This is a genomic window from Brotocaccenecus cirricatena, from assembly GCF_020687045.1.
GTDB classification, from domain to species: domain Bacteria; phylum Bacillota; class Clostridia; order Oscillospirales; family Oscillospiraceae; genus Vescimonas; species Vescimonas cirricatena.
The window spans coordinates 1-55,809 of sequence record NZ_JAJEPW010000013.1 but is presented as its reverse complement, the minus strand read 5'-3'; the positions used below and the strand labels follow the sequence as shown (position 1 = coordinate 55,809).

Annotated in this window: 57 protein-coding genes and 1 pseudogene (1 of these 58 only partly in view); 41 read left to right on the top strand and 17 right to left on the bottom strand. The window is 60.9% G+C overall.

All coding sequences use genetic code 11. The annotated features are described in order from the left end of the window. The 5 genes from LKD37_RS06375 to LKD37_RS06355 form a co-directional block, all read left to right on the top strand. Positions 1-41, top strand: partial view of a helix-turn-helix domain-containing protein gene (locus LKD37_RS06375; RefSeq protein ID WP_302928438.1) — the final stretch only. Its footprint begins 802 nt before the window's first position; the window shows 41 of its 843 coding nt (coding positions 803-843); its start codon lies beyond the left edge, outside the window; the stop codon is at positions 39-41. A 377-nt stretch (positions 42-418) separates the two neighbouring features. After that, on the top strand, positions 419-622 hold the full coding sequence (locus LKD37_RS06370; protein WP_302928437.1) for a hypothetical protein: 204 nt from the start codon (positions 419-421) through the stop codon (positions 620-622). A 96-nt stretch (positions 623-718) separates the two neighbouring features. Then, a complete protein-coding gene (locus LKD37_RS06365; protein WP_302928436.1) occupies positions 719-1,774 on the top strand; it encodes a Fic family protein in 1,056 nt (351 codons plus the stop codon). A 268-nt stretch (positions 1,775-2,042) separates the two neighbouring features. Next, positions 2,043-2,975, top strand: coding sequence for a sugar-binding transcriptional regulator (locus LKD37_RS06360; protein ID WP_302928435.1), 933 nt, complete (start codon positions 2,043-2,045; stop codon positions 2,973-2,975). Between the two features lie 16 nt (positions 2,976-2,991). Next, complete coding sequence (locus LKD37_RS06355) at positions 2,992-3,312, top strand: hypothetical protein (RefSeq protein ID WP_302928434.1); 321 nt, start codon at positions 2,992-2,994, stop codon at positions 3,310-3,312. Positions 3,313-3,408: 96 nt separating this feature from the next. Here LKD37_RS06355 and ptsP read toward each other — a convergent pair whose 3' ends face one another. The 5 genes from ptsP to LKD37_RS06330 form a co-directional block, all read right to left on the bottom strand. After that, positions 3,409-5,043: a phosphoenolpyruvate--protein phosphotransferase gene (gene ptsP, locus LKD37_RS06350; RefSeq protein ID WP_302928433.1), complete on the bottom strand. Its 1,635-nt coding sequence runs from the start codon at positions 5,041-5,043 to the stop codon at positions 3,409-3,411. Between the two features lie 13 nt (positions 5,044-5,056). Continuing rightward, on the bottom strand, positions 5,057-5,314 hold the full coding sequence (locus LKD37_RS06345) for an HPr family phosphocarrier protein (RefSeq protein WP_302928432.1): 258 nt from the start codon (positions 5,312-5,314) through the stop codon (positions 5,057-5,059). A 15-nt stretch (positions 5,315-5,329) separates the two neighbouring features. Then, positions 5,330-5,647 (bottom strand): PTS sugar transporter subunit IIB, encoded by a 318-nt coding sequence (locus LKD37_RS06340; RefSeq protein ID WP_302928431.1) that lies wholly within the window; start codon positions 5,645-5,647, stop codon positions 5,330-5,332. Positions 5,648-5,825: 178 nt separating this feature from the next. Then, a complete protein-coding gene (locus LKD37_RS06335; RefSeq protein ID WP_302928430.1) occupies positions 5,826-7,307 on the bottom strand; it encodes a PTS transporter subunit IIC in 1,482 nt (493 codons plus the stop codon). Between the two features lie 172 nt (positions 7,308-7,479). After that, positions 7,480-7,932, bottom strand: a complete 453-nt coding sequence (locus LKD37_RS06330) for a PTS sugar transporter subunit IIA (RefSeq protein ID WP_302928429.1) — start codon at positions 7,930-7,932, stop codon at positions 7,480-7,482. A gap of 461 nt (positions 7,933-8,393) precedes the next feature. Here LKD37_RS06330 and LKD37_RS06325 point away from each other — a divergent pair, with 461 nt between their 5' ends. The 7 genes from LKD37_RS06325 (at position 8,394) to LKD37_RS06295 (ending at position 13,099) form a co-directional block, all read left to right on the top strand. Next, positions 8,394-9,341: a phosphotriesterase family protein gene (locus LKD37_RS06325; RefSeq protein WP_302928428.1), complete on the top strand. Its 948-nt coding sequence runs from the start codon at positions 8,394-8,396 to the stop codon at positions 9,339-9,341. Positions 9,342-9,351: 10 nt separating this feature from the next. Beyond that, positions 9,352-9,777, top strand: a complete 426-nt coding sequence (locus LKD37_RS06320) for a hypothetical protein (protein ID WP_302928427.1) — start codon at positions 9,352-9,354, stop codon at positions 9,775-9,777. A 115-nt stretch (positions 9,778-9,892) separates the two neighbouring features. Beyond that, positions 9,893-10,543 (top strand): orotidine 5'-phosphate decarboxylase / HUMPS family protein, encoded by a 651-nt coding sequence (locus tag LKD37_RS06315; RefSeq protein ID WP_302928426.1) that lies wholly within the window; start codon positions 9,893-9,895, stop codon positions 10,541-10,543. Positions 10,544-10,585: 42 nt separating this feature from the next. Further along, positions 10,586-11,413 (top strand): BtpA/SgcQ family protein, encoded by an 828-nt coding sequence (locus LKD37_RS06310; protein ID WP_302928425.1) that lies wholly within the window; start codon positions 10,586-10,588, stop codon positions 11,411-11,413. Positions 11,414-11,434: 21 nt separating this feature from the next. Next, on the top strand, positions 11,435-12,148 hold the full coding sequence (locus LKD37_RS06305; RefSeq protein WP_302928424.1) for a beta/alpha barrel domain-containing protein: 714 nt from the start codon (positions 11,435-11,437) through the stop codon (positions 12,146-12,148). A gap of 12 nt (positions 12,149-12,160) precedes the next feature. Further along, positions 12,161-12,811: a class II aldolase/adducin family protein gene (locus LKD37_RS06300; RefSeq protein ID WP_302928423.1), complete on the top strand. Its 651-nt coding sequence runs from the start codon at positions 12,161-12,163 to the stop codon at positions 12,809-12,811. Positions 12,812-12,868: 57 nt separating this feature from the next. Then, positions 12,869-13,099 (top strand): hypothetical protein, encoded by a 231-nt coding sequence (locus tag LKD37_RS06295; RefSeq protein WP_302928422.1) that lies wholly within the window; start codon positions 12,869-12,871, stop codon positions 13,097-13,099. A 229-nt stretch (positions 13,100-13,328) separates the two neighbouring features. Here LKD37_RS06295 and LKD37_RS06290 read toward each other — a convergent pair. After that, a pseudogene (locus LKD37_RS06290) lies at positions 13,329-13,436 on the bottom strand (AbrB/MazE/SpoVT family DNA-binding domain-containing protein); the annotation flags it as partial. 242 nt (positions 13,437-13,678) lie between these two features. Between LKD37_RS06290 and csm6 the strand changes: the two are divergent. From csm6 to LKD37_RS06230, 12 genes are all read left to right on the top strand, one after another. After that, positions 13,679-15,028 carry a type III-A CRISPR-associated CARF protein Csm6 gene (csm6, locus tag LKD37_RS06285; RefSeq protein ID WP_302928421.1) on the top strand — a complete coding sequence of 450 codons (1,350 nt, stop codon included), beginning with the start codon at positions 13,679-13,681 and terminating at the stop codon, positions 15,026-15,028. 549 nt (positions 15,029-15,577) lie between these two features. After that, positions 15,578-17,914 carry a type III-A CRISPR-associated protein Cas10/Csm1 gene (gene cas10, locus LKD37_RS06280; protein ID WP_302928420.1) on the top strand — a complete coding sequence of 779 codons (2,337 nt, stop codon included), beginning with the start codon at positions 15,578-15,580 and terminating at the stop codon, positions 17,912-17,914. A 4-nt stretch (positions 17,915-17,918) separates the two neighbouring features. After that, positions 17,919-18,368: a type III-A CRISPR-associated protein Csm2 gene (gene csm2 / locus LKD37_RS06275; RefSeq protein ID WP_302928419.1), complete on the top strand. Its 450-nt coding sequence runs from the start codon at positions 17,919-17,921 to the stop codon at positions 18,366-18,368. Positions 18,369-18,373: 5 nt separating this feature from the next. Continuing rightward, positions 18,374-19,039, top strand: coding sequence for a type III-A CRISPR-associated RAMP protein Csm3 (gene csm3, locus LKD37_RS06270; protein ID WP_302928418.1), 666 nt, complete (start codon positions 18,374-18,376; stop codon positions 19,037-19,039). Beyond that, entirely contained in the window at positions 19,020-19,985 is a 966-nt protein-coding gene (gene csm4, locus LKD37_RS06265) for a type III-A CRISPR-associated RAMP protein Csm4 (protein ID WP_302928417.1), read from the top strand. Before csm3 ends, csm4 begins: the two co-directional genes overlap by 20 nt. Then, positions 19,982-21,076: a type III-A CRISPR-associated RAMP protein Csm5 gene (gene csm5 / locus LKD37_RS06260; RefSeq protein ID WP_302928416.1), complete on the top strand. Its 1,095-nt coding sequence runs from the start codon at positions 19,982-19,984 to the stop codon at positions 21,074-21,076. The genes csm4 and csm5 overlap by 4 nt, the downstream gene beginning before the upstream one ends. Continuing rightward, positions 21,073-21,843 carry a CRISPR system precrRNA processing endoribonuclease RAMP protein Cas6 gene (cas6, locus tag LKD37_RS06255; protein ID WP_302928415.1) on the top strand — a complete coding sequence of 257 codons (771 nt, stop codon included), beginning with the start codon at positions 21,073-21,075 and terminating at the stop codon, positions 21,841-21,843. Before csm5 ends, cas6 begins: the two co-directional genes overlap by 4 nt. A 332-nt stretch (positions 21,844-22,175) precedes the next feature. Continuing rightward, complete coding sequence (locus tag LKD37_RS06250; protein WP_302928414.1) at positions 22,176-23,723, top strand: ABC transporter ATP-binding protein; 1,548 nt, start codon at positions 22,176-22,178, stop codon at positions 23,721-23,723. Then, positions 23,720-25,012 carry an ABC transporter permease gene (locus tag LKD37_RS06245; protein WP_302928413.1) on the top strand — a complete coding sequence of 431 codons (1,293 nt, stop codon included), beginning with the start codon at positions 23,720-23,722 and terminating at the stop codon, positions 25,010-25,012. The genes LKD37_RS06250 and LKD37_RS06245 overlap by 4 nt, the downstream gene beginning before the upstream one ends. After that, entirely contained in the window at positions 25,009-26,040 is a 1,032-nt protein-coding gene (locus LKD37_RS06240; protein WP_302928412.1) for an ABC transporter permease, read from the top strand. The genes LKD37_RS06245 and LKD37_RS06240 overlap by 4 nt, the downstream gene beginning before the upstream one ends. A gap of 173 nt (positions 26,041-26,213) precedes the next feature. Further along, positions 26,214-27,563, top strand: coding sequence for an MBOAT family O-acyltransferase (locus LKD37_RS06235; protein ID WP_302928411.1), 1,350 nt, complete (start codon positions 26,214-26,216; stop codon positions 27,561-27,563). A gap of 13 nt (positions 27,564-27,576) precedes the next feature. Further along, positions 27,577-28,470 (top strand): GDSL-type esterase/lipase family protein, encoded by an 894-nt coding sequence (locus LKD37_RS06230; protein ID WP_302928410.1) that lies wholly within the window; start codon positions 27,577-27,579, stop codon positions 28,468-28,470. A gap of 58 nt (positions 28,471-28,528) precedes the next feature. Here the strand turns inward: LKD37_RS06230 and cysK are convergent, their stop codons facing one another. The 5 genes from cysK to LKD37_RS06205 all read right to left on the bottom strand — a co-directional run bounded on the left by cysK (position 28,529) and on the right by LKD37_RS06205 (position 34,266). Next, positions 28,529-29,461: a cysteine synthase A gene (gene cysK / locus LKD37_RS06225; RefSeq protein WP_302928409.1), complete on the bottom strand. Its 933-nt coding sequence runs from the start codon at positions 29,459-29,461 to the stop codon at positions 28,529-28,531. A gap of 205 nt (positions 29,462-29,666) precedes the next feature. Beyond that, a complete protein-coding gene (locus LKD37_RS06220; RefSeq protein ID WP_349048763.1) occupies positions 29,667-31,022 on the bottom strand; it encodes an MATE family efflux transporter in 1,356 nt (451 codons plus the stop codon). Positions 31,023-31,251: 229 nt separating this feature from the next. After that, complete coding sequence (locus tag LKD37_RS06215) at positions 31,252-32,214, bottom strand: C40 family peptidase (protein ID WP_302928408.1); 963 nt, start codon at positions 32,212-32,214, stop codon at positions 31,252-31,254. Positions 32,215-32,390: 176 nt separating this feature from the next. Continuing rightward, complete coding sequence (locus LKD37_RS06210; RefSeq protein ID WP_302928407.1) at positions 32,391-33,581, bottom strand: Mbeg1-like protein; 1,191 nt, start codon at positions 33,579-33,581, stop codon at positions 32,391-32,393. Positions 33,582-33,606: 25 nt separating this feature from the next. Then, positions 33,607-34,266 carry a helix-turn-helix domain-containing protein gene (locus LKD37_RS06205; protein ID WP_302928406.1) on the bottom strand — a complete coding sequence of 220 codons (660 nt, stop codon included), beginning with the start codon at positions 34,264-34,266 and terminating at the stop codon, positions 33,607-33,609. Between the two features lie 259 nt (positions 34,267-34,525). Here LKD37_RS06205 and LKD37_RS06200 point away from each other — a divergent pair, with 259 nt between their 5' ends. Then, positions 34,526-36,250, top strand: coding sequence for a peptidoglycan DD-metalloendopeptidase family protein (locus tag LKD37_RS06200; protein WP_302928405.1), 1,725 nt, complete (start codon positions 34,526-34,528; stop codon positions 36,248-36,250). Positions 36,251-36,302: 52 nt separating this feature from the next. Here the strand turns inward: LKD37_RS06200 and ftsH (LKD37_RS06195) are convergent, their stop codons facing one another. After that, positions 36,303-38,435, bottom strand: coding sequence for an ATP-dependent zinc metalloprotease FtsH (ftsH, locus tag LKD37_RS06195; RefSeq protein ID WP_302928404.1), 2,133 nt, complete (start codon positions 38,433-38,435; stop codon positions 36,303-36,305). 133 nt (positions 38,436-38,568) lie between these two features. On the opposite strand from ftsH (LKD37_RS06195), the gene LKD37_RS06190 reads away from it, so the two are divergent. Continuing rightward, on the top strand, positions 38,569-38,766 hold the full coding sequence (locus LKD37_RS06190; RefSeq protein WP_302928403.1) for a hypothetical protein: 198 nt from the start codon (positions 38,569-38,571) through the stop codon (positions 38,764-38,766). 129 nt (positions 38,767-38,895) lie between these two features. Here LKD37_RS06190 and LKD37_RS06185 read toward each other — a convergent pair whose 3' ends face one another. Together LKD37_RS06185 and LKD37_RS06180 are read right to left on the bottom strand one after the other, a co-directional pair. Beyond that, on the bottom strand, positions 38,896-39,258 hold the full coding sequence (locus LKD37_RS06185; protein WP_302928402.1) for a hypothetical protein: 363 nt from the start codon (positions 39,256-39,258) through the stop codon (positions 38,896-38,898). 189 nt (positions 39,259-39,447) lie between these two features. Next, the gene (locus LKD37_RS06180; RefSeq protein WP_022176640.1) at positions 39,448-39,816 is read right to left on the bottom strand and encodes a metal-dependent transcriptional regulator; all 369 of its coding nucleotides are present in this window, start codon (positions 39,814-39,816) and stop codon (positions 39,448-39,450) included. 239 nt (positions 39,817-40,055) lie between these two features. On the opposite strand from LKD37_RS06180, the gene LKD37_RS06175 reads away from it, so the two are divergent. The 7 genes from LKD37_RS06175 (at position 40,056) to LKD37_RS06145 (ending at position 44,985) form a co-directional block, all read left to right on the top strand. Further along, positions 40,056-40,268: a FeoA family protein gene (locus LKD37_RS06175; RefSeq protein WP_302928401.1), complete on the top strand. Its 213-nt coding sequence runs from the start codon at positions 40,056-40,058 to the stop codon at positions 40,266-40,268. A gap of 35 nt (positions 40,269-40,303) precedes the next feature. Continuing rightward, positions 40,304-40,525: a FeoA family protein gene (locus LKD37_RS06170; RefSeq protein WP_302928400.1), complete on the top strand. Its 222-nt coding sequence runs from the start codon at positions 40,304-40,306 to the stop codon at positions 40,523-40,525. A gap of 28 nt (positions 40,526-40,553) precedes the next feature. Continuing rightward, the gene (gene feoB, locus LKD37_RS06165; RefSeq protein ID WP_302928399.1) at positions 40,554-43,055 is read left to right on the top strand and encodes a ferrous iron transport protein B; all 2,502 of its coding nucleotides are present in this window, start codon (positions 40,554-40,556) and stop codon (positions 43,053-43,055) included. 48 nt (positions 43,056-43,103) lie between these two features. Further along, positions 43,104-43,280 carry a FeoB-associated Cys-rich membrane protein gene (locus tag LKD37_RS06160; protein ID WP_302928398.1) on the top strand — a complete coding sequence of 59 codons (177 nt, stop codon included), beginning with the start codon at positions 43,104-43,106 and terminating at the stop codon, positions 43,278-43,280. Positions 43,281-43,346: 66 nt separating this feature from the next. Beyond that, positions 43,347-43,733 (top strand): metal-dependent transcriptional regulator, encoded by a 387-nt coding sequence (locus tag LKD37_RS06155; RefSeq protein ID WP_302928397.1) that lies wholly within the window; start codon positions 43,347-43,349, stop codon positions 43,731-43,733. A 44-nt stretch (positions 43,734-43,777) separates the two neighbouring features. Further along, entirely contained in the window at positions 43,778-44,035 is a 258-nt protein-coding gene (locus LKD37_RS06150; protein ID WP_302928396.1) for a heavy-metal-associated domain-containing protein, read from the top strand. A 2-nt stretch (positions 44,036-44,037) separates the two neighbouring features. Next, the gene (locus LKD37_RS06145; protein ID WP_302928395.1) at positions 44,038-44,985 is read left to right on the top strand and encodes a helix-turn-helix domain-containing protein; all 948 of its coding nucleotides are present in this window, start codon (positions 44,038-44,040) and stop codon (positions 44,983-44,985) included. 34 nt (positions 44,986-45,019) lie between these two features. Here the strand turns inward: LKD37_RS06145 and prmA are convergent, their stop codons facing one another. The 3 genes from prmA to LKD37_RS06130 form a co-directional block, all read right to left on the bottom strand. Beyond that, positions 45,020-45,976 carry a 50S ribosomal protein L11 methyltransferase gene (prmA, locus tag LKD37_RS06140; RefSeq protein ID WP_302928394.1) on the bottom strand — a complete coding sequence of 319 codons (957 nt, stop codon included), beginning with the start codon at positions 45,974-45,976 and terminating at the stop codon, positions 45,020-45,022. Positions 45,977-45,978: 2 nt separating this feature from the next. Further along, positions 45,979-46,854, bottom strand: a complete 876-nt coding sequence (locus tag LKD37_RS06135; protein WP_302928393.1) for a DegV family protein — start codon at positions 46,852-46,854, stop codon at positions 45,979-45,981. Positions 46,855-47,106: 252 nt separating this feature from the next. Further along, entirely contained in the window at positions 47,107-47,283 is a 177-nt protein-coding gene (locus LKD37_RS06130; protein WP_302928392.1) for a hypothetical protein, read from the bottom strand. Between the two features lie 152 nt (positions 47,284-47,435). Here LKD37_RS06130 and LKD37_RS06125 point away from each other — a divergent pair, with 152 nt between their 5' ends. From LKD37_RS06125 to LKD37_RS06090, 8 genes are all read left to right on the top strand, one after another. Further along, positions 47,436-48,332 (top strand): LysR family transcriptional regulator, encoded by an 897-nt coding sequence (locus LKD37_RS06125; RefSeq protein WP_302928391.1) that lies wholly within the window; start codon positions 47,436-47,438, stop codon positions 48,330-48,332. 126 nt (positions 48,333-48,458) lie between these two features. Beyond that, positions 48,459-49,553, top strand: a complete 1,095-nt coding sequence (locus LKD37_RS06120) for an alanine racemase (protein WP_302928390.1) — start codon at positions 48,459-48,461, stop codon at positions 49,551-49,553. Between the two features lie 24 nt (positions 49,554-49,577). Then, positions 49,578-49,994, top strand: coding sequence for a hypothetical protein (locus LKD37_RS06115; protein WP_302928389.1), 417 nt, complete (start codon positions 49,578-49,580; stop codon positions 49,992-49,994). 151 nt (positions 49,995-50,145) lie between these two features. Then, entirely contained in the window at positions 50,146-51,960 is a 1,815-nt protein-coding gene (gene ftsH / locus LKD37_RS06110; RefSeq protein WP_302928388.1) for an ATP-dependent zinc metalloprotease FtsH, read from the top strand. An 86-nt stretch (positions 51,961-52,046) separates the two neighbouring features. Then, positions 52,047-53,183: a D-alanyl-D-alanine carboxypeptidase family protein gene (locus LKD37_RS06105; RefSeq protein WP_302928387.1), complete on the top strand. Its 1,137-nt coding sequence runs from the start codon at positions 52,047-52,049 to the stop codon at positions 53,181-53,183. Positions 53,184-53,271: 88 nt separating this feature from the next. Continuing rightward, the gene (locus tag LKD37_RS06100; RefSeq protein ID WP_302928386.1) at positions 53,272-53,769 is read left to right on the top strand and encodes a hypothetical protein; all 498 of its coding nucleotides are present in this window, start codon (positions 53,272-53,274) and stop codon (positions 53,767-53,769) included. 107 nt (positions 53,770-53,876) lie between these two features. Beyond that, positions 53,877-55,214: a glucose-6-phosphate isomerase gene (locus tag LKD37_RS06095; protein ID WP_302928385.1), complete on the top strand. Its 1,338-nt coding sequence runs from the start codon at positions 53,877-53,879 to the stop codon at positions 55,212-55,214. 77 nt (positions 55,215-55,291) lie between these two features. Next, a complete protein-coding gene (locus tag LKD37_RS06090; RefSeq protein WP_302928384.1) occupies positions 55,292-55,702 on the top strand; it encodes a hypothetical protein in 411 nt (136 codons plus the stop codon). Positions 55,703-55,809 lie beyond the last annotated feature (107 nt).

The following is a 55,809-nucleotide window of genomic DNA, read 5'->3' as shown; positions in this document are numbered from 1 at the left end:
CGACCATGACCCACGGCAAGGGAAAACGGAAGAAACGCTGAAACAGGGGTGTCGCTGCGGCGGGACGGGGGTGTATATACCTTTCATTCCTTTTCCGGCCAGTCGGATTTTGTCTCTCAAAAATCCCGCATTAGTGTCACCTTGGTGTCGCAAAATCCGCCTGCCCAGCTCTGCATAAGTTCCGCTGGCGAAATCAAAGATTTCGAGCGTCACTTATACTGCCGCCGAAAAGCGTCTGTCAACCGCTATCTGTCCGTACAGCAGATGGCGAGGCCAACCCCTCTTCCGCGCCAGCTGGAAGCAAAGGTATAACACACTAGACTTTGCAAGCAAAATCGTGTGCCAACAGGGATGCTGCGCGCCCCTATTGGAAACCCAGCGGCAAAGAGGCGCGGGTCTCCGGTGGAGACCTCAAAGCGTGAAACGCTTTGAAGCGCTGACCGAGCCGACAGGCGAGACCTCCCTTTGCAATCCCTCCATTTTCCTCGCAGGTGCATATACAGGCTGCAAAAACGCAGCTTGTCATGCCTGCTCAGAAAATACAAAAGGAAGTCCGTCCCTCGCAGGAACGGGCTTTCTTTTTTTACCGTCAACTTCAATTTTGTCATTACTGCAAAAATGAGAAAATTGCGATTGACGGTGATGCAATTTATGGGTATACTGTAACTGCATCATTGAATGATATTTGATGAAATTAAACGCTGAATGAGGAATTTGAATGAGAGAATTCGACTTCAAAGCAGAATATCAAAAGCTCCTGACGCCGGAGGTCGTGGCGTATCTGACGCAGATCCACGAGTACAAGGGGCAGCAGAACCTCTTTATCGAGGCCAAGGCGGATGCACTGTCCAATCTTTTGGAGGTTGCGAAGATTCAGAGCACCGAGGCATCCAACCGCATCGAGGGCATCATCACCACGGACGACCGCCTGAAAAAGATCGTCCGCGAAAAGACCATGCCCCAGACCCGCAGCGAAAAAGAGATCGCCGGATACCGCGACGTGCTGGCGACGATCCACGAGAGCCACGACTATATCCCGCCAAAGCCGACGGTCATTTTGCAGTTGCATCGGGACCTGTACAAGTTCAGCGGCAAGTCCATCGGCGGCAGCTTCAAAAACTCGGATAATGTGATTGCCGAGGAACTGCCGGATGGACGGAAGATCGTCCGGTTTGAGCCTGTCTCCGCGTGGGAAACGCCGGGGGCAATGACGGCACTTTGCGATGCCTTCCGGACGGCCATGCAGGACACGGAGTTTGATCCGCTGCTGCTGATTCCGATTTTCATTCTGGACTTTCTCTGCATCCACCCCTTCAATGACGGTAATGGCCGCATGAGCAGGCTCCTGACGCTGCTGCTTCTGTACCGCTCCGGCTATATCGTGGGCAAGTATATCAGCATCGAAAAGCTGATCTCCGACACTAAGGAGACCTATTACGAGGCGTTGCAGGAAAGCTCCTGCAACTGGCACGAGGGAACCAACGACTATGCACCCTTTGTCACCTATATGCTGGGTGTTCTGGTGGCGGCGTACCGGGATTTCGAGAGCCGGATCGAGCTGCTGACCACCAAGGGCCTGTCCAAGCCCGACCGGGTGCGGGAGATCATCAAAAATCACCTCGGCAAGATCACCAAGAGCGAGATCATGGCCAAATGCCCGGACATCAGCCAGATCACCGTCCAGCGCGCGCTGGCGGAGCTGCTGAAAAACGGCGAAATCACCAAGCTCAGCGGCGGAAGATATACGGCGTATTTGTGGAGCGGGGAGGAATAGTTGGGCCGCGATTTAGAAAGCCAGGCATGGAAATTCAAAAGGAAGTCTGCATCAACGATGAGAGAAACCCTCTTTCGAATAGAATTACAGAAACACTTCGCATTTCAAGCTATTAGTGGGATACAAAATATCCGTACGCCAAATGTGAGATGTTGTCTTGTGACCTAAATTCTTTCAAACGAAATTTACATTTGATGTTTTTCCGTTTTTTTGCTATAATAAAAGAGTAAGCAATAAGAGATGAGCTGCAGCCGGGGGAGGTGATATAATGACTGATATGGAGCAGCTTTTGGCGGTTGCCAAGATGTACTATGAACAGGGGTTGACGCAGCAGGAGATCGCCGAAAAGGTGTTTCTGTCCCGGTCCCACGTCTCCCGCATGCTGAAGGAGGCCCGTGCTCTGGGGATCGTTGAAATCATCATCCGCTCGCCCTTTGAAAACCATGTCAGTTTGGAGATAAGCCTGGCAGAGCGCTTCGGAATGGAGAAGATTCTGGTGGCCTACACTGAAAACACCGGCCCTCGGGAGGAGTTCAACAGCGTGTGCAGCATGGGCGCGTCCTATCTCAACAGCATTCTCACCAACCGCAGTGTGCTGGCTGTGTCCAAGGGGAAAACGGTAGCTGCCACCATCGGCGCGCTGAAGCCGTCCAAAACCTTGCCGGATATGCGCTTTGTGCAGCTGGCCGGTTCTATGGAGAGCATCAATCCGGATATCGACGAGATGTTTATTCTGCAGCGGGTGGCCGCTCTGTACGGATGCGACTGCAAGCGCCTGCTGGTGCCGTATCTGCTGGATGATGAGGAGAGCAAGGCCCTGATCTGCCGGCACAGCGCCACCCGCGAGGTGCTGCGCTGCCGCAAGGACGTGAATACCTTCATCAGCGGTGTGGACACCATGCTCTATTGGGCGGAGCGCATGGACGAGAAGGACGTGCATCCTCTGATGAACCAGGGTGCCGTGGGCTGCATGTGGGGCTATTTCTTTGATATCAACGGCAACATTATCGACACGCCCTTGTATAACCGCATGATCATCCCCGATCGCAGCATCTTCCAATCCGCTCAGACCCGGATCTGTATCGCTTCGGACCGGTTCAAGGCCAAAGCCATTCTGGGGGCTCTGCGGGGCGGTATGTGCAATGTGCTGATTACCAATTCCAAAATTGCCAGCCAGATTCTGAATCTGGATGCAGTCTGATATAAGGGAGGACCATATGAGCGTTCTGTCTCTGGATGCCAGCCAAAGCGTGAAACTCACTCTGATGAAGGATATCTCCTATTGCCTGGTTCGTTCCGACAAGCTGGGCCGGCGCCGGGATGTGCTGGTGATGTTCAATGACCAGCCGGAAGGATATGTCCTGTCCTACGGTGATTGGCTGCACTTTATCAATCAGGTATCCGGCCGCCGCATTCTGTTCGGCTTTTACCGCCGGATGCGGAAGTATTTTTCCGGACGCACCCGGGAGGAATTTCAGCAGGAGCTGTCCCGCCGGGGCATTGCCTTCCGCCGGGAATGTCCGCCGGCGACCAATTGAATCACAAACAGCAGGAGCCCCTCCGGATGGAGAAGCTCCTGCTGTTTGTGTTTTGTATGTCCCGTAATTTCCTTTTGTTCCGATGAGGCCTGCGATTCAAAGAGTGGAGGCGTCGATGGCGGACAGAGCCCGCCGCAGCTCCAGCACCTTCCCGGGAACTACAGACAGCTCCCGCACACCGGCCTTGATATAGAAGGGAAGCAGCGCCTCGTTTCCGGCGGACTCTCCGCAGATGCCGCACCAGATCCCCCGGGCCGCGGCGGCCTGGGCGGTGTTCTGGATCAGACGCAGCACCGCCGGGTGAGAGGAGTCGAACAGATCGGCAACCTTATCGTTGAGCCGATCCGCCGCCAACGTGTACTGGGTCAGATCATTGGTCCCGATGGAGAAGAAATCCACCTCCTGGGCAAACTGGTCGGCCAGGATGGCGGCGGAGGGAACCTCCACCATCATGCCCACCTCGATGTCCCGGGCCAGGGGAACCTGCTCTGCCTCCAGCTCCCGGCGGCACTCCGCCAGCAGGGCCTTGGCCCGGCGAAGCTGGTCCAGGTCCCCGATCATGGGGAACATAATGGCCAGGCGGCCATAGTGCGATGCCCGCAGCAGGGCCCGCAGCTGGGTGCGGAACATGTCCCGGTGATCCAGGCACATGCGCACCGCCCGCCAGCCCATGGCGGGGTTTTCCTCCGGCGGCAGCGGCAGCCAGGGCGGCACCTTATCGGCGCCGATATCCAGTGTCCGCACCACCACGCGCTTGCCCTCCAGCTTTTCCAACACCGTCCGATAGGCCGCAAACTGCGTGTCCTCGTCCGGTGCGCTGTCGGCATTCATATAGAGGAACTCGCTGCGCATCAGCCCCACGCCGTCAGCGCGCACCGCCGCGGCGTTGTCCGCGTCCGTGACATAGGCAATGTTGGCGCAGATCTCCAGCTCCAGGCCGTCCTTGGTGCGGCTGGGGAGGTCGCGATACACCTGCAGATCCGTCTGCTCCCGGAGATAGGCCTGACGCCGGGCCGAATAATCCGCCAGGGTCTGCTCGTCCGCGTCCAGGATCACCAGCCCCTGGGAGCCGTCCACTACGACGGTCCCGGAGGCGGCGGAGAGAGCCTCCACCAGTCCGCCGACGCCCACCACAGCGGGGATTCCCATGGTGCGAGCCAGAATGGCAGAGTGCGAAACGTGGGAACCCAGCTCCGTGACGAACGCCATGACATGCTCCCGCTCCAGCTGCATGGTGTCACTGGGGAACAGGTCGTGGGCACACACCACGGAGGACTCCTTCAGGGCCTGGCTCTGCCCGCCGGTCAGCACCTGCAGCAGCCGCTGGGTGATGTCCCGGATATCGGCGCTGCGGGCCCGCATGACCTCATCGTCCATAGAGGCGAACATCTCTGCAAACTCCTGGCCGGCGCAGGCCACGGCGTGCTCCGCCGTATAGAGCTGGTTGGTGATGTTGTCCTCCACCGACTCCAGATAGTCCAGGTCCTCCATCATCATTTTGTGTATGTCAAAGATCTGGGCGGCGGCCTCGCCGGCTTCCCGAACGGTCTTTTCATACAGCCGGTCCAGCTGAGCCCGGGCCTCCTGCACGGCGCAGTCAAACCGGCGCTGCTCCGCCTGGGCCGTCAGCCGGGACAGCTCCTCATAGGCGGCCAGCTGCACCTTCTGATACAGCCATGCGGGGCCGATGGCCACCCCCGGTGAGGCGGGAATACCGTGAAGAGTGATCATTGCCGCATCCTCCTCACAGCTCCGCCTGGCAGAAATCCTGCAATGCCTGGCAGGCGGCGTCCTCGTCGCCGCCCTCCACGGTGACCCGCAGCTCCTGACCGCACTTGGCCGCCAGCTTCATCACAGCGAACAGGCGCTTGCAGTCGGCGGTTTTTTCGTTGGCGGTCAGGGTGACGCGGCTGTCCATGGCCTGGGCCAGCTTGACGATCAGTCCGGCCGGGCGGGCGTGAAGTCCCTCGGCGTCCTGGATCACATAAGTAAATTCTTTCATATAACAGCTCTTTTCTCAGGCCTTGCTGAGTTCATCCAGATAGGCCCGGGTCTTTTCTTCAATTTCCGCCTCGGACATGATATTCTTCAGCGGGATCACGTGGGCGCCCTTGCGCTTGGCATCGGCAAACTGCGGCTCCAGCGAGACGCTGCAATACACTACGTCGTACTTCTGGCCGATGGCCTTGCCCACGGAGACGGTGTTGGCCTCCACGTTGCACTTCAGGCCCAGCTTGGTGAACACGCGCTTGACCTTGAGGCTCACCAGCTGACAGCACCCGTTGCCGGCAGCGCAGCAGGCCAGAATGTTGAATTTTTTGGAAGTGATATCCATTGTTCGTTCCTCCTGTTTTGACAGTATGTATAATATGATGCATAGCGCCGCCGCCGGCAGCGCGGGATAACGGGGGCAAAGGGTACGTCACCTGCCGACAGACCTCCGCTTTCGCGGAGGCCCGTCAGCAGTGTGTAGAAAAGGGTGGTTGTCAGGTTTATTGGGTCAGCAAAGGGCCTTACAGGTCCTCGCCCATGACCTCCTTGTACTGCTCCCAGTCCTCGGCGGCCAGCCAGTAGCCCTTCTTGTTCTTGAGATACTGGATCTGGGGGATAGCCAGCATGATGACCAGCACCAGCACATAGCCGGCCCAGCCAAGATACTTCCACAGGGGGGAGAAGGCGGACAGAGTGATGGCGTTATCCACCTGGAAGCCCACGCCGCCGTAGACGTCGAAGCCGATGATGCAGGCAGCGATACCGGCCAGGAACACGTCAGACAGAGCAACGGCGATGCAGGAAACCACCAGTGCCTTGATGCCGCCGCGGTGATGGGCAAAGATACCCACGGTGGCGCTGTCGAACATCATGGGAACAAAGCCCACCAGGCACACGAAGGGCAGATTCAGCAGCATGCCCACGGTGGTGAACACGGTCATGGTCAGGGAGCCCACCAGGAAGCTGACGGTGATGACGGAGCCGTTGGTCACGAAGCCGTAGAAGGCGGCGCAGTCGATGCCGGGCAGGGTGTTGGGCAGGACCTTCTCGGAGATGCCGCTGAAGGCCACGGTCAGCTCAGCCACGAACATGCGCATACCGGTCAGCAGGATCACCAGATACACGGGGAACTTGCCGGCGGTGTGGAAGATATACAGCGCGAAGCTGGTGTCGGCGGTGAGGCTGGAGTCGATGCCCATCATGGCCTCCTTGCCGATCAGGGAGATCAGCACGGCGAAATAGGCCAGCATAACGATAAAGGAGGCCACATACATGTCGTTGAAGATGGACAGGAAGCCGGGCAGCTCCAGATTGTCAAACTTCTTGACTTCCTTGCCCTTCTTCTTGGCCCGGCGCTCCAGCAGGCGGCCGTACTCATAGCCCAGGCGGTCCAGGATCATCTGGGTGTGGCCCACGCACATGTTGGCGCCGTCGGTAAGATCCTGAGCGGGCTCAACGGTGAGGTTGGACAGCACGCACCACTTCACGGCCAGATACAGACCCACAGCCAGGATGGTGGCAAAGTCGCCCATAACGGGGAACATCACCAGCAGGATGGGGACCATGTCGATGGCCTGACCGGACAGGATGTGGGCCTGAATGATCAGGGAGCGACACTTGGTGTATTTTTTCATCAGCACCAGGATGATGGCGATGCCGAAGCCGGCGGCCATGGATGCCATCTGCAGGCTGGTGGTGCGGCCAAAGCTTTCCAGAATGGCCGTCAGCGTGCCGGCGCCCAGGGAGTCATCGTTGACGATGATGTTCATGCCCAGCACCTGGCGCAGGCCCATCATGATGGGCTGGAAGGTGGTGTACAGGCCGCCGGTAGCGGTTTGATAAACAATATAGCCAATATAGGCCTTCAGAGCGCCCATCAGGGATTCCAGGAAGGGGCGCTTGGTCAGAAGCTGGCCGATAAACACCAGGACCATCATAAACATGGCAGCCCGGTCAAAGAAGTTATACCAGATCCAGCTCAGAACGGAAACAACAGAATCCATTATGATTTTCCTCCGTATTCACACAAAGTATGTTGGTAAAGAGCTTTTACGCGGTAGATTGCTGAGTATGGAAGGCACGAGCCCCGACGGGGCGGGGATAGATCCTCTCCTCTCTCCGGTCAAAAACTGATTGTGGGAATCCAAATTTAATTCAAACAAGCTCAGGAGCGGCTCAGCCCAGCAGCTTGTCAAAATCCTCTTTTGTTTTGGCGTCCAGCAGAGCCCGGACCGTCTCCTCATCGTCGAACACATCTGCCAGGTCCATCATCACGTCCAGGTGGGCGTTAAGCTCCTTGACGGCGATGGCGAAAAACAGCTCTGCGCCCATCTCCGGGTCGCTCTCGTCGTAGCACACGGGGCGGTTGATCTTCACGAAGCTTACCGCCGCCTGCCTGACCAGGTCCGTGCGCTTGGAATGGGGCATGCAGATGTGGGGCGCGATGAAGATGTAGGGGCCGTTCTCGGCCACGTTCTCTATGATGCTGTCGGCATAGGCCGGCTCCACCAGCCCCTGGCGGATCAGCGGCGAACAGGCCGCCTTCACGGCCTCCTCCCAGGTGTCGAACCCGCTGTAAACGTCGAACAGCCCGTCTTGATACAGCTTTTTCAGATAAGCCAGTTCCATGTGTTCTCCTCCCACGGATGAATGAATATGCAGTTCTGCTGCCCGGGCCCGCAGGGGCTTCTCTGGGCATATCCGACAAAACTCACACCGCCATTATGCACGATTTTTCTGAAATATGCAACTGCTGCACGAAAGATACACACAAGTCCTCCTTGCACACATGCGCAGAAAATAAGCCGTCATTTGCCTCTTTTTCTGGAAATTCCTGGAACATATAGGGAAAACTCCCGGTTTTGCTACACATTTGTGCAAATAAAAAACTGAAAATTTCGGTCGGAGGCATTTTTTCGGCCCCTGCCGGGTGTGCTGGATGACACGTTGTGAAATGTGACAAAACCTATTGCATTATCGGCCGCTCCATCATATACTTTCATCAATGCAGGGCGCAGACAGGCATCCGGTCGCCGCGATCCGTGCCCGGCAGCAGCGGCTTATTTAACGAACAAGGAGGATTATTCCAAATGCCGAAAGTAAGAACCGTACTGGGTGATATCGAAGCGTCTGAGCTTGGCTTTACCATGGCCCACGAGCACGTTATCCATTGTCCCCGCGGCCTGTTCGCTCCTGACAACGAGTGGGCGCTGCGTGATTTCAATATCCAGCTTCAGATGGTCAAGGATTACAAGGCTATCGGCGGCGGAACCCTAGTGGACGCCATGTGCCGCGACCAGGACGGCCGCTGCCCCGCGTATCTGAAGGTCATTTCCGAGACCACCGGCGTTCATATCATCGCCGCCACCGGTATCCCCTTCGACTATCCCGGCGACCGGGAGCCCCTGATGGATCTATCCATCGTCTGGAAGGATAAGGACGTGGACGAGATCGCCGCCGGCTATATCAAGGAGATCACCGAGGGCATGAACGGCACCAACATCAAGGCCGGCTGGATCAAGGCCGGCACGCAGTACTGCTATGCCACCCCCGGCGAGATCAAGGGCCTGAAGGCCGCTGCCCGGGCCGCTCTGGCCACCGGCGCCGCCGTTCATACCCACACCGACGGCGGCTCTTTCGCTCTGGAGCAGCTGGAGATCGTCCTTAACGAGGGCCTGCCCGGCTCCCAGTTCGGCGTGGCGCACATTGACCGCAACCCCGACTTCTGGCTGCACAAGAAGATCGCCGAGTCCGGCGCTTACCTGATCTATGACGGTCCCGGCAAGGTGAAGTACTATCCCGACTCCGTCCGCGTGGATCTGCTGCGCCGCCTGGTGGACGCCGGCTTTGAAAACCAGATCATGCTCAGCAACGACATGGGTAAGAAGAGCCATCACCAGAGCTATGGCTATGGTCCCGGCTGGGGCTTCATCAAGCAGAAGTTTATCCCCCGTCTGCTGGACGAGGGCTTCTCCGAGGAAGTCGTCCACAAGTTCATGTATGAGAATCCCGCCCGCTTCTACGCACTGAGAAAGTAAGAGGACAGCTATGAAGAATGATCGTGATGAACGGACCCGGCCGCACGTCCCCACCTCTCCTGAGGAGTGCGATCCCAACTCCGCCACCGTGCAGCGCTGGCAGCCCAAGCGCCTTCCCCTGCGGGAGGGCATTGCCCAGGCCTCCTGGTTCTGTCGGATCATGTATATCCTGATCGTGTTGGGAACGGGAGCACTGAACCTGATTTATTGGCAGAAGCTGCCCGATACATTGGTCCTGCGGACCTGGTTCGGGTATTCCGCCGTTGAGGTTCCCACCGTTTCCTACTTTATCGTGTCATTTCTCCTCATCTGCTATTTGGTATACCGCGATCTGGTAAATCGGTCCCTGTCCAGAAGAAAGGTGTTTATTCCGCTGATCTTCTTTTTGGGCAACTATTACATGATCGTGGAGCTGCTGCAAACCATGGCGGCGTGAGGCACATCACGGTCGTTTCCCAAAGCGGCCCGTCCGTCGGGCGGGCCGCTTTATACGGGGATCCCTGCGTTTTTTTACAAGCAAAGCCTATGAGTATGAATATAATGGAGGAATTATGAAAGCTCCTTATTTGCAGATTGCATTGGATAACGAATCCCTGGAGGACGCCTTCCACACCCTGCGGGGCGGACTGGGCAACGAGGTGGACATCATTGAGGTGGGCACCATGCTGATCCTGATGGAGGGCGTGCGGGCGGCGCGGATCATGCGGGCCTGCTTCCCCGACAAGATTATGGTGGCCGACGCCGCGCTGTCCGTGGCGCATTTCGGGCCCAAGGTCCTGGCTGCGGGAACCCAGTTTGTGACCATGTTCTCCCCTGCCCGCAACGAGGTAAAGGCCGCCATTCTGGCCCAGGCCAAGGCAGGCGGCCAGGACGTTCAGATCGAGTTGTACGGCGACTACGGCGAAAGCTGGACCTTCGACGACCTGCGGGAGTGGAAGGACATCGGCATCCGCCAGATCATCTATGGCCGGCCCAGCTCGGCCAGCGGCCCCTGGACCGCCCAGGACGTGGACTTCGTGCGCCAGCTGTGCGACATGGGGTTCGAGGTCACCGCCACCGGCGGCATCACCTATGAGGACCTGGACATCCTGGCGGGTCTGCCGCTGTATGCCGTGATCTGCGGCCGTTCCATCCGCAATGCGGAAAATCCGGCGGCGGAGGCCCGCCGCATCAAGGCCCGTATGCAGGAGCTGTGGACCTGAGCGCATCTCCATCAAAAATCTAAAGAAAAAGGTGAAATTCTTATGTGGATCGACAATATGTTTGGCGTAAAGAAGCCGATCATTACCATGCTGCACCTGGATCCCCTGCCCGGCGATCCCCGATATTATTACGGCGACTGCATGGACCGGGTGGTGGAGCATGCCCGGGCCGACCTGCACGCCCTGCAGGATGGTGGCGTGGACGGCATCATGTTCTCCAACGAGTTCAGCCTGCCCTATGAGCGGCACATGAGCTTCGTGACCCCGGCGGCCATGGCCCGGGTGATTGGCGAGCTGAAGTCCGAGATCCGCGTCCCCTACGGCGTGGACTGCATCTCCGATGGCCTGGCTGCCATTGAGCTGGCGGCCGCCGTGGACGCAAAGTTTATCCGCGGCACCTTCAGCGGCGTGTATGTGGGCGACGGCGGCCTGTACAACAACGACTTTTCCCAGCTGCTGCGCCGCAAGGCCGCCCTTCACCTGGACGAGCTGAAGATGCTGTACTTTATCAATCCCGAATCCGACCGCAACCTGGATACCCGTCCCCTGGCGGATATCGCCCGCTCCACTATCTTCAAGGCCCATCCCGACGGACTGTGCATCTCCGCCAACGCCGCCGGCCAGGATGTGGACGACGCGCTGATTGCCAGCGTGAAGGAGATCGCCCCCAACGTGGTGGTGCTGTGCAACACCGGCTGCCGCCCCGACACCATCGAGAAAAAGCTGGCCACCGCCGACGCGGCTGTTGTCGGCACCTATTTCAAGGAGGGCGGCCGTCTGGAGAACGACAACCTGGAGAACGTCCGTGTGGATATCAACCGGGTCAAGGAGTTCATGGACGTGGTCAAAGCCCTGCGGCAGAAGCTGTAAGGCCCCAGGAAAGGAGCAACCATGAAACGGATCATTCCCTCTGTGGCCTCCGCCAACCAGCTGTTCCTGGCGGAGGAGATCGGAGCCTTTCCCGCCGGAACCCTGCTGCATGTGGACATCGAGGACGGCAATTTTGTCAACAACATCACCTTCGGCATGCGGACAGTGCGTTCCATTGCCAACATGTTCCCGCAGCACCCCCTGTGTTTTCACTTCATGGCCACCAACCCCTCCCAGTATTTTGAGGAGATCGCCAAATGCGGTGCCAGACAGGTGGCGGTCCATTTTGAGGGCCTGCCCTACCCCTCCGAGGAGCTGTGCCGGATCCGGGAGCTGGGGATGATCCCCGGCCTGGCCATCAATCTTCGCACGTCCATCTCCCAGGTGGAGCCGTTTTTTGAATACATCGACTTCCTGATGGTCATGACCATGGACAGCGGCTATGGCGGCACCAATGGGCTGGGCTTCTGCTTCGCCAATCATGACCGCATCCGCCAGGCCCGGGCGGCGTTGCCTGCGGGCAAGGAGCTGTGGGTGGACGGCGCCATGGACGAAACCGAGATGAAGAACTGCTTCGCCCTGGGTGTGGACGCGGTGATCGCCGGGCGGATGATCTTCCCGGAAAAGCTGGCCCAGGCCGGCGAGACCCGCCGGGCCTATCTGCCCAGTGAGCGGCAGCAGACCCCGGCGCAGCTGCTGGAGCAGTATACCCGCCGCTATTGTATGGATGAATAGGAGAGACGCAATATGTACGAAAAAGAAAGACGCGCCCTGATCGACTGCGCCCTGCAGATGAAGGAATGCCGCCTGATCACTCTGTGCGGCGGCAACGTGTGCATGCGCCTGAATAACGGCAACATCGCCGTCACCCCCTCTGGCATGGACTATGAGATCATGACCTCTGACGACGTGGTCATCGTGACGCCCCAGGGCAAGATCGTGGAGGGCACCCGCCGCCCCACCTCCGACCTGGATGCCATCCTGTATATTTTTGAAAAATTCCCCTGGGTCAATGCCACCATTCATACCCACCAGCCCTACGCCACGGCGTTGGGCCTGGTGCAGGACGTGTTCCCCGCCACGCTGGTGTCCCAGATCGATGCCCTGCGGGGTGATGTGCCGGTGGCGCCCTTTACGCCGTCCTCCGACAAGGGGATGGGCGTTCTAACGGTGGAGCACTATAACGGCTCCCTGGCGGTGATCCTGCGAGGCCACGGTGTGATGGCCTTCGGCCCCACGCTGCAAATCGCCCTGTATGCGGCGGTTTATCTGGAGGAGGCGTCCCAGACCTATCTGGCGGCGCTGGCCACCGGGCGCAAGGTGGAGCCGCTGGACCCGGAAATGGTAAAGGCCGAGTTGGGCGAGCCGGATTCCTGGGCCAATTATCTGCAAAAATAAGTTGCATTTTCCCAGTCGGAAAGTATAATGAGATCATGAAAAAAAGGAGGCTCTTTTATGAACTGGAAGCTGGGTAAGCTGATCAAGAATAAGACCTACAAGCTCTGGGGTGTGAACATCTTCGATTATCAGTGGACGGATACCGGCGAAACGGTGCACCTGAAGGACTACACCGATGGCATCCGCAAGGATTTTACCATCTATACCATCGATGTTGAGGGAACCACGCACACCTTTGCCGCCATTGGCCGGGGTTTGAACACCTGGCTGTTCTATGTGGGTGAGTAACGATTTCCGGTGCTGAGCCGGGGAGCTGGATAATGCCCTGTGCTATAGACAGTGCCTATTGCTGGCAGGCGTCTCAAAACAATAAATATTGGGGTCAGGTTTCAGTACCTGGCCCCAATATTTATTGTAAAAAATAATTGGCCTTTTCCGTCACTATGTACTACTTCCACCCTTGCCTCTTGGCCAAATCGCCCATTGCGAAGCAGAATTGTTCCCACCGTGCCAATGTTATCAACAGTGGGTCGCCCTCACGGATGCGCATGGTGCGGCGGATCTCCTTGGGAATGACCACCCGTCCCAGGTCGTCGATGCGGCGCACGATTCCGGTTGCTTTCATATGATAACTCCCTTTGTAACTGAATATTGGCAAAGGTAGTATCTGCACTCCCAGGCAGATTATGCGAAAGCACCGGGCGCGGACGGCCGTGCGGAGACGAAATGTACCCGGATACGGCTTGATCTCTATCCGGCATTTTTAACGGATAAATGCCAACGACAGTTGTGATACACATACAATTATGGTATACTATACAGGCGGCAGGTTCGGAGAAATTGATAACAACAGGGAGGGGCTGCATCATGAAAAAGAAAACCACGCGCAGGCAGGTATTGTTGAGCTTTTTAGGGACCACCGATCCCATTCGCGGTGAGCGCGACGGCGCTATGCTGCACATTCTGCGCCACTACCGCCCCGAGGTAGTCTGCCTGCTGTTTACGCCCGAGGTGCGAAAGCTGGCGGAGGCGGACGAACGCTATGAAAAGGTGTTTTTCCACCTCAAGTCCCATTGGGACGGCTACGCTCCGGTGGTGTTGGAGCAGGATCTTTCCGTCAGCGATGTTTCCGATATGGACGAGCTGGATCAGCCGCTCCACGACATGATGAACCGGCTGAGCCGCGAATATGCGGATGCGGAGATCCTGGTGAACATCACCTCCGGCACGCCCCAGATGCAGATGCTGCTGTCGCAGATGGTGCTGGAGCTGCGCTATCACGCCCGGGGCATACAGGTGAAAACGCCGGAGAAGAAGGCCGGCACCACCGTTCGCACCAACGACAGCGAAAACTACGACATCGACCTGGAGATCGAGTGCAATGAGGACGAGCAGGAGGGCGCGCCCAACCGCTGCGTTGAGCCGGAATTGTTCTCCGTGCGCCGCAAGAATCAATGGCAGCAGGTGGAGGCGCTGCTGAATCAGCGGTGCTTCCGGGGCGTTGCGGAAATGCGTCCGGCGCCTCTGTCGGAGGAGCTGATGGCCCTGGTGAAGCACATGGCCTATCGCAATGACCTGCTGCCGGAGGAGGCCCGGAAAGCCGTGCGGGGATACGGGCTGAGCCTGAAGCTGTATCTGCCGGAGGCCGCCCCCGCGCATCAGGACATCTGCGAGTATGCGCTGCTGATGAAAAATCTGCTCTGCTCCCACAGCTACACGGAATTTGTGCTGCACATGGAGCCGCTGACCCTGCGCCTGCAGGAAACGCTGCTGAATCAGCTTCTGCCCAGGCGTTATGGGTATGATCTGACCCATGTGCAATCGAGGTACGGAGGACGCATGAAAATCGAGCCCGGCCTGATGCAGGCAAAGATGCCGGAGCTGTACGACCGGCTTTATGTGACGGGGACGTGGGAATGCCGCCCGTCCGATCTGAGCACGCCGTTCTGCGACGATATACTGGACATCCTGTCCACACAGCCGGAGGAAACCAAAACCTATTTCCGCTGCTATGCCGATCTGAAGGAGGTGCGCAACGGTCTGGCCCACCGCCTGTGCGCGGTGACGGCGGACGAGATCCGGGCGGCGTGCGGCAAAACGCCGGAGCAGATCATTTCGCTGATCGAGCGGTGCATTCTCCTGCTGTTCCCCGCCTGCGACCCGGAGGTTTTCCACATCTATGAGCGCATCATCCGCTATATTCAGAGGCAGTATTGATACGGGTTCTTGATAAAAAATGAAATCCGATGGGATGGCCTATTGAAATCAAACAAATGCGGTTGACCATTCCACGGAAACGCTGTATACTATTGCCGAAACAATTTACACCCCGCAAGGGGACGAGAACTGGTTGTAGCTGTCTCCCGTGCCGCAGTAGATTTGAAACAACTCACACCCCGCAAGGGGACGGAAACTAAATTCGGTGGATTGTCTGAATGAAATCGTTGAAACAACTTACACCCCGCAAGGGGACGGAAACAGCTTGGTCACGGCCTTGTTCACCATGTCCGGGGAAACAACTTACACCCCGCAAGGGGACGGTAACTCCATCAACCCGGGCCAACTTGGCATCAACGATAGAAACAACTCACACCCCGCAAGGGGACGGTAACATGGTGCGCGTAATCATGGGTTTTCTTGCCATTGTGTTGAAACACATCACACCCCGCAAGGGGACGGTAACGCAATCGCCGGGAACACATAGGAGAGAAAGAGAAACAACTCACACCCCGCAAGGGGACGACCCTTTGGAAAGGAGGGATCCTCATGAACCCGCAAACCGTACAAGCTACCTTCGGCTGTCTGCTCCATGATGTGGGCAAGGCGGTCTGCCGCGCCGGTATTTCCGACGGGCGGCACGGCGAGGCCGGATATCGCTTTGTCCGGGACATCGACGGCTACGGACAGGCCAAGGCCGTGCTGGACTGCATCCGCTATCACCACGCCGCCCAGCTTCGTCAGGCAAAGGACTGCGACCCCCTTGCCGCCATCGCCTGCATTGCCGACAACATCGCCGCGGCCGCCGACCGGCGGCAGACCGGCGACGAAACGCAGTTTGACCGCTATCTGCCCCTGTCGCCGGTGTTCACCCATCTCAACGGGGAGCATCCGGGGCATACCCTGCCGCCCCACGCCCTGGATGGCCGCCTTCGTCTGCCGCTGGACGGGTCCTTCCGCCTCTCCGCCGGCGACTATGAGCAGATCCTGCTGACCCTGCGCCGGGAGCTTTCCGCCCTGCCGCCGCAGGAGGAGTGGCTCAACTCCCTGCTGTCCGTGTGGGAGAGCTGTATGAGCACCGTGCCCTCCAGCACCAACACCGGGGAAAGTCCCGACATTTCCCTGTATGACCACAGCAAGGTCACTGCCGCCGTGGGGGCGTGCATCAGCGAGTATCTGCTGGATCGGGGCGAAACGGACTATTTCACCGCCCTGGTGCAGCAGGAGCAGAGCTTCCGCCTGCAGCAGGCGTTTTTGCTCTATTCCGCCGATTTTTCCGGCATCCAGAAGTTCATCTACAGCGTGTCCACCAGGAATGCGCTGAAGTCCCTGCGAAGCCGCTCCTTCTTTCTGGAGCTGTGCATGGAGCACTACATAGACGAGCTGCTGCAGCTGTGCGGCCTCAGCCGGGCCAATCTGCTCTACAGCGGCGGCGGGCACTGCTATGTGCTGCTGTCCAACACGGAAAAGACCGTCCGGGCCATCCAGGCGTGGAACACCCGCTTCAACGACTTCCTCATTGAGCAGTTTGGCGTGCGGCTGTATCTGGCAGACGGCTATACCCCCTGCAGCGCCAACGATCTGACCAACACCCCGGCGGAGGAGGCCCCCTATCAGGCGATGTTCCGCCGGGTGAGCCGTCAGGTGGCAAAAAAGAAGCTGCACCGCTATTCGGTGCAGCAGCTTCGGCGGATGAATCAGAGCCACCAAAACCCCGGCCAGCGGGAATGCCGGATCTGCGGCAGGACAGACGCCCTGCGCGACGGGGAGGAGGATACCTGCATCTGCCTCTGGTGCGCCCTGTTCGAGAGCCTGTCCCGGAAAATCCAGGGACAGGCTGTGTATGTGGTCAGCCGCGATGCGGCCGGTGCAGACTTCACACTGCCCGCCGCCCAGGGTGAGCTGTCCTTTATCCTTACCAATGAGGCCCGGGCAAGACAGCTTCTCGCAGGCGAGGGCGTGGCGCGCGTCTATACGAAGAATCGCTTCTGCGCGGGCCTGCGCTACAGCACCCGCATCTATGTGGGCGATTACGCCGCCGACAACAGCATGGCGGCGCTGGCCGGCGCCTCGGAGGGTGTGCCCCGCCTGGGCGTGTGCCGCATGGATGTGGATAATCTGGGGCAGTCCTTTGTCTCCGGCTATGAATGCGCCGCAGAGAGCGATCCGGTGAAGCGCCAGCACTTTGTCACGCTGTCCCGCACGGCGGCGTTTTCCCGACAGATGTCGCTGTTTTTCAAGGGCTATATCAATCCCATCCTCAGCGGAGAATTTGAGCATTACCGGGCCTTGCAGGTGGCCGTGGTCTATTCCGGCGGCGACGATGTGTTCCTGGTGGGCGCATGGACGGATGTGCTGGAGGGGGCGCGGCGGATCCGGGAGGCTCTGCGCCGCTATACCTGCGGCGCGCTGACCATCAGCGCCGGGATCGGCATCTATGGGGATCATTTCCCCATCCGTCAGGCCGCTTCTCTCACCGCCGGGCTGGAGGATGAGGTAAAGAGCCTGCCGCATAAGGACGGCATCGCCCTCTTTGCCGCAGGAGACGGACACTGCTACCCATGGGATACCTATCTGGAACGGATCTGCGGCGAAAAGCTGGTCACTCTGGAGCAATATTTTTCCTCCGGCGACAGCGAACACGGCACGGCCTTTCTTTATCGCCTGATGGAGCTTCTGCGTCAGGCGCAGGCTGGGGGCGGAATCGCTCTGGCGCGCTATGCCTACTTGCTTGCAAGACTGGAGCCGAAAAGAAACGCGCCCAATTACCCCGGCTATAAGCGCTTTTCGGAGGATATGTACCGTTGGGCTTTGAACAGCGCCGACCGGGGAGAGCTTCTCACGGCCATCTGCATCTATGTGTATCGAAACAGAAAGAGGGGGTAGAAGGATGGGCTACAATGACAGAAACAGCCAGGGCAGGCAGCCAAACCGCAATGCATCGCGCCCGCCCCGCCAGGTCACTGCCAGGCCGCTGCCTGCAAATTATGTGGACGAGGCGGAGCGGGTCATCCGCTCGCTGTATGATGAGCGGAACAAGATCAGCACCAACAAGATCCGAAATCTGCTGAGCCTGGTGTCGGAGATCTATAATCGGGAAAACCTGCGCACGGCGGATACCATTTCCGAGGAAAGCGCCTCGGGGCTGATCGCACTGCGGATCCGCATGGTCTATGAGGCGGGGCGCGACGATGCGGTAAAGCTGTTTTTGGAGCGCGCGCAGCTTCTGGAGTATATAAAGGGATTGGGTGATTCCCGGGCTAAGCTGATGGACTTCGCCCATTATATGGAAGCCTTGGTGGCATACCATCGCTTCATTCTGCACATGAAGGAGGGTTAAGGCTTATGTACGGAAAAATTATCATCCGTTGCTGCCTGGTGGTGCGCACCGGTCTGCATATCGGCGCAGGCAATGCCTTCAGCGCCATCGGCGCAGTAGACAGCCAGGTGGTGCGCGATCCGCTGACCGGACTGCCTATGATCCCCGGCAGCAGCCTGAAGGGCAAGCTGCGTTCCCTTCTGGCCAGAAGTCTCAGCAAGGATATCCAGCGTATGCCCGACTTTGATCAGGATGACGGACGCATCAAGCGCCTTTTCGGCAGCGCCAATCCGGTGCATCGCGCCCGCCTGCAGTTCGCCGACTGCTTTGTGGCCAATGCAGAGGAGATGGAGCGTGTTCATATCACCGAGGTCAAGGCGGAAAACGCCATCAATCGGGCCACCTCCGTTGCAAACCCCCGCTTTATCGAGCGCGTGGTGGCAGGCACCCGTTTTGCCGTCAGCATTGTGTACGATGTAGAGGATGCAGGGCAGACCGCCGAGGATTTTGCCCTGTTGGCCAAGGGGATGAAGCTGCTGCAGATGGACTATCTGGGCGGCCACGGCTCCCGCGGAAGCGGCCGGGTGAGCCTGTGTGATTTCCGGCTGGAGCCTTTTGAAACCTCTGTGGAGCTTGAACCTCTGTGCGCCCTTTTCAAGGAGGTAGAGGCGTATGAATTACTTCCTGTTTAAGCTGAGCTTTCACACGCCCTGCCATTTCGGCACTTCGGACAGTGCGCTTTCGCTCTACACCTCGGAGGATCACTTCTGCGCGGATACGCTGTTTTCAGCCCTCTGCCATACGGCGCGGACGCTGTATGGCAACAGCGGCGTGGAAGCGCTGATTGAAAAAGCCCAAAAGGATCAGCTGTTTCTCTCCGACGCCATGCCCTGGTGCGGCGAGCGGTACTATCTGCCCCGCCCGTTTCTGACTGCCCGGACGGACGGTCATACTGCGGGGGCAGAACGCAAGGCTATGAAAAACCTGGCGTATATTGCCGTGGAGGACATGGCGGACTATCTCGCCTGTATGCGCGGCCAGGGGCTGTTCGATGCCGGCCGGAAAAAGCAGTGCTTCGGTGTTCCCATGGACAGCACCCGCGCCGCCGTTTTTGAGGGGCAGGACACGCTCCCCTATCATGTGGGCGCCTTTCGCTTTGCGGAGGACTGCGGCCTGTATGTGCTGGCAGGGCTTGAAAGCGATGATGCCGCATGGCTGCGCACACTGATGCGTGCGTTGGGATTGAGCGGCATCGGCGGAAAGGTCAGCTCCGGCTACGGAAAGTTTACGGTAGATGATGAGATTTATCTGAATGAACCCTTTGATGAGCAGACAGCGTGGCTGTTCCGGGCGCTTTGCCGGGATGCCCCCGCCTATCTGCTGCTTACCACGGCGCTTCCTGATGAGGAGGAGCTGGAGCGCACCATGGAAGATGCGTCCTACACGCTGACCAGACGGGGCGGATTTGTCAGCTCTGACTCCTTTGCGCCATCGGGGCAGAAAAAGAGAGAGCAATTCTTCCTGACGGCAGGCTCTGTAGTGCGGCGGCGCTTCGGCGGAGCTCTCTATCTGGCGGCCAGGCAGGACCATCCGGTGTATCGCTTCAGCAAGCCGCTTCTTTTGGGGGTGTTCGTATGAGAGAGCTGGAACAGCTTCAGCAGTATGAGCTGATCCTGACCGTGCGGTCCCCGCTGTTTGTCGGCAGCGGTCAGAGCTATCAGCGCACGGAGTATATCTATGATCGCAGGAGCAATCGGGTCTCTGTGCTGCACCGCAATCGGTTTATTCACTTTCTGGCGGAAAACGATCTGGCCGACAGCTATGAGCGGTTTATTCTGGGCGGGAGCACCAACCTCCACAGCTTCCTCCGGCAGGAGTGCGGACTGGACGAGGCAGGAATCCGGGCGCTTTGCGTTTACGACCTGCCGGCAGGCGATGCGCTGGACGCGGAACACAGCCTGAAGAATATTCAGGCATTTATGCGCGACAATGCCTTCCGCCCCTATGTTCCCGGCAGCAGTGTCAAGGGCGCCCTGCGCACGGTCCTGCTGTATCAGGCCATGCAGGAGCAGGGGATACTGGGCACCCGGAATTGGCGGGACTACAGCAAGGAGGACGGTATTCCGGAGCGGGAATATCTGAACACCCTGCGTTTTGTCCGCGACAGCAAAGGAAAAACGCGCCTGGACGCCGTGAGCGGCCTTCTGCGGGGTGTGCTTGTTTCCGACAGCGAACCCATCCCCAACAACGCCATGACGCTGACCGGAAAGAGAGACGCGGCATTCGGCGGCGAGGTCAATGCCATCAATCTGTGCCGCGAGGCAGTGGCTCCGGGAACAAGGATCCGCTTTTCTCTGACGCTGGATCAATCCGTCCTGCATGGACAGCTGACGGCCGAGTCCATTGTGGGCGCCATCGAGGCGTTTGACCGATACTATGAGGAAACCTACGCCTGCGGCTTTGCACTGCCGGAAGGGGCGGCTCCGGGCAGAATGAATCACTGCCTGATCCTCGGCGGCGGCGCAGGCTTCTTTTCCAAATCGCTGGCCTATCCCTACTATGGAGAGGAGCAGGCGCTGCATGAGGTCTCTGCATATATGCACCGCACCTTCCGGGGACATTACCATCAATATGACGAGGGGTGGGGGATGTCGCCCCATATGATGAAATACACCCAGTGGAACGGGAAAATGTATCCCTACGGAATCTGCGAGGTGTCTGTGCGGTGATCGGACAATATTGCTTCGCTCTGCGCTCTGCCGATGGGGCCCCCATTCCGTCTATGATGGCTTACCGCTTATATGGCTGGCTTCTGGAGCAGCTTCCGGAGGATATCGGCCGGCAGCTGCATGAGCAGGGAGAAAAACCCCTCTCGCAGTATATCCGCTATGATAAGGCGGAAAACCGGACCCTATGGGTCGTCAGTGTATTTCAAGGGGAGCTGTATGAGCTGCTGGAGCCCGTGCTGGAGAGCATTTTCTGCATTGCGCTGCGCCAAACAACGCTGCAGGCCGCTCTGCTGGACAAGCGGTGCTTTGCATCGGCGCAGGAGCTTGTTCTGTACGCCAGGGAGCTGCGGCTGCCCTCGCGGGTCATCATACGCTTTCACACCACCAGCTCCTTCAAGCAGGACGGCAGCTATGTGATCTTTCCCCAGGAGCGGCTGCTGCTGAGGAGTCTGCTGGCCAAATGGAACGCATGGTTTCCGGAGTATTCGTTGGATGATGAGGATGCGGCAGCCGCATTGGAGCGCGGCGTCCGCATCACAGACTATCAGCTTCGCTCGGGGCGCTATACGCTGAAATCCGCAAGAATCCCCGGATTTTCGGGACGCCTGACACTCTCCTCCGCCCTCAGCGCGCCTATGCAGGAGGTGTGGAATCTGCTGCTGGTGTTTTCCACTCTCTGCGGCATCGGGATCAAAACCACCCTTGGTATGGGCGGCGTAACACTTGAGATATCGCCCAATTCCCTGCTGAAAGAACAGGAAAAATGAAACCCCTCCGGCTGAGCCAAACTGACGTGATAGAGAAAAAGGTTCTATAATAAATGTTGGGGCCAGGTTCATCACCTGACCCCAACATTTATTATAGAACCTGAAGTAATGCATGACGTCTATTACATTACGCTACCGAACGATAGGTTGTCAAGCGGCGATGTTTTCGTCCGGATGCAAAAGGTGTAGGATGCAAAAGGATGCAAAAAACATCTATTTTTCCGGTTCGTTCTTGCAATTCCCGACCGCAACCGTTATAATAAACTTGTTACATTGTCCGCTGGCGGAAGCGATTGCAGCGGGCAGGAAAATGAGAGAAAGTAGGTGGCGGCATGGAGCAATCTCCCCAGTATGTGATCGAAATGCTTCACATCACCAAGGAGTTTCCCGGCATCAAGGCCAACGACGACATCACCCTGCAGCTGCGCAAGGGTGAGATCCACGCCCTGCTGGGCGAAAACGGCGCAGGCAAGTCCACGCTGATGTCCGTCCTGTTCGGCCTGTATCAGCCGGAGGAGGGCGAGATCCGCAAAAACGGCAAGCCGGTGAAGATCAACGACCCCAACGACGCAACGGCGCTGGGCATCGGCATGGTGCACCAGCACTTCAAGCTCATCGACGTGTTCACCGTCCTGGACAACATCATCCTGGGCGCGGAGGATACCAAGCTGGGCTTCCTGCAAAAAAAGGCGGCCCGGCAGAAGGTCCAGGAGCTGTCCCAGCGGTACGGCCTGCGGGTGGACCTGGACGCCAAGGTGGAGGACATCACCGTGGGTATGCAGCAGCGGGTGGAGATCCTGAAGATGCTGTATCGCGACAACGAGATCCTCATCTTCGACGAGCCCACCGCCGTTCTGACTCCCCAGGAGATCGACGAGCTGATGGACATCATGCGCAGCCTTACCAAGGAGGGTAAGTCCATCCTGTTTATATCCCACAAGCTCAACGAGATCATGGCCGTGGCGGATCGGGTCACCGTTCTGCGCAAGGGCCGGTATGTGGGCACCGTGAACACCTGCGACACCAACAAGCAGGAGCTGTCCAACATGATGGTGGGCCGCCCGGTGCAGCTGCAGGTGGTGAAGGAGCCTGCCCAGCCCAAGGACCCCGTTCTGCGGGTGCGGCACATGTGCGTGGTCTCCCACCAGCACAAGCGGGACGCCGTTCACGACGTGAGCCTGGAGGTCCGGGCCGGAGAGATCGTCTGCATCGCCGGCATCGACGGCAACGGTCAGACGGAGTTCGTCCAGGGCCTGACGGGCCTGGACAAAATCACCGGCGGCACCGTGGAGCTGTGCGGCAAGAACATCACCCACACCTCCATCCGCCGCCGGGGCGAGAACATGAGCCACATTCCCGAGGACCGGCACAAGCACGGCCTGATCCTGGACTTCACCCTGGAGCAGAACATGGTGCTCCAGCGGTATCTGGAGCCGCAGTTCCAGAAGGCGGGCTTCATTAAGAACGCCGCCGTCCGGGAATACGCCCAGCACCTCATCGACCAGTACGACGTGCGCAGCGGCCAGGGGCCCGTGACCATCGCCCGCAGCATGTCCGGCGGCAACCAGCAGAAGGCCATCATCGCCCGCGAGGTGGACCGGGATAAGTCCCTGATCGTGGCGGTGCAGCCCACCCGCGGCCTGGACGTGGGCGCTATCGAGTATATCCACAGCCAGCTGGTGGCCGAGCGGGACCGGGGCAAGGCGGTGCTGCTGGTGTCCCTGGAGCTGGACGAGGTCATGAGCCTGTCCGACCGCATCCTGGTGATGTACGAGGGCCAGCTTGTGGGCCAGCTGAATCCGAAAACCACCACCGTGGCCGAGCTGGGCCTGTATATGTCCGGCGCCAAGCGGGACGATATGGGAGGTGACCAGGCATGAAAAAGAACGCACTGGCAGCGCTTTACGAAAAAGACGGCACCAAAAAGGTGCTCTCATCCCTGATCTCCATTGTGGCGGGTCTTCTGGTGGGCGGCATCGCCGTTCTGATCGTGGGCCTGTTCAACGAGAAGATCTCCCTGAGCGGCGCATGGGACGGCATCCGCATCATCTTCGCCGGTATCTTCAGCACCGGCCGCGACGCCGCCGGTACCCTGACCTGGGGCTTCAACGCGGTAAACCTGGGCAACATGCTGTTCCGGGCCACGCCCCTGATTATGACGGGCCTTTCCGTGGCCGTGGCCTTCAAGACGGGCCTCTTCAACATCGGCGCCCCCGGTCAGTATCTGGTCTCCACCATGGTCACCCTGATGGTGGCCCTGTCCATTCCCTCCAGCGCGGTGCCCGTGGGCGTTATCTGGGTGCTGGCCTTCCTGGCCGGGTGCCTGTCCGGCGCCCTGTGGGGCGCGATCCCCGGCCTGGTGAAGGCCCTGCTGAACATCAACGAGGTGCTGGCGTGCATCATGACCAACTGGATCGCCGCCAACCTGGTGACCTGGATGTTCGACATCAGCAATTTCAAGAATATGGTCGAGAGCACCAAGTCCGGCTATATCTATAAGACCACCTTCAACGGCGTGGCCACCCCCAAGCTGGGGCTGGACGCCATCTTCCCCGGCTCCCAGGTCAACGGCGGCATCCTGGTGGCCATCGTCATCGCCATCGCCATGTACATCCTGATGAACAAGACCACCCTGGGCTATGAGCTGAAGGCCTGCGGCGCCAACCGTCACGCCGCCCGCTATGCCGGTATCCGGGACAAGCGCAACATCGTGCTGTCCATGGCCATTGCCGGTGCGCTGGCCGGTGCCGGCGCGGCCCTGTACTGGCTCTCCGGCAACACGGAGTTCTACTGGTCCACCTATCAGGCCCTGCCTGCCGTGGGCTTCAACGGCATCCCCGTGGCCCTGCTGGCCCTGAACAACCCCATCGCGGTGATCTTTACAGGCATCTTCATGGCCATGCTGAATATCGTGGGTCTGCAGCTGACCAACCTGACGGCCTATAACGAGTATATCACTGACGTCATCATCTCCGTGATCGTGTATCTGTCCGCCTTCTCCCTGGCCATCCGCATGATGCTGTCCCGGAAGAAAAAGCCCCACGCCCATGTGGAGGAGACTGCCGCCCCGGCGGCGGACGCCGCACCCCCGGAGGAACCGGCGGAGGAACCCACGGAACCGGCAGAGCCGGCAGCGGCTCAGACGGAGGAAGGAGGCGACCAGGCATGACGTTTCTGATCCAACAGACTTTGATTTACGCGGTGCCCCTGATGATCGTGGCCCTGGCGGGCGTGTTCGCCGAGCGAAGCGGTATCATCAACCTGGCCCTGGAAGGTATCATGATCTTCGGCGCCTTCATCGGCGTGCTGTTCGTGCGGCTGATGCAGGGCTCCCAGGCGGTGCTGGCCGCCAAGCAGGCCGGTGACTGGGTGGCCCTGCAGGGGCTGGAGCTGCTGACCATGCTGGTGGCGGCGGCCATGGGCGCGGTGTTCTCCCTGCTGCTGAGCTTTGCGTCCATCAACCTCCGGGCCGACCAGACCATCGGCGGCACGGCGCTGAACCTGATGGCCCCCGCTCTGGTGCTGTTCCTGATCCGCATCATCGCCAACCAGAATACCCTGCAAATGGCCACCGGCGACTCTGCCAGCTGGTTCATGTTGAAAAAGTCCACCTTCGGCGTGGACAAGAGCGTGGAATGGGGCTTCTTCGGGGAAACCTTCCTGAACAAGATCTACCTGGCCACCTACGTCTGCATCCTGCTGTTCATCATTCTGTCCGTCATCCTGTACAAGACCAAGTTCGGCCTGCGTCTGCGGGCCTGCGGCGAGAATCCCCAGGCGGCGGACTCTCTGGGCATCAACGTGTATAAAATGCGCTATGCCGGCGTCACCATTTCCGGCGCTCTGGCGGGCATGGGCGGCTTTGTGTACGCCATGACCACGGCCAACTGCTCCTCCAACGGCGACGTGGCGGGCTTCGGCTTCCTGGCTCTGGCCGTTATGATCTTCGGCAACTGGAAGCCTCTGAACATCGCGGGCGCGTCCCTGCTGTTCGGCCTGTTCAAGTGCATCGCCGCGGCATATGCCAGCATCGACATCAACGGCGACGGCGTGTTCCTGCTGGCCGACATCGGCATCAGCGCCCACCTGTACCGGATGCTGCCGTACCTGATCACCCTGCTGGTGCTGGCCTTTACCTCCAAGAAGTCCCGGGCCCCCAAGGCCGAGGGCATCCCCTACGACAAGGGTCAGCGGTAAGCGAAAAACCTATATCCTCCCAATACCCCGGCGCACTGCGCCGGGGTATTTGTCATAATTTGTTACATTTTGTTTCCTCTTTTTAACTGGACATTTCCGCCGGGGCCGCCTTATAATATGCCTTGCGAGATCATCCGGGGCCCGGCCCCGCCAGAATTAAGAGGGATATTTTCATGGGTTTTAATACACTTCCGTTTGTGTTTGTGTTTCTGCCGCTGTTTCTGGCGGCGTTTTATCTAGTCCCCGCCCGCTGGCGGGCGGGCCTGCTGTGTCTGGGGAGCCTGGTGTTCTACGTCATCGGCGTGTGGCAGCGGCCCTGGTGCCTGGCTCCGCTGCTGGGTCTGGCGGTTCTGGTGTATCTGCTGGGGCTGCGGATGCGGCCCCGGGAGAGCCGGGGGCTGCTGGTCCTGGGCCTGGCGGCCCTGTTCGGCTGCCTGTTCTTCTTCAAATATGCGGGACTCCTGGGTCTGGGAGTGACGCTGCCCCTGGCCATCAGCTTCTATTCCTTCCAGCTGGCGGCGTACCTGATCGACGTGTACCGGGGCCGGGTCCCGGCGGAAAGAAAGCCCCTGCTGTTTTTCACTGGCGTGCTGCTGTTTCCCAAGCTGCTGTCCGGCCCGCTGATGGACCCCCTGTCCCTGCATGAGCAGCTGTCCGACCCGCCCCGGCCGGGCCTGGAGGACTTTGACAGCGGCTTGCGGGACTTTATCCTGGGCCTGTCCATGAAGGTGCTGCTGGCCAACCAGATCGGCAGCCTGTGGCGTCAGGTGGGGAACATCGGCTATGAAAGCGTGTCCACGCCTCTGGCGTGGATGGGCATCGCGGCCTACTCCCTGCAGCTGTATCTGGACTTCTGCGGCTATTCCTGGATGGCCCTGGGCCTGGGGCGGATGCTGGGCTTCCGGCTGCCCCGGAACTTTGAACACCCCTACGCCGCCCGCTCCATGCAGGACTTCTGGCGGCGGTGGCACATCAGCCTCAGCTCCTGGTTCCGGGATTACGTCTATATCCCTCTGGGCGGCAGCCGGGAGGGGACGGCCCGGACCTATCTGAACCTGCTGGCGGTGTGGGTCCTGACGGGCCTGTGGCACGGCAGCACCCTGAACTTCCTGCTGTGGGGCCTGCTGCTGTTCGCCCTCATCGCCCTGGAGCGGGCCGGATGGGGCCGGGTGCTGGCGCGCAGCCGGGTAATCTCCCGGGTGTACATGGTGCTGATGATCCCCCTGAGCTGGCTGCTGTTCGCCATCCCCTCGGTTAGCCGCATCGGCGTTTACCTGGGCCGACTGTTTCCCCTCGTGTCCCAAGGGATCGCCGTCAACGCCGGGGACTGGCTGCAGTACGGCAAACAGTATTGGTGGCTGCTGGTGCTGGGCATTGTGTTCTCCACCCCCGGGCCGGAGAAGCTGTGGAACCGCATCCGCGGCACCTGGCTGGGCACGGTGACCCTGGCGGTGCTGTTCTGGGCCTGCGTTTACTGTATGTCCGTGGCCACCAACGATCCGTTTATGTACTTCTCGTTCTAAAGGGGGCGTTATCATGAAGCATATCAAGAATTTCCGCCCCCTGGCCCTGGCCGCCATCCTGGTGGTCACCTCCGCAGCCGCCGCCGTGTGCGGTCTGGTGATGAAGGGACAGCTGCAGAAATATGTGGGCGGCTATGACGACAAGTGGGCCATCGCCGTGCCCTTTCTGATGCTGCGGGACGACACCGACTGGCAGCGGATGCTGGCGGCGAAAAACGCCCCGCCTGCGCCGGAACCCGAACCGGAACCCGAACCGGAACCGGAGCCTGACCCGGAACCCGAACCCGAGCCGGAGCCGCCGGTGGTGGTCACCAACGCCGTATACGGCCAGGACGAGAGCTTTTTCGACGACGCCCTGTTCATCGGCGACTCCCGGATGGTGAACGTGGCCAACTATGCCCGGCTGGGCAGCGCCGACTACTTCGCCGACGTGGGCATGACGGTGTTCAAGATGTTCTCCACCACCGCCTCCGACAAGAATTTCGGCGCAACGGACCTGGGGTCCCTGCTGCGCAGCAAGCAATACAGCCACATTTTCGTGATGCTGGGCCTCAACGAGGCCGGTTATCCCCTGGGGAACCTGTTCGACGCCTACCAGAGCGACCTGGAGCAGCTGCGCCAGCTCCAGCCGGACGCCACCATCTACATTCTGAAGGTCTACGGCGTCACCGCCGACGTGGCTGCCGGGAATCCCAGCTTTGCCCACAGCCGCCTGACCGCCGTGAACCAGGGCTTTGCGGAGCTGGCCGACGGCGACCGCATCCGCTGCCTGGACTCGGACACCCTGTTCTGCGGCGACGACGGCTTCATGCTGCCGGAATACACCGGCGACGGCGTCCATCCCTACGGAAAGTTCGCCTATCAGTTCTCCCAGTGGCTGTGCGAGCAGATCACTCAGGGGAAGTGACACAAAACGCGACAAGGCCCTCCGGCGTCAGCCGGAGGGCCTTGTTTTCTGCAATTCTTTATTCCGCGAACAGGGGGGTGGACAGATACCGGTCGCCGGTGTCCGGCAGAAGCACCACGATGGTCTTGCCTGCGGACTCCGGCCGCCGGGCGATCTGCAGAGCCGCCCACACGGCGGCGCCGGAGGAGATGCCCACCAGTACGCCCTCGGAATGGCCTACCTCCCGGCCCAGGGCGAAAGCGTCCTCGTTGATGACGGGGACGATCTCGTCATAGATCTTGGTGTCCAGCACCTGGGGCACGAAGCCCGCGCCGATGCCCTGAATCTTGTGGGCCCCGGCCACACCGGTGGACAGCACCGCCGAGCTTTTCGGCTCCACCGCCGCCACCCGGACGGCGGCGTTCCGGGACTTCAGATACTGCCCCACGCCGGTGATGGTGCCGCCGGTGCCCACACCGGCCACGAACCAATCCACCTGCCCGTCGGTATCCTGCCAGATCTCCGGCCCGGTGGTCTCAAAGTGGGCCTTGGGGTTGGCGGCGTTGACGAACTGGCCGGGGACGAAGCTGCCGGGAATCTCCCGGGCCAGCTCCTCGGCCTTGGCAATGGCCCCCCTCATGCCCTTGGCCCCCTCAGTGAGCACCAGCTCCGCACCATAGGCCTTCATCAGCTGGCGGCGCTCCACGCTCATGGTTTCCGGCATGACGATGATCACCCGATAGCCCCGGGCGGCGGCCACGGAGGCCAGGCCGATGCCGGTGTTGCCGGAGGTGGGCTCGATGATGACGCTGTCCTCATGCAGCAGGCCCCTGGCCTCGGCGTCGTCGATCATGGCCCGGGCGATGCGATCCTTCACGGACCCGGCGGGGTTCAGATACTCCAGCTTGGCCAGGATACGGGCCTTCAGGCCGTATTTCTTCTCCAGATGGGTCAGCTCCAGCAGGGGGGTGCGGCCGATCAGCTGATCGGCGGAGGTATAGATATGAGACATGGTCCATTTCTCCTTTATATTGTAAGATGTTGGTTGTTTTTCAGCGGACGGACACCTTACAACATCGGAAAACCACAGACGCTTCCATGGAAATGACCTCGGTTCCCAAAAACTACTACCAATGTGGTATGTTGGTAGTATATTCCCGTCACGCACAAAAATCAACCCCTCTGCGAAATTTTTCCGCAGAGGGGTTGACGCAAAGTTACAGACTCTTTTCCAGGGCGTGGACCCAGTCGGCCTTCAGGTAATAAATCAGGAACACCACACAGCTGACGCTCCAGGTGATGGGATAGGCCCAGAAAATGGTGGCAATATCCGGCCAGACCTTCAGAGCCAGGGTGATATAGCTGACCCGCAGGATGCACCAGCAGCCCAGCATGGTGTACATAGGCACCTGGGCCCGGCCCGCGCCCCGCAGCACGGCGGACACACCGTGGGCAAAGGCCAGGAAGCAGAAGAACAGTGCCTCGATGTGGGACTGACGCACACCGATGGCCACCACGGCCGGGTCGTCGTTGAACAGCCGCATGGCATAGGGGGCCAGGAAAAACAGCGCCACGCCGATAAGCTCCGCCATGGCCATGGAGCACAGGATGCCGATCCGCGCGCCCTGCTTGGCCCGGTCAAACTGCCCCGCTCCCAGATTCTGGCCGATGAAGGTGGTCAGAGCCATAGCGAAGGCGGTGATGGGCAGGAACACGAAGCCCTCCACCTTGGAATACGAGCCGCAGCCCGCCATGGCGTCGGAGCCGAAGGTGTTGATGTTGGACTGCACCACCACGTTGGCGATGGCGATGATGGAGTTCTGCACGCCGGAGGGAACACCTTGGGAGGTGATTTTCTTCAGCAGGGGCAGATCAAAGCCGATGCGCTTGATCTCCAGCCGGTACGGCCCGTCGGACCGGGTCAGCTTGATGATGCACAGGACGGCGCTGACCACCTGGCTGATCACGGTGGCTACGGCGGCACCTGCCACGCCCATATCCATGGCCCCCACAAACAGCAGGTCCAGGGCCACGTTGACCACCGACGAGATAACCAGATAGTACAGGGGGCTGCGGCTGTCGCCCACCGCCTGCAGAATGCCCATGCCTGCGTTATACAGGATGGTGGCCAGGCTTCCCAGGAAGTACAGCCGGAAATACAGAATGGAGGTGTCCAGCACGTCCGCCGGTGTCCGCATCCAGGTGAGGAGGGTGGGGGTGAAGAACACGCCCAGAAGGGTCAGCAGCACACCGCAGCACAGGGCAAAGGCGATGTCCGTGTGCACAGCGGAGCGGACCTTTTCATAGTTCCTGGCCCCGAAATACTGGGCGATGACGATGCCCGCCCCGATGAACAGGCCCATAAAAAAGCCTGTCATCATAAAAATGAGGTTGCCGCTGCTGGCCACAGCGGCCAGAGCCTGCTTGCCCACAAATTTGCCCACGATGACACTGTCCACCGTGTTGTACAGCTGCTGGCAGAGATTGCCCAAAAAGACCGGCACTGCAAAGCTGACCATGCGCTTCCAGATGGATCCGGTGGTCATATCGGTGCTGCGGTTGATGGCGGCCACGCCGCATCGCCTCCTTATGTAAAGAAATCGTCAGTTCCTTCATTATAGGGGGAAAATGCGAAAAGGTCAACCCTTCATCGCCAAAATAAGCGATTTTGTCTTTCAATCGTGCACAAATGCGAAAATACGGCAAACGGATTCGGTGAAACCCAGCAGAAAAAATAGTTCTCCGCGCAGCGTCGGACCGCTGCGCGGAGAAGCAAAGGGGGGATGAGAGAGTAAAGCGTTGTCAGTCGGCCAGGATCCGCACCGCACCCACATAGGTGCTGCTGTAATAGCCATCGAAATAGCTGATCTTGACCCCGCCGTTGGAGGTGGCGTGGATGAAGGCCCCGCCGCCCAGATAGATGCCCACATGGGAGATGTCGCCGCCGCCATAGGAGAAGAACACCAGGTCCCCGGCCAGCCGCTCGGCGGTGGACACCCGGGTGAAGGCGTACAGCTGGTCGCTGGCCCCGTGGGACATACGATAGCCGAAGTGGGCATAGACGTACATGGTGAAGCCTGAGCAGTCAAACCCGCTGGGGGAGGCCCCGCCCCACACATACCGGGTGCCCAGGAAGGACTTTGCATAGTCCACCAGGTCCTCCCGGGCGCTCTTCACGGCGGAGGTGCCGGCGTAGTCGCTGTACTGCACGGTCTGGCACCCGTCAGCCCGGACATAGCCGGTGGTGCCGCTGAAGGTGATCTGATACCAATTGCCGTCCTCGGTGACGTCGTTGAGCCGGGCCACCTTGCCCTGGCGCAGGGTCCGCAGGGAGGCGGCGCTGTCGCTGGGTGCGGCGTACACGGTGATCTGACGGGCGGCCATGGCGCCGTCATAGGCGTCCAGCAGGGCCTGGCGGGCGGCCTGACGGCCGGTGCGGCGGGCGGCCTCGCGGTTGGCCTGGCGGGCAGCTTCCGCCTGCCGGGCTTCCTCCTCCTGCTGCAGCTGCACCGCCTGAACGGCCAGCTGGGACAGGTCCACCGTCTCCTCCTGCTCCAGCATCCCCAGGTCGATGGCGATGTTGGAATTGGCCTGGGCGGACTGGGACAGGCCGGCCTCCTCCAGCGCCTGCACGGCGGCGGAGTAGCTGGCGGCGGCCTCGGCCGCGTCCTGTATCTGATGGCTCTGATCTGCGCTGACGATCCAGATGCTGGACAGCGTCATGGACACGGCCAGGAACAGACAGGCGAAACGTCGGGATACCATGGGTAAGACTTCCTTTCCATAAGGGGATTTTCTAACGACAAGAGATACTATACCACAATGGTTTCAAAAAAGCTACAAAAAATTACAGATTGGTAACAAAAGTTTTCAAAATGGTAAAAATTTACTGCCGTGTCACGCAAAACACGGCAGTAAACTCGATATTCAGGACAAAATCCTCATTTCCGCAGGTCGGCGATGGCCTGGCCCGTGGCCAGGATGGACTCCCCGGCCCGGCGCACCCCGGCTCCGGCGGCCTTCATCAGCTCGTCCTTCACGTCCACCGCCAGGCGGCGGAAGATCTCGGAGATGATCTTTTTCTTCTCCTCGTCGGCCCCGGCATACTCCCGCAGCAGGGCCGCTCCGGCGGCCAGACCGCCGCTGCGCAGGTCCTCCAGGGTCTTGGTGCGGCCGCCCCGGCTGAGGATGTCGAAAAACGCCCGGGAGAACTGCTCCCGCTCCCGGGGGCTCATGGAGCCGATCCACTCCCGCAGCACTCCGTCGGACAGCTGGCCCAGCTGGGAGCGCTGGCCCAGGTGGACGAACCGGGGGCCCTCCACGCACCAGGACAGGGGCTCATGCTGCATAATGGACCGGGCGGTGCTGTCCACCACCTCATAGTCCTCGGCGTGCTCCAGCAGGACCCCCACGATGGAGGAGGCGGGGATATAGGTGAACAGCCGATCCGCCACCGCCTGATAGCTGGGGGTGTCCACCAGGTCCCGGCTGAAGCCCGGACCGTCGTTGTTATAGGCGGCGATCAGCCGCTTGCGCTGGAGCTTTTCGTCCAGGTGCACCGCCGCCCAGGCGGCCAGATTGCCGCCCTTGGAGTGTCCGCCGATGCGCAGGGCACGCCGGGGGCAGGCCCGGGCCACGGCCCCGGCATACTCCGCGGCCTTCACCTGGGCGGGGACGGCGGAAAGGAAGCTCATGTTGAAGTCCTCCTGCCAGCCCACAATGGTCATGTCCGTGCCCCGGTAGGCAGCGTATACGCTGCCGTCCGGCAGCAGGAAGGACACGGCGGCAAACTGCATCTGCCGGTCCTCGTCGTGGAGGCTCTCAAAGGCGAACAGCGACACCTCCCGGAACCGGGGCGTCTCCGCCGCCTGGCGCATCAGGGGGATGTAGTCCAGGGTGGACAGACCCAGCTGCTCGTCCTCCTCCGTCAGCAGGCGGCACACGTCCCCCATGGGCATGGCGTCCTGAGGGTCGAAGCTGCGCAGCCGGGGGATGTTCTCCAGCTTGATATAGGAAATGATGCACAGGAGCAGGTTGTCCACCTCGTTGAACCCGTCCTGGGCAAAGGTCAGGTCGCCCCGCCACCGGAGGTAGTCGGACACGGTGGCGCTGGCTTTCGTCTCGTCAGACATGGGGGATACCTCCTTATTGTGAATGTTATTGCAGACTCTTGCACCGCTCGTCGGTGTTGTGGATCACCTGGGCCACGCTCTGGCCCAGGCCGGGATACCCGGCGGTCAGGGTGTCCGGGGTGATCTCCTGGACCTCCTCCGCCTGGCTCAGGGCTCGGCGGTACCGCACCTGGCTCATGGTCATGTCCGCCTGCACCAGGCCGCCGTCATAGTCCCCGGGAGACACGGCGAAGAAGTCCTCGTTGCCGCCGCCCCGGCGATACAGCTGCCGCAGCAGGGCATACAGCGCCCCGCTGAGATAGTCCCCGGCGGCGGTGACGGCCTCCCGGCTGCCGGTTTTGCCCAGCTGGTCAAACAGGACCCCTGCGGTGTTCACCACCAGCTTTTTCTGCAGGGTGGCCATGATGCTGCCCCGCAGGCTGCCCTTTTCGCCGGAGGAGTCGTACACGTCCCCAGCCTCGATGATGGACCCGTCCCGGCTCAGGGTCCGGCCCAACAGATAGTCCGCCGACACGTGGTAATAGTCGCACGCCCGGGTCACGAAGGCCAGGCCCGGCTCCCGGATGCCGTTTTCATAGTGGCTCAGCAGGGCCTGGCTGATGCCCAGCTCCGCCGCCGCCTTCCGTTGGGAAACGCCCTTCTCCTGCCGCAGCAGGCTCAGCGTGCGGGAAAAATCAGTTGCCATTCTCTCTCACCCATCTCTCTATTTTATACAGGAAGTAGATTATACCGCACTTTATACAAAAAGTAAATCCCCAATTTTGCCCGGGTGAACTATCCGCCGGATGGCTGTTCCCCGGCAAATACCGGCGGATTTTCCGGAATTTACCGGGGATTAAATATGAAAAAGCTGTTAATTCCCGTGAAATCCCTTGACGGATGGGGGAAAACCATGTATCATATATTTTTGTAACGAATTTGTAACTTTTTGAGGCAACCTGATTATGAAACAAGACCTTATGCATAAAGACGTCAACGACGTCAACATCACGCCGGAGGAGCGGCGCAGCATCTGGCAGCTCTGGCGGCAGAATCTGAAGGACTGGGCCTGGTATATCCGGGAAAATCCCGACTGGCTGGACCTGGACATCCAGACCGCCGTGAAGCGCCACGTCATCGCCCCCCTGCGGGAGGGCTGGCATCGCCTGCGCAGCCTGGCCCACCAGAAGAAGCGCCGGGAGTTTCCGGAGTCCGAAAACCGCCTGGCCCAGCTGCTGCTGTTCGCCTGGGGCAGTATGCCCCGGATGGGCGCGGGCCTGCGGGAGCGGTTTGCCCTGCGCCGCAAGCACAACATCCGCCGCAGCGGCAGCATCCGGGGCCTGCTGGAGCGGCTGCACCTGCACCCGGCCATCTTCCTGGGCACCTGCGTCACGGCGGCGGCGGTGATCGTGCTGCTGTCGGTATACACCATCGGCACCACCGTCCGCTATGACGGCATCAACCTGGGCACCGTGGGCTCCCGCCGGACGGTGGACCAGGCGGTGCAGCAGCTGGAGACCGTCACCCGCCAGACCTTAGAGGACCAGGACTACGCCATCGACACCGCCCTGCTGTCCACCCAGACCCATGTGGTCCCCCGCCGGGACCTGGAGAGCCGGGAGGAGTTCGCCGAGAACCTGACGGACCAGATCGGCGACGTCACCTATGGCTATACCCTGTATGTAGACGGCGAGGCCGTGGCCGCCACCACCTACGCCGGAGCCATCGATCAGCTGCTGGAGCAGATGAAGGCGGGCTATATCACCGAGAACACCGTGGATTGCAGCTTTGTGGAAAACGTGGAGATAAAGGAGGGCTATGTGGACAGCTCCCTGATCTCCAACCTGGGCTATATCGCCGAGAAGCTCAACGCCACCAAGGAGGGGGCCGTGGTATACACCGTGAAGCCCGGCGACGTGTGGTCCGCCATCGCCGAGGCCAACGGCATGACCAACCAGCAGCTTCTGACCCTGAACCCCGGCTATGACATCGCCGTGCTCCACGCCGGGGACCAGCTGACCATCTCCAACGCCGTGCCCTACCTGACGGTGGTGGCCGTGGAGCGGCAGAGCTACATCCGTGACCTGCCCTATACCATCACCTACCGGGACGACGCCAGCATGTACCAGGGCGACACCAAGGTGCTGTCCAAGGGCGTGTACGGCAAGGCGGACGTCACCGCCAACGTGACCATCATCAACGGCGAGGAGACCGCCCGGGAATATGTGGCCTCCGTGACCCTGTCCCAGCCTGTGGCCGAGGTCCAGGCCCGGGGCACCAAGGTCCGGCCCACCTGGTTCCCCACCGGCAGCTTCCGCTGGCCCTGCTACGGCGTTATCACCTCCTACTTCGGCCCCCGCCGGGCCAGCGTGGCCGGCGCCTCCACCTATCATGAGGCCCTGGATATCGCCAACAGCTACGGCACCGCCATTTACGCCGCCGACGGCGGCACCGTGACCCTGGCCGGGTGGTACGGCGGCCTGGGCTACTGCGTGAAGATCGACCACGGCAACGGCTTTGTCACCACCTATGGCCACAACAGCTCCCTGCTGGTGTCTGTGGGCCAGCATGTGTACAAGGGCCAGCAGATCGCCCGCATGGGCTCCACCGGCATCAGCAGCGGCCCCCACTGCCACTTCGCCGTGACCCGCAACGGCACCCTGGTGGACCCGCTGAACTACCTGCCGTAAAAAAATCAAAGCTCCGGGATGAGAACCTCATCCCGGAGCTTTTGCATGGCAATTATTCCTTGTCCTGGGAGTCCTCCGGCTGGGGGCCCTCCTGGGGCTTTTCTTCCGGCTTGTCCTCCGGTTGGCTGTCGAAGTCCGGCATGGGGATGGGCTCCGACACGATGTTGATGTGCTTGGCGGGGGCCTCGATCACGTCCGGGGTGGAGGGGCGGAACAGCTTCTGATCCTCCTCCCGGGTGGCGCCGTAGTTGTCCACGGTCTCCGGGTCCCGGCCCTCGATGATGGCCATCATCTCCTGACCGGTGATGGTCTCCTTCTTCAGCAGATACGCCGCGATCTTGTCCAGCAGCTCCCGGTTTTCGCTGAGGATCTGCTTGGCGTCCTGGTGGCACTGACGGATGATGGCAATGGTGGCCCGGTCCGCCGCGGCATACGTCTCCTGGGCGCAGGTCATGGAGTACCCGCCGTCCAGATACTGGCTCTGCACGGTGCCCAGGGCCATCATGTCGAACTCGTCGCACATACCGAAGCGGGCCACCAGGTTCCGGGCCATCTCCGTGGCCCGCTCGATGTCGTTGGCGGCGCCGGAGGTCATGGTGTTGCACACGATCTCCTCCGAGGACCGGCCTGCCAGCAGGGTCCGGATCTCCGCCAGAATGTCCTCCTTGGACATGAGGAACTTCTCCTCCTCCGGCAGGTGCAGGGTGTAGCCCAGGGCCCCCTGGGTATGGGGCACGATGGTGATCTTGCTGACGGGCTGGGCATTCTTCTGCTTGGCCGCCACCAGGGCGTGGCCCACCTCGTGATAGGCGATGATGCGCTTTTCCTCCTGGGTGATGACGGTGCCCTTCTTCTCGGAGCCTGCGATGACCGTTTCAAAGGCCGCCAGCAGGTCGTTCTGGTTCACGGCCTTGCGGCCCTTGCGCACGGCCCGCAGGGCCGCCTCGTTCACCAGGTTGGCCAGGTCCGCGCCGACGCACCCGGCGGTGGCCTGGGCGATCTTGTCCAGATTCACGTCCTCCGCCAGGCGGATGTTCCGGGTGTGGACCTGCAGGGTGGCAAGTCTGCCTGCCAGGTTGGGCCGGTCCACGGTGATGCGCCGGTCGAAGCGGCCGGGCCGCAGCAGGGCCTTATCCAGCACCTCCGGCCGGTTGGTGGCCCCCAGCACGATAACGCCCTTGCTGGGGTCGAAGCCGTCCAACTCCGCCAGCAGCTGGTTCAGAGTCTGCTCCCGCTCGTCGTTGCCGCCGAAGCGGCCGCCGTCACGGGATTTGCCGATGGTGTCGATCTCGTCGATGAAAATGATGCAGGGAGCCACCTTGGCGGCCTCCTTGAACAGGTCCCGGACCCGGGACGCGCCCACGCCCACGAACATCTCCACAAAGTCTGAGCCGGAGATGGAGAAGAAGGGCACGTTGGCCTCGCCGGCCACGGCCTTGGCCAGCAGGGTCTTGCCGGTACCCGGGGAGCCCACCAGCAGCGCGCCCTTGGGGAGCTTCGCGCCGATGGCGGTGTATTTGCCGGGGTTGTGGAGGAAGTCGATGATCTCCTCCAGGGACTCCTTGGCCTCGTCCTGACCGGCCACGTCCTTGAAGGTGACGCCGGTCTGCTTTTCCATATACACCTTGGCGTTGGACTTGCTCACGTTGCCGATGCCGCCGATGCCGCCGCCGTTTTTGGACACGATCCGCATCACCAGCACGATCAGCCCCATGGTCAGCAGCATAGGCAGAATGTACATCACCAGGATGTCGCCCAGGACGCTCCAGGAGCTCTTGACGGGGCTGGAATACTCCACGTCGTGCTCATCCAGCAGGGGAAGCAGCCGGGTGTCCGTCAGGTAGGTGGTGTACAGGGTGATGGGATTCTTCTCGCTCTGGGTATAGGTCCGGGGCTGCTGGTTCTTGTTGGACGACTCCTGGGTATAGGTATAGCCGTCCACCGGGGTGGCATACAGCACGCCGTCCTTCAGCTCGATCTTCTTGATCTGGTCCTCCTGCACCAGGTTCATCATCTGGCTGTAGGTGATCTCGAAGCTCTTGCCGCCGCTGGTCATGGCCAGAATGTAGTTGAACACCAGGGTCAGCACCAACGCCCAGCCGATCAGGGAGAGGACGCTGCGCAGATTCCGGTTGTTCTTCTTGTTTCCGCCGTTGTTTCCGCCGTTTCTGTTGTTTGAGTCCATCTTGGTCTCCTTCCGTCAAAAAAACTGCCCCCAGCCTGGCCGCTTCCGGGCAGATAGTAGTAGCATTCTTGCAGTATACCATAAAATAAATTCCGTCACAAGCGGAGAATGACGGCTTTTGTGTTAATTTTCTATGAATCCCCGGCAGGGGCATTTCCGACAAGCTGGCAGGCTCCCCGGACGATTTTCGCCCGGGGAGCCCGTTTATCGTATTCAGCCCTCCCGGCCTGCGTGGCGGCAGGAGGTCCGGAAGGTGGACCCCCATGCGTTCTTCATGGTCCAGGAGGGGGTACATACCCTGGGCAACTTCAAGCGGCACCTGAACCCCTGACGGAAAAAACCGTCCCGGTACAGAGCGGGACGGCCCGGAAAACCGGCGGTTTGTTCCGGGACAAAGGCGAGAAAAGGCGGGACGCCCAAGGCTGTGGAAATGCTTTGGGCGTCCCGCTGTTTTTTGAACCTATTCGCCTAAAATTTCGACAAAAATTCCAATGCTGTCTGCTCCGGTGTCATAGACTTTTCCGCCGGACTGGGTCAGGGGCAGGGTCAGGGTCACGGCGCTGCCGCTGCTGTCCGTGAAGGTCAGCTCCATGGACATGGCGCCGGGGGTGGTGACGGAGGCGTCCGTGGGAACAAATTCCAGGCTCCGGGCGGCGTCGGTCATGGCCCGGACCTGGGCCGGGTCGGTGCAGGTAACGGTTTTTCCGGCGTAGGTAACGGTGACGGCGGTCACCGAATCGCCGGGCAGCGGCACAGCCGCCGGGGCGGCGCAGGCCGAAAGCGTCAGGCACAGCGCCAACAGAAGGGGCAAGAGCTTTTTCATGGTCCGTCTCCTTTCCGATATGCCACAATACTCCGATACTTATACAAAACCATTATACGCTTTTGGACGAATTTGTCAAATAAAAATGGACGTTTTTTTTGCGAATCCGAACAGAGAGCATGCCGGTGCCCGTATCCGCAGGGGCGGACGGCACTGTCCGTGGCGGAAATGTGGATTTGCCCAGAGGACTTATTCTGCCCGGCCGGCGTGGCGGCAGATGGCCTCAAAGGTCTGCTGGCTGATGTCGTGCTCCATCTTGCAGGCATCGGCCTCGGCGGTTTCCGGGTCCACACCCAGATGGATCAGAAACTGCGTCAGGGTCTTGTGCCGGTCCAGCATGCTGGCGGCGATGGCCATGCCCGTGTCCGTCAGGGTGATGAGCCCCTCCTTGTCCATGGTGATATAGCCGCTCTCCCGCAGGCGCTTGGTGGCGTAGCTGACGCTGGGCTTTGTCACGCCCAGATACTCCGCAATGTCAATGGAGCGAATGTAGCCATGCTTCTCCTTCATCATCAGCATGGTTTCCAGGTAATCCTCCGAGGCTCTTAAGATCTGCATGGCAAACAGTACCAACCTTCCAGTAAGATTATATATAGGTTAGCATATTTTAACCAAAATTGCAAGGAAGAAAAATTTTTCGCCAAAAGGGGTTGACAAGAAATGTTAGAGGTGTTAAACTATCCAGCGGTTAAGGGAGCTTAACCTTTTTCTTGGCAAAGAGGTTAAGGCAGATTAACCATTCATTTTTCACGATCGGTTAGCGACCCCTAACCGCTATCACAGGGAGGGAAGCAGCAATGATGCCGCTGACATTAGCCAACATGGGCGAAGAAAATCTCATCCACCGGGTGGGCGGCAACCCCGAGGTGAAAAAGCATCTGGAGGACCTGGGCTTTGTGGCCGGGGGCACCGTCACAGTGGTGGCGGCCCTGGGCGGAAACGTCATCGTCAAGGTCAAGGAGGCCCGCATCGCCATCAGCGAGGAAATGGCCCGAAAGATCATGATCTGAGAAAATCAAAAAATACATAAAAGGAGAGAATCCACATGAAAACACTGCGCGACGTGAAAATCGGCGAGACGGTCCAGGTGGTGAAGCTCCACGGGGAGGGCCCCGTGAAGCGCCGCATCATGGACATGGGCATCACCCGGGGCACCCAGGTGTTTGTCCGGAAGGTGGCCCCTCTGGGCGACCCCATGGAAGTCACCGTCCGGGGCTATGAGCTGAGCCTGCGGAAGGCCGACACCGAAATGATCGAAGTGGAATAAGTTCCCGGAAAGGAGATACGAGAATCATATGGATAAGCAGATCAAAATTGCCCTGGCGGGCAACCCGAACTGCGGTAAAACCACCCTGTTCAACGCCCTCACCGGCTCCAACCAGTTCGTGGGCAACTGGCCCGGCGTCACCGTGGAGAAGAAGGAGGGCAAGCTGAAGAAGCACGATGACGTGGTCATCATGGACCTGCCCGGCATCTACTCCCTGTCCCCCTACACCCTGGAGGAGGTGGTGGCCCGGAATTACCTGATCGGCGAGCGCCCCGACGCCATCCTGAACATCATCGACGGCACCAACCTGGAGCGCAACCTGTACCTGACCACCCAGCTGACGGAGCTGGGCATTCCCGTGGTCATCGCCGTGAACATGATGGACGTGGTCCGCAAGAACGGCGACCAGATCAACGTCAAGGAGCTGTCCCGCCAGCTGGGCTGCGAGATCGTGGAGATCTCCGCTCTGAAGGGCGACGGCGTGATGGACGCCGCCGAGGCCGCCGTGAAGGCCGCCAAGGGCCAGACCAAGACCATCCCCATGCACACCTTCTCCGGCCCCGTGGAGCACGCCATTGCCCACATTGAGGAGGCCGCCGTCCACACCCTGCCCGAGGAGCAGCAGCGCTGGTACGCCATCAAGATCTTTGAGCGGGACGACAAGGTACTGCAGAAGCTCAGCATCCCCGCCGACGTGATGCAGCACATTGAGCAGGACATCCAGGCCGCCGAAAAGGAGCTGGACGACGACGCCGAGAGCATCATCACCAACGAGCGCTATGTTTACATCGCCGAGATCATCAAGAGCTGCTACAAGCAGAAGCGCAAAGGCCAGCTGTCCACCTCCGACAAGATCGACAAGGTGGTCACCAACCGCTGGCTGGGCCTGCCCATCTTCGCCGTGGTGATGTTCCTGGTTTACTGGATCGCCATGGTAGCCGTGGGCGCTCCCGCCACCGACTGGGCCAACGACGGCGTGTTCGGCGACGGCTGGCACCTGCTGGGCATCGGCAGCAAGGAGTATAACGCCGTCAACGACGATTACACCGCCGCCATCCAGGCTGTGGACGCCTTCCTGGGCACGGAGATCGACCCCGAGGCCGAGGACTTTGACGCCCAGGCCCTGCTGGCCCAAATGCAGAGCTTCCAGCCCAGCTCCTCCACCGCCACCGTGGACGTGGAGGACGAGGAGACCCTGGCCATCAACACCATGACCGCCTACTATGACGCCCTGCCCGAGGGCGCGGACAAGATGGACGACGTGGTGCAGATGACCTTTGTGGACGCCGTGAAGTATCTCACTGAAAACGGCTTTGACGCCCCCGACCCCGCCGACTACGGCGTGTGGGTCCCCGGTATCCCCGTGCTGGTCAGCAATGGTCTGGAGTCTGCCGGCGCCGCCGACTGGCTCAGCGGCCTGATCAATGACGGCATCGTGGCCGGTGTGGGCGCGGTGCTGGGCTTCGTGCCCCAGATGCTGGTTCTGTTCCTGATGCTGGCCTTCCTGGAGGCCTGCGGCTACATGGCCCGTATCGCCTTCGTGCTGGACCGCGTGTTCCGCAAGTTCGGCCTGTCCGGCAAGTCCTTCATCCCCATGCTCATCGGCGTGGGCTGCGGCGTGCCCGGTATCATGGCTTCCCGTACCATCGAAAATGAACGCGACCGCCGGATGACCGTTATGACCACCACCTTCATCCCCTGCGGCGCCAAGGTCCCCTTCATCGCCATGATCGCAGGCGCCATCTTTGGCGGCAGCGCATGGGTCTCCACCTCCGCTTACTTCATCGGCATGGCCGCCATCATCGTCTCCGGCATCATGCTGAAGAAGACCAAGATGTTCGCCGGTGATCCCGCTCCCTTCGTTATGGAGCTGCCCGCCTATCACTGGCCCACTCTGGGCAACGTCCTGCGCAGCATGTGGGAGCGCGGCTGGAGCTTCATCAAGAAGGCCGGCACCATCATCCTGCTTTCCACCATCTTCGTGTGGTTCACCACCTACTTCGGCTGGGTGGATGGCACCTTCCGTATGCTGGACGAGAGCGAGATCCAGAGCTCCATCCTGGCTGCCATCGGCGGCGTCATCGCCTGGATCTTCAAGCCCCTGGGCTGGGGCAACTGGCAGGCTGCCGTGGCCTCCATCACCGGCCTTGTGGCCAAGGAGAACATCGTGGGCACCCTGGGCATCCTCTATGGCGGCGGCGACGGCACCGTGTATCAGAACATCGGCGCGGCCTTCACCGGCATCAGCGGCTTCAGCTTCCTGGTGTTCAACCTGCTGTGCGCTCCCTGCTTCGCCGCCATCGGCGCCATCAAGCGGGAGATGAACAACCGCAAGTGGACCTGGTTCGCCATCGGCTATCAGTGCGGCTTCGCCTATCTCATCAGCCTGATGATCAACCAGTTCGGCGGCCTGTTCACCGGCAGCGTCAATGTCATCGGCCTGATCTTCGCCCTGGCGGCCCTGGCCCTGATGGTCTATATGCTGGTGCGCCCCTATAAGGAGGCCACCAAGCTCAACGCCACCGTCTGATCTGTTCCAACCCATCTTACGACATTTTCCGAAAAGGAGTGAAATTCCATGCTGCATTGGATCAGCGCCAATCTCTCCACCATTCTCATCACCCTGGTCCTTATTGCCATTGTAGTCCTTATCATCCGCAGTCTGATCCGCCAGAAAAAGCAGGGAAAGTCCTCCTGCGGCGCAGGGTGCGCCCACTGCGCCATGCATGGCCAGTGCCACCGCAGCCAGCCGTGACCTGATCCCCGGGGGAGACGTGGGCAGCTCCGCGTCTCCCCCGCCCTTTCACCCAGGAGGTTAGATATGTCTAATTGCCCACAGGCCATGACCCCGGCCTCCATCCGATATCTGCTGGTGCTGGACGATCTGTGCCGGGAGGGCAGGGGCGTCCGCTCGGTGGAAATCGCCGCCCGGATGAACGTGTCCAAGCCCAGCGCCCACTCCATGCTCCAGAATCTCTGTCAGGCGGGCCTGGTGGAAAAGGAGCGCTATGGCACGGTGTTCCTGACGCCGGAGGGCCGCCGGGCCGCCGCGGAATACGCCGCGTGCTTCGGCCCCCTGTGCCGCCGGATGCAGCAGGCCCTGGGCCTGGAGGAGGACGCCTGTCAGACGGCGGTCTGCGCCATCCTGGCCCAGTCCCAGGACCGGCTGCCCCAGCTCCGGGACCGCCTGCTGTCGGCGGAGCAATAGCCCCGCAGGAAAAACAACCCATTTCCTCAAGGAGGTATAACGCTATGATCGAAACCATTGTCCAGGTGGACGGCATGATGTGCGGCATGTGCGAAAGTCACATCAACGACGCCGTCCGCAGCCATTTCCAGGTGAAGAAGGTGTCCTCCTCCCACACCAAGGGCCAGACCGTGATCCAGTCCCAGGAGCCCCTGGACCGGGAGCAGCTGGTCCGGGTCATCAACGACACCGGCTATCAGGCCGGGGAGGTGGTGTCCCGTCCCCTGGAAAAGCGGGGCCTGTTGGGCCACCTGAAAAAGTGACCATGGAATCTGCGTGTCTGCATGAACCCTTGCCGCTGCCGGAGCACACCGTCCGCCGGGAGACCCCGGACGGGGGCCAGGCGGCGGTGACGCTTTATCCGGTGTTTCCCGGCATCGACATCCACTATCACGATGTCCATGCCGCCTCCTGTCCCTTAGAACCCGCCGCCCCGGGGGTGCTGGAGATCAGCCACTGCCGGGAGGGGCGCATGGAGTACCGCTTGGGGAGCCGGTATTTCTATCTGGCCCCGGGGGACCTGTCCGTGGCCCGGCAGGACGTGCTGCCCACCCTGGCCGCCTTTCCCACCGGCCATTACCACGGCATCACCGTTACCGTGGACCCGGGGCTGGCGCCCCGGTGCCTGTCCTGCTTTCTGGAGGACGTGGAGGTGCAGCCCGCCGCCCTGGCGGAAAAATTCTGCGCCGCCGGGGGGTATTTTGCCGCCCGGTCCTCCCGGCGGGTGGAGCACGTGTTTTCGGAGCTGTATCAGGTGCCGGAGGACCTGCGCCGGGGGTATCTGAAGGTGAAGATCCTGGAGCTGCTGCTGTTCCTCAGCGCCTTAGAGGTGCCCGCCCAGCCCCAGGCGGCTGCGCCGGGCCTTTCCCGGGGGCAGGTGTCCCTGGCCAGAAAGACGGCGGACTATCTGCTGGCCAACACCGAGAGCAAGGTGACGGTGCAGGAGCTGTCCCGGCATTTCGGGGCCTCCGCCGCCCAGATCCAGGCCAGCTTCCGGGGAGTCTACGGCCGCAGTCCCGCCGCCTGGCTGCGTCTGCAGAAGATGCACGGCGCGGCGGAGCTGCTGCGGTCCACGGACCGGACGGTGCTGGATATCGCCGGACAGTTCGGCTATGACAACGCCAGCAAATTCGCCCGGGCCTTCCGGGACGTCATTGGCGTGTCCCCCAACGAATACCGCAGCGGCGTGGACCAGGATTCCTGCGCGCCATAAATCAAAACCTCCGGCATAGCCGGAGGTTTTGATTTTATCGGCACAGATAGGAGAACCAGCCCTCGCTGCTGCGGGTCTCGGCAATGGTCCAGCCGTTATCCCGCAGGCACTGGGCCACCTCCTCCGCCCGGTCGTCGATGATGCCGGAGCACAGGAAGATGCCCCCCTCCTTCACCAGGGGCCGCACCGTGGAGGCCAGGGCCTTGATGACGTCGGCCACGATGTTGGCCACCACCACGTCATAGGGGCCGCCCAGCTCCTGCCGCAGGGCCTGATCCGTTACCACATCGCCCCAGCGGACGGTGTAGCGGTCCCGGCCCACGCCGTTGAGGGCGGCGTTTTCATAGGCCACGTCCATGCACTTTTCGTCAATGTCGCAGGCCACGGCCCGGTCCGCCCCCAGCAGCAGGGCGGCAATGGACAGAATGCCGCTGCCGCAGCCCAGGTCCAGCACCGTCTGGCCGCCGGTGATATGCTTTTCCAGGGCCGTCAGGCACAGGCGGGTGGTGGCGTGGCTGCCGGTGCCGAAGGTGAGGCCCGGATTCAGCCGCAGGGCCACCCGGCCCTCCGGCACGCCGGTGCTCTCCCACTCCGGGATGACGATCAGCCGGTCGCCGATCTCCATGGGCTTGTAAAACTGCTTCCAGTTGTTCTCCCAGTCGGCGTCCTCCATGTTCTCCATGGTCAGCAGCAGCCGGCCGTATTCGGGGTGCTCCTGCTTCACCCGGGACAGTGCCATGCGGACCTGAGCCAGGGTGTTGTATCCGTCGGGACTGTCCTCCAGATAGAAGGTGATGCGGCACAGGCCCTTTTTCTCCTGCATCAGCTGGTCGTCCACATAGTCCCAATAGGCGTGGTTGTGCTCCAGAAAGTCCTGGAAATCCCCCTCGTCGTCAATGACCAGGCCGGTGATGCCCAGGTCCTCCAGCAGTGCGCTGACGGGCTCTAGCCCGGCGGGGGCGGCGTCGATCTTCAGCTCCAGCCACTTCATGCTCAGCGCTCCGTTCCCACAAAGAACAGGCCCATGGTGTTGGGGCCGGTATGGCTGCCGATGACAGGGCCGATGTAGTTGATATACACCTCTTTGACGCCGTAGCGCTGCTTGAGCTGGGCGGCCACGGTCTCCGCCTCCGCCTGGCAGTCCGCCTGGCAGATGAACATCACCTGATCCTGCAGGTTGATGCCCAGACGGCCCACGGTGTCGATGAGGGTGTTCAGACTGCTCTTGCGGCCCCGGGCCTTGCCCACCACCGTCAGCTTACCCTCGTCGGAGGTGTGCATGATGGGCTTGATGGACAGCATGGTGCCCACCAGCGCCGTGGCGGCGGACACGCGACCGCCCTTTTTCAGATAGTTCAGGTCGTCCACCGTGAACCAGTGGCAGACGTGGAGCTTGTTTTCCTCCACCCAGTCCCCCAGCTGGTCCAGGGTCAGGTTCTCCTCCAGCTTCTTGTGGGCGGTCAGGTACATCAGCAGGCCCTGGCCCAGGGAGGCGCTGAGGGAGTCGATGACCCGGATGCGGCCCTCGGGGTGCTTGGCCAGAACGGTCTCCGCCGCGATGCAGGCGGACTGGTAGGTGGTGGACAGGGCCGAGGAGAAGCTGATGCACAGGATATCCTTCCCCTGCTCCAGAATGGCGGACATGGCGTCCTCAAACTGGCCCACGTTGACGGCGGAGGTGGTGGCCATTTTGCCCGCCCGGATCCGCCGGTAAAACTCCTCGTTGCTGATGGCCGCGCCATCCAGGGTGTTGGGATAGTCCTGCCCGTCCATGTGCATGGTCAGGGGCAGCACCTCCAGCTGCAGGTCCTTTGCCATCTGGTCCGGCAGATCGCAGCAGCTGTCGGTCATGAGAACATATTCGCGCATGGGAAAAACCTCCTTGGAAGGTATAGTTTTCGCGTTTTCTCGACATCTAATATACCATATTAGAACTCGCAAGGAAAGATGATTTTTAAAGTTTACAATTTGTTCACAATTAACAAGGCACAAAAAACGCAGGACCCGGCAGCCCTGCGGTGTTTTTTGCGGTCCGCCGCCCGGCAGCGGCGGACCATTTGTAAGAGAGAAAAACTTGGAGGGTATATGCGGAATGGAAAAGGATGGAAAAGCGAATTTGCGTTACAGCAGCTTGCACAGCAGGTCCAGCTCCACGAAAGCCAGAACCGGCATCAGAAACGCCAGCACCACCGTCAGGCCATAGAAGTGGCCGGTGGCCGTGCTCACCAGCGTGAGTGCCATCAATACAGAAGCAACAACGGCTGCAACTACCATACCGGTGCGATTCGTCTTAGTCATTTGAGAACACTCCTTTCTGCTGTTCCCGCGCCGCGTCCGGTGCGGTTCCCCTTCGGGCGAGTGATAAGATAACACGAAAAAAGGGATTTGTAAAATCGGTTCTTTTCCCTTATAATATAGGTCGCAATCTATAATTCCAGGAGGGCTCCGACATGACGGATATGGAGATCGAAACCTTTCTGACGGTGCTGCGCAGCGGGTCCATGACCGCCGCCGCCCAGGCGCTTTATATCACCCAGCCCACCCTTTCCGCCCGGCTCCAGACCCTGGAGGACGAGGTGGGGACGCCGCTGTTTGTCCGGGGCAAGGGCCTGCGGCGGCTGGAGCTGACGGAGGCGGGAACCCGGTTTCTGCCCCTGGCCCAGCGGTGGCAGCGGCTGATGGCCGAGATGCACGGCATTGCCGCCGCCGAGGCCCGGACCCACTTTCGCATCGGCGCTGCCTACACCGCCAACCAATATGTGCTGCCGCCGGTATACAAGCGGTTTCTGGAGCGGGACCTGCCGGTGGCTCTGCGGGTGGAGACCCTGTCCAGCCAGCAGGCCCAGGAGGCCGTTACCCGCCGGGAGCTGGACATGGCCATTGTGGAGGACGACGTGGGCTTCAACCCGGAGCTGCAGGTGACGCCCCTGTTCCGGGAGTCGTTCTATATGATCTGCTCCGAGGGCAGCGACTATCCGGAGCTGGTGAACCCCCACGACCTGGATATGTCCCAGGAGATCAACGTGTCCCAGCGGCGGGAGGTGCAGGTGTGGAACGACTATTGGTTCGGGTCCGATGCCCGGCCCCTGCTGAATACCGACACCATGCAGCTGGCGGATGCGTGGCCCCCTACCAGCCGGGTGTGGGCGGCGGCCCCGGCCATTGCCGCTGAGCATATGCGCCGGGCGGGCCGGGCCAAGATCTGCCGCTTCACCGCCCCGCCGCCGGACCGTATCAGCTATCTCATCGCCCCCCGGGCGGTGGAGCTGCCCCGGGAGGCGGCCCTGTTTCTGGAGGACCTGCGCTGGGAGCTGCAGCAGCACCCGGACGTGACCATCTATTTCTGACCGCACTCAGCTTGTCAAAAAAATCTTTTTTGACAAGCTGGAAAATGTGGAAAATTGGTAGCCAGATGGGAAAGAGTATGCTATAATTCATATATTATGTATCTGCCAGAATCGAGGCTTTCGCATATGAACCGGCAATATCCCTGTCTGGAAATCAGCCGCAGCCGCCTGCGGCACAATATGGAGGAGGTCATCTCCCGCTGCACCGCCCGGGGCATCCAGGTGTGCGGCGTCATCAAGGGGTGCAGCGGCCTGCCGGAGGTGGGCCGTATGTTCCGGGACTGCGGGGCCACCCAGCTGGCCAGCAGCCGCCTGGAGCAGATCGTCCGCTGCCGCCGGGCCGGGGTGCCGGGGCCGTATATGCTGCTGCGGATCCCCATGCTGTGCGAGCTGGACGATGTGGCCCGGTGGTGTGACTATTCCCTGGAAAGCGAGCGGGCCACGCTGGACGCCCTGGAGGAGGCCTGCGCCCGGCAGGGAGCTGTCCACAAGGCCGTGATCATGGCGGACCTGGGGGACCTGCGGGAGGGCTTCTGGGACCAGGACGAGATGGTGCGGGTGTGCGTCCATGTGGAGCGGGACCTGCCCCATGTGGAGCTGGCAGGCGTAGGCGTGAACCTGGGGTGCTACGGCTCCATCCAGCCCACGCCGGAGAATCTGGGCCAGCTGGTACATATCGCCCGGCGGGTGGAGGACGCCATCGGCCGGAAGCTGGAGATCGTGTCCGGCGGAGCCACCAGCTCCTTCACCCTGGTCCACTGGGGCACCATGCCGGAGGGCATCAACCACCTGCGCATTGGCGAGGGTATCTTAGTGGCCAAGGATTTACAGGTGGACTGGAGCATTCACGACATGGACTATCTGCGGATGGACTGCATGACCCTGCGGGCCCAGATCGTGGAGGTGAAGGACAAGCCCACCCACCCGGTGGGGCCCATCGTGGTGGACTGCTTCTGCAACCGGCCCACCTATGAGGACCGGGGCATCCGCCGCCGGGCCATTGCCGGCATCGGCCGGGCCGACGTGGGGGATATCATGATGCTGCATCCCCGGACGCCGGGTATGACGGTGGTGGGCGGCTCGTCGGACCACTGCATCCTGGACGTGGAGGACTGCGACCCCTGCCCGCAGGTGGGAGATATCGTGGATTTCGATGTGATCTACCTGACCATGCTGTATGCCAGCGCCCGGGAGGACGTGACCGTGAAATTTGTGGACTAATTATTATAATAGGAGGATAGATTTTTGGATAACGAAGGATTGATGATTTTCATTTTCCAGGCCATCATTGCGCTGTTTGCGTTTTTCGTGGTGGCCCCCTGCGTGCTCAATGCCGTCAGCCTGTTCACGGTGCAGAAGCGCTTCGCTAAGACCATGATCGACCTGGGCGTGGTGCAGGCGGACGTGGTGCACAAGCTCCACCCCAAAAAGGAGATCGCCGGGGTCATCATCTCCCTGGTGGTGGTGGCGGCCTTTGGCTACGGCGTGTGGCGGCAGGCCCCCATCAGCTATCTGTCCGGCGGTCTGCCCCTGGTGGTGGGCTTCCTGAAATACCGCCAGATCGTCCAGTTCAACAGCCTGACGGTGAAGCGGTTCCAGAACACCTATCAGGGCCAGATGGACGTGAAGAAGTACAACGACTATGTGAACAAGACCTTCTGAGTGCCAAAAGAGGACGGGGCAGCGCCCCGTCCTCTTTTCCTCGAAAAATCCCCGGTTTGTTCACAAAATCCTGTTGATTTTCGCGGGAAGGCGTGGTATCATATCCCAAAATTCCGGGGATTCGGACCCGGCTGACGCAGGAGGACGGCATATGAAAGAAGTAAAGCCCCCGAAAAAACCGTTGATCTATTATTACGGCGTCGCCCTGGTGGTGCTGCTGCTGATCAACTTCCTGCTGGTGCCCCTGGTGGCCCGGCACGCGGTGCAGGAGGTGGACTACGGCACCTTCATGACCATGACCGAAAACAAGGAGATCGGCCAGGTGGAGGTGGAGGACAACCAGATCATCTTCACCAACAAGGACGGCAGCAAGGTCTATAAAACCGGGCCCATGAACGACCCGGACCTGACCCAGCGGCTGTATGATGCCGGAGCGGAGTTCACCCGGGACATCGTGGAGGAGACATCGCCCCTGCTGAGCTTTGTGCTGACGTGGATCCTGCCCATCATCATCTTCATCGCCATCGGCCAGCTGATGACCAAGAAGCTGACGGACCGGGCCGGAGGCCCCGGCTCCATGATGTTCGGCGCGGGAAAATCCAACGCCAAGATCTATGTGCAGTCCACCCAGGGCATCCACTTCTCTGACGTGGCCGGCGAGGATGAGGCCAAGGAGAACCTGCAGGAGATCGTGAACTATCTCCATGACCCCGGCAAGTATCAGGAGATCGGCGCATCCATGCCCAAGGGCATCCTGCTGGTGGGCCCTCCGGGAACCGGCAAGACCATGCTGGCCAAGGCCGTGGCAGGCGAGTCCCAGGTGCCCTTCTTCTCCATCTCCGGCTCGGAGTTTGTGGAGATGTTCGTGGGCATGGGCGCGTCCAAGGTCCGGGACCTGTTCAGCCAGGCCAAGGAGAAGGCCCCCTGCATCGTGTTCATCGACGAGATCGACGCCATCGGCCAGAAGCGCAGCGGCGGCCAGTACGGCGGCAACGATGAGCGGGAGCAGACCCTGAACCAGCTGCTGACGGAGATGGACGGCTTCGACGATAACTCCGGCGTGATCATCCTGGCGGCCACCAACCGCCCGGAGTCCCTGGACCCCGCGCTGACCCGTCCCGGCCGGTTTGACCGCCGGGTGCCGGTGGAGCTGCCGGACCTGAAGGGCCGGGAGGAGATTCTGAAGGTCCACGCCCGGAAGATCAAGCTGGCGGAGAACGTGGACTTTTCCACCGTGGCCCGGATGGCCTCCGGCGCGTCCGGCGCGGAGCTGGCCAACATCGTCAACGAGGCCGCCCTGCGGGCGGTGCGGGACGGCCGGAAGCTGGTGACCCAGGCCGACCTGGAGGAGAGCATCGAGACCGTCATCGCCGGATATCAGAAGAAGAACGCCATCCTCACCGACAAAGAGAAGTGGATCGTATCCTATCACGAGATCGGCCACGCCCTGGTGGCGGCCCGCCAGACCCACTCCGCCCCGGTGCAGAAGATCACCATCATTCCCCGGACCTCCGGCGCCCTGGGCTACACCATGCAGGTGGAGGAGGGCAACCACTACCTCATGAGCCGGGAGGAGATCGAAAACAAGATCGCCACCTTCACCGGCGGCCGGGCCGCCGAGGAAGTGGTGTTCGGCTCCGTCACCACCGGCGCTTCCAACGACATTGAGCAGGCCACCAAGCTGGCCCGGGCCATGCTGACCCGGTACGGCATGAGCGACGAGTTCGGCATGGTGGCCCTGGAGACCGTCACCAACCAGTATCTGGGCGGCGACGCCTCCCTGGCCTGCTCGCCGGAGACCCAGACCAAAATCGACCGGCTGGTGGTGGAGCTGGTGGAGCGGCAGCACCAGAAGGCATTGCAGATCCTGCGGGACGACCGGCAGAAGCTGGATGAGCTGGCCAGGTTCCTGCACGAAAAGGAGACCATCACCGGCGAGGAGTTCATGAGCATCCTCAACGCGTGAACCTGAAAAAGAGAACGCCCTGCCGGGGGCGTTCTTTTTTTGCCCCCGGGCGCATACGGTGAAGAAAAAACGGGGAGGGGTTTGCCATGAAAAAGCTGCTGGGGGCACTGCCGGTGCTGGTGCTGCTGCTGACGCTGTGTCCGGCCTGGGGGGTGGAGCTGCCGGTGCAGGCGGAGGCGGCGCTGCTGATGGAGAAGGAGACGGGACAGGTGCTCTACGCCAAAAACGAGCACCAGGCCCTGGAACCGGCCAGCGTCACCAAGGTCATGACCCTGCTGCTGGTGATGGAAGCTATCGACCGGGGGACCCTGGCCTATGACGACGTGGTCACCGTCAGCGACTATGCCGCCTCCATGGGCGGCAGCCAGATCTTTCTGTCCCCCGGGGAGCAGATCACCGTGGAGGACCTGCTGAAGGGGGTGTGCGTGTCCAGCGGCAACGACGCCGCCGTGGCCCTGGCGGAAAAAATGGCGGGGGTCACGGAGCTGTTTGTGGAGCAGATGAACAACCGGGCCCGGGAGCTGGGGATGCAGGACACCCATTTCGTCAACTGTACGGGCCTTCCGGCGGAGGGCCACGTCACCAGCGCATGGGACATCGCCGTGATGTCCCGGGAGCTGATCGTGAACCACCCGGACATCCGGCGCTTTACCACCATCTGGATGGACACCCTTCGGGACGGACAGTTCCAGCTGTCCAACACCAACAAGCTCATCCGCTTTTATGAGGGGGCCACGGGGCTGAAAACCGGGTCCACGGACTCCGCCAGATACTGCATTTCCGCCACGGCGGAGCGGGAGGGCATGGAGCTGATCGCCGTGGTGCTGAAATCCCCCACCGGCCAGCAGCGGTTCGAGGACGCCAAGACCCTGCTCAACTATGGGTTCTCCACCTACGGCCTGGTGCATGCGTCTCCGGAGGAGCCGCTGCCGCCGGTGCCGGTGACCTTGGGGACCCGGGATGCGGTGCAGTCTATGGTGGACCCGGCGGAGGGCCTGCTGCTGGCGGAAAAGGCCCGGCTCCAGGGACTGGAGCAGACGGTGACTCTGCCGGAGTCGGCGGCGGCTCCGGTGCGTCAGGGGGACGTTCTGGGGACCCTGACCGTCACCCAGAACGGCGAAACGCTGCTGGAGGTACCCATCCGGGCGGCGGAAACCGTGGAAAAGCTCACCTTCGGGGAGATGTTCCTGCGCCTGGCCCGGACCATGTGCTTCTGCGGGTGATCCTTGGCGGAAGCTGAACTTGCGGGCAGACAGGGCTATGCTATAATAAAGGCAAATCCACATACAGGAAACGGCGGTGCATGAAGCCTTGAAAAATATTCTTCAATATCTGACCCCGGAGATCCTGGCCTGGCAGAGCGGCAATATCCGGGAGGTCCGGCCCCTGGGCAGCGTTCTGTGCCTGCCGGACGGGCGGGAGTGGTATGCCTTCGGCTTTACCCGGGATGCGTATTACGGCAGTCTCAGCCTGCTGATGGCGTCCTCCCGGAGGGAGTGCGGAGAATGGGCGCGGGCAAACAGTCCGGCGGCTATCCGCTTCGGCGCGCAGCGGTATCTTATTGATACGACCGGCTATGGTATGTTCAGGGGCAACGACGATCAGCTGTTCCGGCTGCCGCTGCTGCTGCGGGACCGCCCGCCCATGCCGGACTGGCTGAGAAGCACGCCGCTGTCCCGGCTCCTGATGGTGGACGCCCGGGTGGACCGGGCCCCGGAGCACATCCCCGGCGGTCCGGCGGAGCTGCTGCTGCAGGATGGGCGCGGCTGGGACCTGACCGCGCCCCGGGCAGAGCTGCGGACCATGTGATCGGATAGGATTTTCACCGTTTCGACGGGAATCCCCTTGTATTTTCCGGGAAAACGCGGTAAGATACGGTGTGATGAAAAATCCGATTTACACAGGAGGTAATCCCTATGATCCAGGTGGACCTGACCCATATGCGGCGATTTATCGCCCTGCCCTATGAGGCGGCGCTGGCGCCCCGCCTGCGCATCGCCCACAACCACTTGCAGAAGAACGATGGGGCCGGAGGCGACTTCACCGGCTGGGTGCGCCTGCCCCAGGAGTATGACCGGCAGGAGTTCGACCGCATCCAGGCGGCGGCCCGGCGCATCCAGAGCGATTCCCGGGCCCTGGTGGTCATCGGCATCGGCGGCTCCTATCTGGGGGCAAGGGGCGTCATCGAGTGCCTGTGCTCCCCCAACTATAACCTCAGGCGCAAGGACACTCCCAACATCTATTTTGTGGGCAACGGCCTGTCCGACCGGCAGCTGCGGGAGACCATGGAGCTGCTGGAGGGGGTGGACTTCTCCGTGAATGTCATCTCCAAGTCCGGCACCACCACGGAGCCTGCCGTGGCCTTCCGGTTCTTCCGGGAGCTGCTGGAGAAGAAATACGGCCCCGACGGCGCGGCCCGGCGCATTTACGCCACCACCGACCGGCAGAAGGGGGCCCTGAAGTCCCTGGCCGATCAGGCCGGGTACGAGACCTTCGTGGTGCCTGACGACATCGGCGGGCGCTACAGCGTTCTTACCGCCGTGGGCCTGCTGCCCATCGCCGTGGCGGGCATCGACATCCGGGCCCTGATGCAGGGGGCCGCCCGGATGCAGGAGGTCTGCACCGCCGGAGATATGGAGCAGAATCCCGCCTGGCAGTATGCCGGGGCCCGGTACCAGCTCTACCGCGCCGGGAAGAAGATCGAGATCCTGGCCTCCTATGAGCCGTCCTTCCGGTTCATGTCCGAGTGGTGGAAGCAGCTGTACGGCGAGTCCGAGGGCAAGGAGAACAAGGGCCTGTTCCCGGCCAGCGTGGAGTTCACGGCGGACCTGCACTCCATGGGCCAGTATATCCAGCAGGGGGAGCGCCATCTGCTGGAGACGGTGGTGCGCTTCGATCCGGAGGAGCAGGAGAGCACGGTGCCCTTCGACGCCGCCGACGGCGACGGGCTGAACTTCCTGGCGGGCAGGACCATGGACTTTATCCGCACCCAGGCCATGGACGGCACCCTGCTGGCCCACGAGGAGGGCGGCGTGCCCAACATCATCCTGCGCTGCGGGGCTCTGAACGCGGACACCCTGGGGCAGCTGATCTATTTCTTTGAATATGCCTGCGGCCTGTCGGGCTATCTGCTGGACGTGAACCCCTTCGACCAGCCGGGGGTGGAGGCGTATAAGAAGAATATGTTCGCCCTGCTGGGCAAGCCCGGCTATGAGGACATGGGCCAGGCCCTGCGGGAAAAGCTGGGCCGGTAAAAAACCGTATATTTTCCCATTGCCATTTCCGTCAAGTTATGGTATGGTATACATATATGCAAAAGGAGTGATCTCTTATGGTTAGATTGATTATGGGCGACAACGGCGCGGGCAAGACCAAGCAGCTCATCGAGCTGGTTCATGCCTCCGTGGCCGAGGAGGGCGGCTGTGTCGTCTGCATCGAGCCCGGCGCGGACATGACCTACGACATCAAGTCCTCTGTGCGCCTGGTCAACGCCGGTGAATACCACTTGGATTCTTTTGAGTGCCTGCGGGGCTTCATCAGCGGTCTGTATGCGGGCAATTACGATATTTCCCACGTCTATGTGGACAACCTGTGCAAGATCGTACATAGTGAGGACTTCGCCGCCGTGGAAAAGTTCCTGCACTGGCTGGACAGGTTCAGCGACGCCAACACCGTGAAGTTCACCGTGACCCTCACCGCCGACGCTTCCGTGGCCACCGAGGGCATGCGCAAGTATCTGTAACCGAATCAAGTAAAAAAATCCGCAGGGCTGTGCCTTGCGGATTTTTTATGGAGCGCAGAGAATCAAAGGTTCTATGCAATAGCCCCGGGACGCTATCGCGTCCCGGG

Bases quoted from the DNA above. Each gene is read 5' to 3' on its own strand.
- LKD37_RS06365 (WP_302928436.1), top strand. From the start codon at position 719: ATGAGAGAATTCGACTTCAAAGCAGAATATCAAAAGCTCCTGACGCCG.
- LKD37_RS06360 (WP_302928435.1), top strand. From the start codon at position 2,043: ATGACTGATATGGAGCAGCTTTTGGCGGTTGCCAAGATGTACTATGAA.
- LKD37_RS06355 (WP_302928434.1), top strand. From the start codon at position 2,992: ATGAGCGTTCTGTCTCTGGATGCCAGCCAAAGCGTGAAACTCACTCTG.
- ptsP (WP_302928433.1), bottom strand. From the start codon at position 5,043: ATGATCACTCTTCACGGTATTCCCGCCTCACCGGGGGTGGCCATCGGC.
- LKD37_RS06345 (WP_302928432.1), bottom strand. From the start codon at position 5,314: ATGAAAGAATTTACTTATGTGATCCAGGACGCCGAGGGACTTCACGCC.
- LKD37_RS06340 (WP_302928431.1), bottom strand. From the start codon at position 5,647: ATGGATATCACTTCCAAAAAATTCAACATTCTGGCCTGCTGCGCTGCC.
- LKD37_RS06335 (WP_302928430.1), bottom strand. From the start codon at position 7,307: ATGGATTCTGTTGTTTCCGTTCTGAGCTGGATCTGGTATAACTTCTTT.
- LKD37_RS06330 (WP_302928429.1), bottom strand. From the start codon at position 7,932: ATGGAACTGGCTTATCTGAAAAAGCTGTATCAAGACGGGCTGTTCGAC.
- LKD37_RS06325 (WP_302928428.1), top strand. From the start codon at position 8,394: ATGCCGAAAGTAAGAACCGTACTGGGTGATATCGAAGCGTCTGAGCTT.
- LKD37_RS06320 (WP_302928427.1), top strand. From the start codon at position 9,352: ATGAAGAATGATCGTGATGAACGGACCCGGCCGCACGTCCCCACCTCT.
- LKD37_RS06315 (WP_302928426.1), top strand. From the start codon at position 9,893: ATGAAAGCTCCTTATTTGCAGATTGCATTGGATAACGAATCCCTGGAG.
- LKD37_RS06310 (WP_302928425.1), top strand. From the start codon at position 10,586: ATGTGGATCGACAATATGTTTGGCGTAAAGAAGCCGATCATTACCATG.
- LKD37_RS06305 (WP_302928424.1), top strand. From the start codon at position 11,435: ATGAAACGGATCATTCCCTCTGTGGCCTCCGCCAACCAGCTGTTCCTG.
- LKD37_RS06300 (WP_302928423.1), top strand. From the start codon at position 12,161: ATGTACGAAAAAGAAAGACGCGCCCTGATCGACTGCGCCCTGCAGATG.
- LKD37_RS06295 (WP_302928422.1), top strand. From the start codon at position 12,869: ATGAACTGGAAGCTGGGTAAGCTGATCAAGAATAAGACCTACAAGCTC.
- csm6 (WP_302928421.1), top strand. From the start codon at position 13,679: ATGAAAAAGAAAACCACGCGCAGGCAGGTATTGTTGAGCTTTTTAGGG.
- cas10 (WP_302928420.1), top strand. From the start codon at position 15,578: ATGAACCCGCAAACCGTACAAGCTACCTTCGGCTGTCTGCTCCATGAT.
- csm2 (WP_302928419.1), top strand. From the start codon at position 17,919: ATGGGCTACAATGACAGAAACAGCCAGGGCAGGCAGCCAAACCGCAAT.
- csm3 (WP_302928418.1), top strand. From the start codon at position 18,374: ATGTACGGAAAAATTATCATCCGTTGCTGCCTGGTGGTGCGCACCGGT.
- csm4 (WP_302928417.1), top strand. From the start codon at position 19,020: ATGAATTACTTCCTGTTTAAGCTGAGCTTTCACACGCCCTGCCATTTC.
- csm5 (WP_302928416.1), top strand. From the start codon at position 19,982: ATGAGAGAGCTGGAACAGCTTCAGCAGTATGAGCTGATCCTGACCGTG.
- LKD37_RS06250 (WP_302928414.1), top strand. From the start codon at position 22,176: ATGGAGCAATCTCCCCAGTATGTGATCGAAATGCTTCACATCACCAAG.
- LKD37_RS06245 (WP_302928413.1), top strand. From the start codon at position 23,720: ATGAAAAAGAACGCACTGGCAGCGCTTTACGAAAAAGACGGCACCAAA.
- LKD37_RS06240 (WP_302928412.1), top strand. From the start codon at position 25,009: ATGACGTTTCTGATCCAACAGACTTTGATTTACGCGGTGCCCCTGATG.
- LKD37_RS06235 (WP_302928411.1), top strand. From the start codon at position 26,214: ATGGGTTTTAATACACTTCCGTTTGTGTTTGTGTTTCTGCCGCTGTTT.
- LKD37_RS06230 (WP_302928410.1), top strand. From the start codon at position 27,577: ATGAAGCATATCAAGAATTTCCGCCCCCTGGCCCTGGCCGCCATCCTG.
- cysK (WP_302928409.1), bottom strand. From the start codon at position 29,461: ATGTCTCATATCTATACCTCCGCCGATCAGCTGATCGGCCGCACCCCC.
- LKD37_RS06215 (WP_302928408.1), bottom strand. From the start codon at position 32,214: ATGGTATCCCGACGTTTCGCCTGTCTGTTCCTGGCCGTGTCCATGACG.
- LKD37_RS06210 (WP_302928407.1), bottom strand. From the start codon at position 33,581: ATGTCTGACGAGACGAAAGCCAGCGCCACCGTGTCCGACTACCTCCGG.
- LKD37_RS06205 (WP_302928406.1), bottom strand. From the start codon at position 34,266: ATGGCAACTGATTTTTCCCGCACGCTGAGCCTGCTGCGGCAGGAGAAG.
- LKD37_RS06200 (WP_302928405.1), top strand. From the start codon at position 34,526: ATGAAACAAGACCTTATGCATAAAGACGTCAACGACGTCAACATCACG.
- ftsH (WP_302928404.1), bottom strand. From the start codon at position 38,435: ATGGACTCAAACAACAGAAACGGCGGAAACAACGGCGGAAACAAGAAG.
- LKD37_RS06190 (WP_302928403.1), top strand. From the start codon at position 38,569: ATGAATCCCCGGCAGGGGCATTTCCGACAAGCTGGCAGGCTCCCCGGA.
- LKD37_RS06185 (WP_302928402.1), bottom strand. From the start codon at position 39,258: ATGAAAAAGCTCTTGCCCCTTCTGTTGGCGCTGTGCCTGACGCTTTCG.
- LKD37_RS06180 (WP_022176640.1), bottom strand. From the start codon at position 39,816: ATGCAGATCTTAAGAGCCTCGGAGGATTACCTGGAAACCATGCTGATG.
- LKD37_RS06175 (WP_302928401.1), top strand. From the start codon at position 40,056: ATGATGCCGCTGACATTAGCCAACATGGGCGAAGAAAATCTCATCCAC.
- LKD37_RS06170 (WP_302928400.1), top strand. From the start codon at position 40,304: ATGAAAACACTGCGCGACGTGAAAATCGGCGAGACGGTCCAGGTGGTG.
- feoB (WP_302928399.1), top strand. From the start codon at position 40,554: ATGGATAAGCAGATCAAAATTGCCCTGGCGGGCAACCCGAACTGCGGT.
- LKD37_RS06160 (WP_302928398.1), top strand. From the start codon at position 43,104: ATGCTGCATTGGATCAGCGCCAATCTCTCCACCATTCTCATCACCCTG.
- LKD37_RS06155 (WP_302928397.1), top strand. From the start codon at position 43,347: ATGTCTAATTGCCCACAGGCCATGACCCCGGCCTCCATCCGATATCTG.
- LKD37_RS06150 (WP_302928396.1), top strand. From the start codon at position 43,778: ATGATCGAAACCATTGTCCAGGTGGACGGCATGATGTGCGGCATGTGC.
- LKD37_RS06145 (WP_302928395.1), top strand. From the start codon at position 44,038: ATGGAATCTGCGTGTCTGCATGAACCCTTGCCGCTGCCGGAGCACACC.
- prmA (WP_302928394.1), bottom strand. From the start codon at position 45,976: ATGAAGTGGCTGGAGCTGAAGATCGACGCCGCCCCCGCCGGGCTAGAG.
- LKD37_RS06135 (WP_302928393.1), bottom strand. From the start codon at position 46,854: ATGCGCGAATATGTTCTCATGACCGACAGCTGCTGCGATCTGCCGGAC.
- LKD37_RS06130 (WP_302928392.1), bottom strand. From the start codon at position 47,283: ATGACTAAGACGAATCGCACCGGTATGGTAGTTGCAGCCGTTGTTGCT.
- LKD37_RS06125 (WP_302928391.1), top strand. From the start codon at position 47,436: ATGACGGATATGGAGATCGAAACCTTTCTGACGGTGCTGCGCAGCGGG.
- LKD37_RS06120 (WP_302928390.1), top strand. From the start codon at position 48,459: ATGAACCGGCAATATCCCTGTCTGGAAATCAGCCGCAGCCGCCTGCGG.
- ftsH (WP_302928388.1), top strand. From the start codon at position 50,146: ATGAAAGAAGTAAAGCCCCCGAAAAAACCGTTGATCTATTATTACGGC.
- LKD37_RS06105 (WP_302928387.1), top strand. From the start codon at position 52,047: ATGAAAAAGCTGCTGGGGGCACTGCCGGTGCTGGTGCTGCTGCTGACG.
- LKD37_RS06095 (WP_302928385.1), top strand. From the start codon at position 53,877: ATGATCCAGGTGGACCTGACCCATATGCGGCGATTTATCGCCCTGCCC.
- LKD37_RS06090 (WP_302928384.1), top strand. From the start codon at position 55,292: ATGGTTAGATTGATTATGGGCGACAACGGCGCGGGCAAGACCAAGCAG.